This is a genomic window from Pseudomonas sp. LBUM1656 (assembly GCF_059716065.1).
The window spans coordinates 1,378,665-1,434,774 of the sequence record NZ_CP166800.1 but is presented as its reverse complement, the minus strand read 5'-3'; the positions used below and the strand labels follow the sequence as shown (position 1 = coordinate 1,434,774).

Below are 56,110 nucleotides of genomic sequence, written 5' to 3'. Positions count from 1 at the left end.
GTGTAGAAAATCAGCGAGCCCCCGGCGGTGTAACCGAGCACGGTAATAAAGGCCGCCTTATGGTCGCGAAACAGTGCGCGGATGCTGCCGGCGTCCTTGTTCTCGCGCATTTCCTTGCTGGTGGTTTCCTTGAGCGAGCGACGCAGGAACAGCGAGATCAATGCGGCCACTGCACCAACCACAAACGGAATCCGCCAGCCGTAGGCACGCAGGTCATCTTCAGTGAGGAACTGTTGCAGGACCACCACCAGCGACACCGCCAACAGTTGCCCGCCAATCAGCGTCACGTACTGGAACGAGGCAAAAAAACCGCGCTGGCCCTTGAGGGCGACTTCGCTCATGTAGGTCGCGGTGGTGCCGTATTCGCCACCCACCGACAAGCCCTGGAGCAAGCGGGCGAACAGCAGCATGATCGGCGCCCAGACGCCGATGTCCTTGTAGGTCGGCAAGCACGCAATGAGCAACGAACCGAAGCACATCATCAGAATCGAGATCAGCATCGAATTCTTGCGCCCGTGCTTGTCCGCGACACGGCCGAAAATCCAGCCGCCAATCGGCCGCATCAGGAACCCGGCTGCGAACACGCCGGCGGTATTCACCAGTTGCACAGTCGGGTTATCGGACGGGAAAAAGGCGGGCGCGAAGTAGATCGCGCAAAAGGCGTAGACGTAGAAGTCGAACCACTCCACGAGGTTGCCGGACGAGGCGCCGACAATCGCGAAGATGCGCTTGCTGCGCTCTTCGCCGGTGTAGTGCGCTGGAATAGCGGTGGGGGTTGTCATTGTTTTTCACTCTTTGGGGACCATGACAGTCTAGACACACTTTGCAACAGTCCCGTTCCACAGATGCAGTCTTCACACTGATCGTTCCCACGGTCCCCGTGGGAATGCATCCCGTGACGCTCCGCGTCACAGTGGACGCAGAGCGTCCATGGCGGCATTCCCACGCAGAGCGTGGGAACGATCATTCCCACAAGCAATGCCCATTCAGTAATCGAAGAACACCGTCTCGGCATCAGTGCCTTGCAGGATGACATTCCACTGATAAACACCGGACGCATCCTTCTTCGCCAGCAAGGTACTGCGACGCTCAGCCGGCACACACTCCAGCAGCGGGTCCTCAACGTTCGCCGGTTCGCCCTCAAAGTAAATCCGTGTGAGCAAGTGCTTCACCAACCCGCGAGCAAACACCAGCACCACGAGATGCGGCGCCTGGGTCGAGCCCTTCAGGCCTTCCACCGTGCCCGGCTTGATCGTGGTGAACCGGAAGCGCCCTTCGGCATCCACCGGCACCCGGCCGAAGCCTTCGAAGTTCGGATCCAGGGGTTTGGCCTGATCGTCTTCGGGGTGGTCGTACTTGCCGGCGGCGTTGGCCTGCCAGACTTCCAGCATCGCATCGTTGACGAAATCGCCGTTGCCATCGACGACTTGCCCGGTGATCGCCACGCGCTCGCCGAGGGTCTGTGCAACGGTCAGGTCTTCGCGGTTCAGCCAGGTCAGGCCGATGTGGTAATACGGCCCGACGGTGTGGGACGTGGTCGCGTTCAGCGTCATCTTATTTCTCCATCGGCGTGGCTTCGCGGCCGCGCAAGACGATGTCCCAGCGATAACCGAGGGCATAGGAAGGGATGGTTTTTTCCAGATCGAACGTGGCGATCAAACGCTCTTTAGCACGGGTATCGGGCACGCAGTTGTAGATCGGGTCGTAGGCCAGCAGCGGGTCACCCGGAAAATACATCTGCGTGACCAGGCGCGTCAGAATGCTCGGCCCGAACAGGGAGAAATGGATGTGCGCCGGGCGCCAGGCGTTGTGGTGATTGCCCCACGGGTAAGCCCCGGGCTTGATGGTCTGGAACTGGTACCAGCCATCGGCGTCGGTCACGGTGCGGCCGGTGCCGGTGAAGTTCGGGTCCAGCGGCGCGTCGTGCAGGTCGCGGGCATGGTTGTAGCGACCGGCGGCATTGGCCTGCCAGATCTCCACCAAAATCCCCGGGACTGGCAAGCCGTCTTCATCCAGCACGCGGCCGTGGATGATGATGCGTTCACCCAACGGTTCACCCTGGTGCTGAGCGGTCAGATCGCTGTCCTTCTCGTTGATTCGCTCGGCGCCGATGGTCGGGCCGGTGATTTCCGACAACGAATGAGGCAAAAACACCAACGGCTTGGACGGCGCGCGACGGTTGGTGGATTGATAAGTCGGGTGCAGGTACTCCGGCTGGGTGCCTTCCTGCGGGCGACGGTAACCAGGCTTGTCAGTCATTTCGCTTTCCTCTGTTCTTATGAGTCTGCCAGGTGTCAGACGCGTTCGATGGCCAAGGCCAGACCCTGACCGACGCCGACGCACATGGTCGCCAGACCTTTCTTGCCACCCGTTTTTTCAAGCTGATGCAACGCGGTCAAGACCAGACGCGCACCGCTCATGCCCAACGGATGACCCAGGGCAATGGCGCCTCCGTTCGGATTGACCTGGGTCGCGTCGTCCGCAATACCCAGCTCACGCAGCACCGCCAGCCCCTGGCTGGCAAAGGCTTCATTGAGTTCGATCACGTCGAAATCGCTGACGGCCAGGCCGAGGCGTTCAGTCAACTTGCGCACCGCCGGAACCGGACCGATGCCCATCACTCGAGGTGCGACACCGGCGCTCGTCATGCCCAGCACTTTGGCGCGAGCGGTCAGGCCGTGTTTCTTCACCGCTTCGGCGGAGGCCAGAATCAAGGCTGCCGCACCGTCGTTCACACCGGAAGCATTGCCGGCGGTGACGGTTTTGTCGGGACCGTTGACCGGTTTCAGCTTGGCCAGGGTTTCCAGGGTGGTGTCGGCACGAGGATGCTCGTCCTGGCTGACGACGGTTTCCCCTTTCTTGTGGGCAATCCGCACTTCAACGATTTCTTCAGCGAAAAATCCTGCAGCTTGCGCGGCGGCCGTGCGCTGCTGACTGCGCAGGGCGAAAGCGTCCTGATCCTCGCGGGACACTTCGTAATCGTCGGCCACGTTGTCGGCGGTCTGCGGCATCGCATCGACGCCGTATTGGGCTTTCATCAACGGGTTGATAAAGCGCCAGCCGATGGTGGTGTCTTCCAGCTTCATGTTGCGCGAGAACGCCGCATCGGCCTTGCCCATCACGAACGGTGCGCGGGACATCGACTCGACGCCGCCGGCAATCGCCAGTTCCATTTCACCGCTGGCAATGGCACGGAATGCGGTCCCAATGGCGTCCATGCCCGAAGCGCACAGGCGATTGAGCGTGACGCCGGGAATGCTTTCCGGCAGCCCCGCCAGCAGCAGCGCCATGCGTGCGACGTTACGGTTGTCTTCGCCGGCCTGGTTGGCGCAGCCGAGGAACACCTCGTCCACGGCGTTCCAGTCCACTGACGGGTTGCGCTCCATCAAGGCCTTGATTGGCACGGCAGCGAGGTCGTCAGCACGAACCGCCGACAGGCCACCGCCGAAACGGCCGATGGGGGTGCGGATTGCATCGCAGATATAAACGTCACGCATCACGCTTCTCCGGGTGCTTGGCCGTGGGCCGCGGCGGTGCGGGCTTCCAGATCCCTCAACGCTTTGAGTTCAACCTCGGTTGGCTCGGCGGTGTGTTCAACCGTGTCAGCAAAACGAATCGCCCAACCGGTGGCGGCAATCACTTGCTCGCGGGTGACGCCCGGGTGCAGCGCGGTGACCACGAATTCATGGGTGTCCGCTTCCGGTTCCATGATGCACAGGTCGGTGATGATGCCGACCGGACCGGCGCCCGGCAGACCAAGACGCTTGCGCGAATCACCGCCCTCACCGTGGCCGACCGAGGTAATGAAGTCGAGTTTGTCGACAAAGGAACGCGCGGACTGTTTAAGGATGATCAAAACGCTTTTCGCCGAACCGGCAATCTCCGGCGCGCCACCGGCACCCGGCAGGCGCACTTTCGGCGCGTGGTAATCGCCCACAACCGTGGTGTTGATGTTGCCGAAACGATCGACCTGCGCGGCGCCGAGAAAACCGACGTCAATGCGCCCGCCCTGCAACCAGTAGCGAAAAATCTCACCGGTCGGAACGACGGTGTCGGCGGTTTCCGCCAGTTCGCCATCACCGATGGACAGCGGCAGTACGCTCGGCTTGGCACCGATCGGACCCGATTCGTAGATCAGGACCACGTCAGGCGAAGACGTCAGGCGCGCCAGGTTGGCCGCTTTCGACGGCAAGCCGATGCCGACGAAGCACACCGAACCGTTCTTCAGGCGGCGGGCGGCGGCGACGGTCATCATTTCATTGGTGGTGTAAGTCATTACTTAGCCTCCGAAGCAGCGGCCAGCTTGGCCTGGAACTCGCTGAAGTCAGCGCAGCCGTGGATGTATTCGTCGATCCACGCGGTGAAGGTTTCACGGTCGCGGGCAATCGGGTCCCAGGCCTGGTAGAAACGGTTATCACGCTCGTTATAACCGTGGGCGTAGGACGGATGCGCACCGCCAGGCACGTGGCAGACCGCGCTCAAGGCCCAGGTCGGTAGCACACAGGAGTTCATCGGTGCATTGAGGTCGTCGACGATTTCCTCAACGGTAACGATGCAGCGTTTGGCGGCCAGCGCGGCTTCTTTCTGTACGCCGAGAATGCCCCACAGCAGCACGTTGCCTTTGCGGTCGGCTTTCTGCGCGTGAATCACTGTGATGTCGGGGCGCACCGAAGGCACGGCCGCCAAGACTTCGCCGGTGAATGGGCAGGTGACGGTTTTGATCAGCGGGTTGACCTTCGGCAGGTCGGAGCCGGCGTAGGCTCGCAGCACCGCAAACGGTAGGCCGGAAGCGCCAGCAACGTAGGCATTCGCCAAGTCCGCGTGGCTGTGTTCTTCAATTTCCAGCGCGTGTGGCCACTGCTTCTCGACGGCATCACGCAAACGGTGCAGCGAACCGACACCCGGGTTGCCGCCCCAGGAAAAAATCAGCTTGCGGGCACAACCGGCACCGATCAACTGGTCGTAGATCAGGTCAGGCGTCATCCGCACCAGCGTCAGATCTTTCTTGCCCTGACGAATGATTTCATGACCCGCCGCCGTAGGGATCAGGTGAGTGAAGCCTTCGAGCGCGACGGTATCGCCGTCGTTGACGAATTGCTTCACCGCGTCGTGCAGCGAAAGGATTTCAGCCATGGGGCAGGCTCCCGTTTTGTTATGAACCGACAGTGGATGAAAAAGGCGCGAGGTTCAGCGCCGGAATGACTGAAGGTTAAGCCTGTGTAAAACGCCAAACAATCCGATAATCGACTGAGTGTTCGTTTATCGAACAGATTGTTGCCTCGCTACCGATCCCTTTTTTTGACCAGATCGTTCCCACGCTCTGCGTGGGAATGCCTCAAATGGACGCTCTGCGTCCGCTTTTGGGACGCGGAGCGTCCCGGGCTGCATTCCCACGCGGAGCGTGGGAACGATCAAGAACGCGCCAAAGAATCTGGATCAGACGATCAGGTCGCATCTGCATGACTGACCATGCCCTTGATCACCACCGCCGTGGTCGCCACCGCCGCCGGAATCACCAGCGCCGTAAGCACCTGTTCAAAGTTCCAGCCCAGGCCCAGCAACGTTGCGCCCATCCACGCCCCGAGAATCGCGCCGAACCGGCCAATCCCCAGCATCCACGAGACCCCGGTCGCGCGCCCCTGGGTCGGATAGAACCGTGCCGCCAGCGAGGGCATCGCCGATTGCGCACCGTTGACGCACATCCCTGCCACCAGCACCAAGGTCGCCAAAATCGTGATGTTGCCCAGGCTCTGCCCTACCGCGTAGGCAAACACCCCGGCCATCAAGTAGAAAATGCCGATGACCTTGTGCGGATTGAACCGGTCCATCGCCCAGCCCACGCCCACAGCGCTCAGCACACCGCCAAACTGGAACAACGCCCCAATGAACGCCGCTTGTTCCATACTCGCGCCGCTGTCACGCATCAATGTCGGCAACCAACTGGTCAGCAAATAAACGATCACCAGGCCCATGAAGTAGGTCAGCCACAGCAACAGGGTGCCGGTGCTATAGGTGCCGGAGAAGATCACCGCGAATACGTTGCGCGCCTTCACGGTTTTCTGTTCCGGCACGCTGAAGCTTGACGCCTGGGCGACGACGGTGGGGTCGATGGGCGCGAGGGTCTTGCGCACTTTGTCGGTGCCACGGTTGCGCACGACCAGGTAGCGCGCCGATTCCGGCAGCCAGAACAGCAAGACGACGGTGAGGATCAGCGGCAGGATCCCGCCGATCAGCAGCAGACTGTGCCAGCCGAAGGCAGGAATCAGCTTCGCCGAGATAAACCCGCCACCGGCCATGCCGAGGTTGAAGCCGCAAAACATGCTGGTCACCAGCAGGGATTTTTTGCGCTCCGGGGTGTATTCCGACAACAGCGTAGTGGCGTTCGGCATCCCGGCGCCGAGGCCCAGGCCGGTAAGGAAGCGCAGCACCAGCAGTTGATCGACGTTGGTGCTGTACGCCGACGCCAGGCTGAAGGCACCGAACACCAGCACCGCGCCGACCAGTACGACTTTTCGCCCGAAGCGATCAGCCAAGGGGCCGGAGCCCAGTGCGCCGAAGACCATGCCGATCAGCGCCGCACTCATCACCGGGCCGAGACTGGCGCGGTCGATGCCCCAGTCCTGCGACAAGGCAGGCGCGATGAAGCCCATGGCCGCGGTGTCGAGGCCATCGAGGAAGACAATCAGGAAACACAGGATCACCACTCGCCACTGATAGCGAGAGATGGGTTGAGCATTGATGAAGGACTGCACGTCGAGGCAGTTTCCTACAGCAGACTGAGGCTGGTTCATTATTTTTATTCCACGCAAGAACGCAGTCGGACAGGTGCCAGCCTTGGGCTGGCGCTGCCGCGACAGTAATGATCCTGGGGAAACAGCGTCAATTCGATAAACGCGACTCTGTGCGTTTATCGAACAGCTTAGGCAAACAACTGGGCGCTGAGGTCGCGACTGGCACTCAGCAAGCCCGGCAAGAAACGTTGCTCCAGCTCGTTGCGGCTGACCCGTCCGGCGTGGGTACTGACGTTAAGCGCCGCCACCACCTGGCCGGAAGCGTCGTACACCGGAACGGCAATCGAGCGCAGGCCTTGCTCCAGTTCCTGATCGACGATGCACCAGCCTTGCTGCCGCACTTCCTGCAAACATTCGAGCAACGCCTCGGGGGTGTGCAGGGTCCGGCTGGTCTTGGCCTGGAACTCCGCATGGTCGAGGTATTCGCGCAGCGACGTGTCATCCAGTGCCGCAAGAAGGATCCTGCCCATAGACGTGCAATACGCCGGCAACCGCCCGCCCACCGACAGATCGACGGAAATCAGGCGCTGGGTGGTCGCCGAGCGAGCGATGTACAAAATGTCATCGCCCTCCAGCGTGGCCATGTTGCAGGCCTCGTGAAGCTGCTCGCTCATGCGGTCCAGATACGGCTGGGCGGACACCGCCAACGGCGTCGAAGACAGGTAGGCATGGCCGAGCGTCAGCACTTTGGGTAGCAGCGAATAGGTGCGGCCGTCAGTGGTGGCGTAGCCGAGTTTGATCAGCGTGTGCAGGCAACGTCGCACGGCGGCGCGGGGAATTTCCGTGCGGTGACTGATCTGGGCAATGGTCAGGTGTCGCTTGCGCTCCTGGAACGCTTGGACCACCGCCAGGCCACGGGCCAGGGACGTCATGAAATCCGGGTCGCCGGTCAGGGCCTGTATTCGCTTGGCAGGCGAGGCCACGATCGGCGGCGCCACTGAAGCGAAGGAATTGCGCAGTTGATCGTTCATATCAGGTCATTTTCCTACACGGATCAGCGGCTATTACATGCGGCTTCGGGTCCCGCACACAAGCCATAGGCCACAAGATTGGGCGATTATCGAACCATCGACCGATAATCGCAATCCACCTTAAAGACGATGCCTACCTGCGCGCGCTGATCCGCGCAGTGCCCGCTACATGCTTTTATTCTTCGCTGATTTAAAGGGCAGATGTAATGGGGTTAACTTGTTCGACTTTATGGCGTCAGAAAGACATCGTTGCAATGTGACATCACCGACACCCTAGTTGCCGCTGAAAGTTGCGAGTAACAAAACAATCACACAGCTGGAACTACTTTTAACTCTCAAGAGATAGTGTTCTTCGGATCGACCGCTATAATGCACCTCAGTGGCGAAGCGGTTTTTACGTGCCGATTCCGTCACTCGGCAGCCCGGTATCCTATCGTCGCTGCCTGCAGCAAGCGCTTGCCACTCATTTCATATGCTCCGCCAACGCGCTCGCTGAAACAGGTAACTGATGCTACGTCAGCTGTTTTTCTCTGGTGTCGTGGCCGCCTGCAACATGGAAGTATTGTTCGCATGCCGTAAAAAACGATGCCTTTGTCGGGCATTGTCCTTTCGACGAGTGTGGTCAATAGATTTCAGCAGTGCGTTTCACCAGAATTTATCTCAACTCATACAGGTAGCACTGTGACGAAAGACGAACTGCGCGCGGAACTTGAGCGCCAGGAACAACGTTACAAGGAAGTTTACGGCGGGGAAGTCACCACCTACGCCGCTCAGCCCGAACCCGAACGCAAACCCTGGCGTAAACGCGCCACCGTTCAGGATCAGGCATTCACCCAGGAATTGCAGAAGATGGAAAAGGAACTCAAAGCCGAAGAGCCATGATCTCCTCGGCCTGAATCCTTCCAAGGGTCTGCATCGGCACTCGTTAAAAGCGCGGTGTACTGATGTTGCCTTTCGCGCCCGCTACAAGCGGGCAGCGGCCACCTCACCCTGCGGATGAGGCAAATGGCACATGCCTGACCCTCTTCTCAGATTTTTCACACAAGTGTTCAAGTCTCTCGATTTCACGAGAGAAACCCTTGCGGCTGCGGCCTTTTCATCTGAATTCAATGACTTGCAAAACCCGGAAAAAACCTCGGGGATCAGCTATCGTCACAAACTAATTCATTGAAGAATGTTACCGATGAGCACCTAGTGCATCGATTAGCAGTCTTTTCTGGCATAATCGCGCCCCCTTATGACCGGGTCAGAAAACCTTCATGATCGATTTATTCAGCGGACTGGATGCTTGGGTGCTTGTGAGCCTCTTGCTCGCCCTGGCCTTTGTCCTCGCCTTCGAGTTCATCAACGGCTTTCATGACACCGCTAACGCGGTGGCCACCGTTATCTACACCAAAGCCATGCCGCCTCATCTGGCGGTGTTCTTTTCCGGTGTGTTCAACTTTCTCGGCGTGCTGCTGGGCGGTGTCGGCGTGGCGTATGCCATCGTCCACCTGCTGCCGGTAGAACTGCTGATCAATGTGAACACCGGTCACGGGCTGGCCATGGTGTTCTCGCTGCTAGCCGCCGCCATCACCTGGAACCTGGGCACCTGGTACTTCGGTATCCCGGCCTCCAGTTCCCATACGCTGATCGGGTCGATCCTCGGTGTCGGCCTGGCCAACGCGTTGATCAACGACATTCCGTTGGCCGATGGTGTTAACTGGCAGAAAGCGATCGATATCGGTGCGTCCCTGGTGTTCTCGCCGATGGCGGGCTTCCTGGTCGCAGCTTTGATATTGATCGGCCTTAAATGGTGGCGTCCACTGTCGAAGATGCACAAGACACCGGAACAGCGCCGCAAGATCGACGACAAGAAACACCCGCCGTTCTGGAACCGCCTGGTGCTGGTGATCTCGGCGATGGCCGTGAGCTTCGTGCACGGCTCCAACGATGGTCAGAAAGGTATCGGCCTGATCATGCTGGTGCTGATCGGTATCGTGCCGGCGCAGTTCGTACTCGACCTGGGCAGCACGACCTACCAGATCGAACGGACCCGCGATGCGACCCTGCACTTGAGCCAGTTCTACAAGCGCAACGCCGACACCCTGGGCGAATACCTGGCCCTGGGCAAAAGCGTGGAAGGTGATCTGCCGGAGAAATTCCGTTGCAACCCGCAACAGACCGAACCGACCATCACAGCCCTGCTCGGCACCCTTAAAGGTGTAGCGGACTACCACTCGCTGTCGCCGGAAAGCCGTATCGAAGTACGCCGCTACCTGCTCTGCCTGGACGACACGGCGAAGAAAGTCGGCAAGCTGCCTGGCCTCGCTGCCCGTGAAAAGGCGGACCTGGACAAACTGCGCAAAGACCTGACCACCACCACCGAGTACGCCCCGTTCTGGGTCATCCTGGCGGTCGCCCTGGCCTTGGGTCTGGGTACCATGGTCGGCTGGAAACGCGTAGTGCTGACCATCGGCGAGAAGATCGGCAAGCAGGGCATGACTTACTCCCAAGGCATGTCGGCACAGATCACCACCGCCAGTTTGATCGGCATGGCCAACATCTTCAGCCTGCCAGTCTCCACCACCCACGTCCTGTCCTCAGGCGTTGCCGGCACCATGGTCGCCAACAAAAGCGGCCTGCAAGGCGGCACCGTGCGGACCATCCTGCTGGCCTGGGTCCTGACCCTGCCCGCAACAGTGGCCCTGTCGGCCGGCCTGTTCTGGCTGGCGTCGAAGGCACTGGGCAGCTGATTTACTGCTGCGACAAAGAGGCGCGTTCCGTGAGGTTCGCGCCTTTTTATTGTCTGCAGTTTGGCATTGCGGGACTGTTGAAAGAGATTGGTTGGCCGTGAGGCCGCCATCGCTGGCAGGCCAGCTCCCACAATGGATCGGCGTTCGGCTTTTGCTTCTCACCACTCAACAGGCCGAGCGTTAGCTCGCCTGCAGCTTTTGATTTTGATCTACCCGCCCCGTCGGGAGGCTGAGTGGAGGTGTTCATCCGGGGATTGGCGCGAAGCGCCGTTCGACGCAGTCGAACTCATCGCATGTAGGTGCCAGCGAAGCCAACCGGAGGGCGATGCCCCCGGATGAATGCCGGAGCGAAGGAACGCCGAGCCTCAGCGAGGGGCCGGACGCTTGGGGCGAGCGTTTTTTTTGCTTACTTTTTTTAGGCGCTTGTAAAAAAAGTGAGTCGCCGTAAGGGCGAAACCATAAGCAGCCGTTACCGCAGGAATGGATATGTACACCTGAAAGAGACTGGTCGGCTACTAGGCCGCCATCGCGAGCAGACTCACTCCCACAGGGTTCTATATTGTCAGTGAGATTTTCGGGGGCAAAAAAAAAAGGGCAACCGAAGTTGCCCAAAATGCCTTGCGTGCTCATTACATCCAGAAAGAACTACGGCTTACGCTTATGCGAATCCTTCCAGATAAAAAATCCAAACCCTGCGAAAAACAGAACCATGAGGCCGACTGTCAGCACTCCGGCGATCACCACGTTGTCGAAAAACATGACGGCTCTCCTGCACTTGCCCTGTTGCGATAGGGCTAAGTTAACCAATCAGACAGAAGAGAAAATTGACCAGGATCAATGTCGCCCGAGACAGGGCGTAAAGGAGGGGAAATAACTGACCTGCATCAACCGATGCAGGGTGTTTCAGCGCTTTTTCGGCTTGTTCTTCGGTTTCTTCTTGGCTTTACCCAACGGCATCGCCTGCTCAAACGCCTGGCGAACTTCATTCAGACGCTTTTCATTAAGGTCATGAACCCGCTTGGCGCGTTCAGAGTTAAGGTCAATCAGCTTGTCATCTTGGCTCATGGTGCTCAGGACATCGTATGGCAGGGTTTTAGCAATAATGCGGTCTCGCAGCAGCGCTGACCAGCCGCAACCTCAAATCTGGATATCAACCCACAACCCCTGGCGCGGCTGATCTTCCATCAATGGCGCGACCGGCACAGTATTGTCAGCATTCAATTCGGTACCGGGAATCGCCATATGCTCCTCCGGATCTTCATCAGCCTCGCGACGACGCCGTTCCCGCTCCTGCTTGCGCCGCTGTTCCTCGCGCAGCTGAAAAGCCGCTTCCTCGGGATCGCGTTGTTGCAGGTCGATGGTGCTTTCGTTGGAACTTTCCTGCACCGGCACGACAGGCGGAATATCCGGGCGCTGGCGGATCGGGTCCTGCTGTGACGTGATCGGCACGGCACTCAGGGGGAGCATCGGTGGCAGCATAATTATCAGTCTCCTGTCAGCAGGCTGTCGGCTGCGGGGATGGCGACTTGAGCCATCGGTCGCAAACTGTGACCGGTTTGGCACCGATTGGTGCCCCGACCGGCAAGCATCGCATCGCTGGGCTAACGTAAGACTGCGAGTTTTTATGAGAGTCCTTTGGCCCTGAAGCCCTCATTCCGTTAAGATAGCCCGCTTTTTCAAGGTGGGAGTCAGGCAGCATGGCGCAGCAGTATCAACCGGGGCAACGCTGGATCAGTGACAGCGAAGCCGAGCTGGGTTTAGGCACCGTTCTGGCACAGGACGGCCGCTTGTTGACCGTGCTCTATCCGGCCACTGGCGAGACTCGCCAGTACGCGCTACGGAATGCGCCCCTCACCCGCGTGCGGTTCTCGCCGGGCGACTCCATCACTCACTTCGAAGGCTGGAAACTGACCGTCCAGGAAGTCGACGACGTCGATGGCCTGCTGGTCTACCACGGCCTCAACGCGCAAAACGAAGTGGTCACCCTGCCGGAAACCCAGCTGTCGAACTTCATTCAGTTCCGACTGGCCAGCGACCGTTTGTTCGCCGGGCAGATCGACCCACTGGCCTGGTTCTCCCTGCGCTACAACACCCTGGAACACACCAGCCGCCAGCTGCAGTCCTCACTCTGGGGCCTGGGCGGCGTGCGTGCGCAACCGATCGCGCACCAGTTGCACATCGCCCGTGAAGTCGCCGACCGCATTGCGCCGCGGGTGTTGCTGGCCGACGAAGTGGGCCTGGGCAAAACCATCGAAGCCGGCCTGGTGATCCATCGCCAACTGCTTTCGGGCCGCGCCAACCGCGTGCTGATCCTGGTGCCGGAGAACCTGCAGCACCAGTGGCTGGTCGAGATGCGCCGCCGCTTTAACCTGCAAGTCGCGCTGTTCGACGAAGAACGCTTCATCGAAAGCGATGCCGCCAACCCGTTCGAAGACACCCAGCTCGCGCTGGTTGCACTTGAGTGGCTGGTGGATGACGAGAAAGCCCAGGACGCGCTGTTCGCCGCCGGTTGGGACCTGCTGGTGGTCGACGAAGCGCACCATTTGGTGTGGCACGAAGAGAAGGCCAGCCCTGAATACACGCTGGTCGAGCAACTGGCCGAAGTCATTCCCGGCGTGCTGCTGCTGACCGCGACCCCGGAACAACTGGGCCAGGACAGCCACTTCGCGCGTCTGCGCCTGCTTGACCCGAATCGTTTCCATGACCTGCACGCCTTCCGCGCCGAGAGCGAAAACTATCGCCCGGTGGCCGAAGCCGTTCAGGAGCTGCTGGACAAAGGACGCCTGTCGCCTGAAGCACACAAGACCATTCACGGCTTCCTCGGCAACGAAGGCGAAGCTTTGCTGACCGCCGTCAACGATGGCGACACCGAAGCCAGCGCCCGCCTGGTCCGCGAACTGCTGGACCGTCACGGCACCGGCCGCGTGCTGTTCCGCAACACCCGCGCCGCCGTGCAGGGTTTCCCGGAGCGCAAACTGCATCCGTACCCGCTGCCGTGCCCGGACGAATACCTCGAACTGCCGTTGGGCGATCACGCCGAGCTGTACCCGGAAGTCAGCTTCCAGGCCCAGCCGGATGCCAACGAAGAAGAACGCTGGTGGAAATTCGACCCGCGCGTCGAATGGCTGATCGATCAGCTGAAAATGCTCAAGCGCACCAAAGTGCTGGTGATCTGTGCCCACGCCGAAACCGCCATGGACCTGGAAGACGCCTTGCGCGTGCGCTCCGGGATTCCGGCCACGGTCTTCCACGAAGGCATGAACATCCTTGAACGTGACCGCGCCGCCGCCTACTTCGCCGACGAAGAATTTGGCGCGCAAGTGCTGATCTGCTCGGAAATCGGCAGTGAAGGTCGCAACTTCCAGTTCTCGCACCACTTGGTGCTGTTCGATCTGCCGTCGCACCCGGACCTGCTGGAACAGCGGATCGGTCGTCTGGACCGGATCGGCCAGAAGCACATCATTGAGCTGCACGTGCCCTACCTGGAAACCAGCCCGCAAGAACGGCTGTTCCAGTGGTACCACGAAGCCCTGAACGCCTTCCTCAACACCTGCCCGACCGGCAACGCCTTGCAGCATCAGTTCGGCTCGCGCCTGCTGCCGCTGCTGGAAAACGCCGACGATGGCGAGTGGCAAGCGCTGATCGACGAAGCCCGCGCCGAGCGTGAGCGCCTGGAAGCCGAGCTGCACACCGGCCGTGACCGCTTGCTGGAGCTCAACTCCGGCGGCGCTGGCGAAGGTGATGCGCTGGTCGAGGACATCCTTGAGCAAGACGATCAGTTCGCCCTGCCGATCTACATGGAAACCCTGTTCGACGCCTTCGGCATCGACAGCGAAGACCATTCGGAAAACGCCCTGATCCTCAAGCCGAGCGAAAAAATGCTCGACGCCAGCTTCCCGCTGGGCGACGACGAAGGCGTGACCATCACTTACGACCGTAACCAGGCGCTGTCTCGCGAAGACATGCAGTTCATCACCTGGGAACACCCGATGGTGCAGGGCGGCATGGACCTGGTGCTGTCCGGATCGATGGGTAACACCGCCGTGGCGCTGATCAAGAACAAGGCGCTGAAACCGGGCACCGTGTTGCTGGAACTGCTCTACGTCAGCGAAGTGGTTGCGCCGCGCTCGCTGCAACTGGGCCGTTACCTGCCGCCGGCCGCCCTGCGCTGCCTGCTCGACACCACTGGCAATGACTTGTCGGCCCGGGTGTCGTTCGAGACCTTGAACGACCAACTGGAAAGCGTGCCCCGTGCCAGCGCCAACAAGTTCATCCAGGCCCAGCGCGATCAACTGACGCCACGGATCAACGCCGGCGAAGAGAAAATCTTCCCGCGTCACGCCGAGCGGGTTGCCGAAGCGAAGCGTCGCCTGGCAGCGGATACCGACGAAGAGCTGGCGCGCCTGACCGCACTGCAAGCGGTCAACCCGACCGTGCGCGACAGCGAACTGGTTGCCCTGCGCAAGCAACGCGAACAGGGCCTGGCCATGCTCGACAAGGCTGCGCTGCGACTGGAAGCGATTCGGGTGCTGGTGGCGGGTTAACCGCCCTGCTCCACCGCTGAAAACAAGAAGGCCCGCAGCGATGCGGGCCTTTTTTATTGCCTGAAATTTGATGCAGTGATGCTGATGGCCGCATCGCTAGCAGGCTAGCTCCCACAGGGGATTTGTTAACGCTGTAGATCCAATGTGGGAGCCAGCCTGCTGGCGATAGCGATTATGCAGTCGCCACAGAAACCCCAGGCTCAACGACAGCCACCAACCCGTCCTTCATCCGCTTGGCATCGCGCACAAAACACCGCGAAGCCAAAAACAGAAACACCATGGTGAAAAACAGCGCCACCGGGATCAAATACATCGCGTCATGCAAGCCGACCGCCTTGAACGCCTCGGTCATCTGCTCGGCGCCAGCCGCGGCCATCGCCGTGTGTGCGAAGTGATCGGACAAACCGCCCACCACCACCGGCCCCAAGCCACCGCCCAGCAAGTACAACCCGGCAAAGAACAGCGCCATCGCCGTGGCCCGCAAGCGCGGTTCGACCACGTCCTGAATCGCCGTGTAAACGCAGGTATAGAAGTTATAAGCGAACAGCCAGCCCACACTGAACACCGCGACGAACACGCCGATTTCGATCCGTCCGGCATGCAACGCCCACGCGGTACACACCGACGAGATGATCAGGCTGAACGCGGCAAACAGCAGCCGCCCATTGGCCACCCGCTGGTGAATCTTGTCGGCGACCCAGCCACCGAGCGTCAACCCGAACAACCCGGTCACGCCGACGATCACCCCGGTCGCCACTGCTGCTTCCTGCAATGGCATCAGGAAGTAACGCTGCAGCATCGGCACCAGAAACGAGTTGCAGGCATAGGTGGCAAAGTTGAAACACAGCCCCGCCATCACCAGCCACAGAAAGGTCGGCACCGCTAACACGCGACGGATCGGCCGGTCGATGCGTTCCTGGGAGACTTGCACGCTCTCTGCAGCACCGCGTTTTGGCTCCTTGATGTAGAACATGAAGATCGCCAGGATCAGCCCAGGTACCGCCGCAATAAAGAACGGCGCGCGCCAACTGTCGAACGCCTTGACCATCGCGCCAATAGTGAAGAAGGCCAGCAACAGGCCCAATGGCAGACCGAGCATGAAAATGCCCATCGCCCGCGCGCGGCGGTGAGCGGGGAACAGGTCGCCGATCAGCGAGTTGGCGGCCGGCGCGTAACTGGCTTCGCCGATACCGACGCCCATGCGCACGATCAGAAACGCCCAAAAGTTGCCCACCAGCCCATTGACCGCCGTCAGGCCGCTCCACGCCGCCAGGCCCCAGCCCATCAGTTTGCTGCGCGAACCGGTATCGGCCATCCGCCCCAGGGGCAGGCCGGCAATGGCGTAAACGATGGTGAATGCAGTACCGATGATGCCCAGCTGAAAGTCGCTGAGGTGCCATTCCATGCGAATCGGTTCGATGATGATGGCCGGGATGGTGCGATCGAAGAAATTGAACAGGTTGGCCAGGAACAGCAGGAACAGAATGCGCCAGGCATTCGCCGCTTGGGTCGAGTTCTGCATGGAGTCCGTCTCTTTTATTGTTATTGGGGCCTCGCTGTCCCCGGAACCTCCAATCTAGTCAGGCCCGCCGGAGCTGTCTGTAATTATTCGTAATGCTGATACCAACCCATGACGCAATACCCCACCTGTGGGAGCGACGGTACGGCGATCCGAGTTGCTCGCGAAGAAGCCGGCACATCCGACATAGAGGGCGACTGATCCGCCGACTTCGCGAGCAAGCCCGCTCCCACAAGGCATTTGTGGTGTGGGTAAGGTCGGTGTTTTCACCGCCATTGGTCGCATAAAAAAATATCTTTGCGCCCCTCTTCCCAAGTCAATGGCGAAGCCTAGAATAGCGGCCTTGCCTGCCCCACCAATCCCCCATCCCTCTTTGATTATCGCCCATGTCCGAAGCCAGTCCGTGTCTGAATTGCGGTGCCTGCTGTTCTCATTTTCGCGTGTCTTTTTTCTGGGGTGAATGCACCTCGGCGGGGGGAACGGTGCCTGACGAGCTGGTCGCTCCCATCAGCCCCAGCCGGGTGGCCATGCTGGGCACGGACTGCAAACCCACTCGCTGCATCGGGCTGGTTGGCGACGTCGGCAGCACGGTGCAGTGCTCGATTTACGACAAGCGTTCCAGCACCTGCCGGGAGTTCGACGCCTCCTGGGCCAATGGCGAGGCAAATGTGGATTGCGATGCGGCACGGGCAGCGTTCGGCCTGCCGGCCCTACAACCGGAATTCGAGTTCCCTTATGAGCAGATCGCCTGATTCCTGACGCTGTAATTTCAAAATCATCAGCAGCAATGTGCCACTACCGTTTGCACTCTTTGTATGACCTCTATACTCCAACACATTCGCCAGGGTTCATGGTGTCGGCTGGATAAATACGGGGCGTCCGATGGAGTGGCCTGCTTTATATTTTACGAACCAACTGCCAGAGACCGGCCAGGTCATACTCAATTGCGTCCACAACCCTTTTCTGGTGTTGCTCGCTTACGTGGTCGCCTGTGCGACCGGCTTCGCCACGCTGGACATTACCGAACGGGTTGGCCACGCCGAAAAACCCGCATCCCAACGACTCTGGCGCTGGGTCGGTGCCGGGTGTCTGGCGGGCGGTATCTGGGCCATGCACTTCATCAGCATGCTGGCGTTCCAGGCCCCGATCGAAATCAATTACCAGCTGCCCATCACCCTTATTTCACTGTTATTTGCACTGACAGCTTCGTGGCTGGCGATGCATACCCTCAGCCATCCTCATGTGAGTTTCTGGCAAACCCTGCGGGCCGCGGTGTGGATCGGCCTCGGCATCGCGACCATGCACTACGTGGGCATGGCCGCCATGCAGTCGAGTGCGACGGCTTATTACGACCCCGCCCTGTTCGCCCTCTCCATCGTGATCGCGATTGGCGCCAGCCTGGCCGCCCTGCTGATTTCCCGTCACCTGCGCGAAGGCAGCGGTGTGGCTCATCAACTGCTCAAATACACCGCCAGCCTGGTGCTCGGGGCCGGCATCGTCAGCATGCATTTCACCGGCATGGCAGCGCTCAGCCTGGTGCTGCCCATCAATAGCGCCCAGCCGCTGCCCGGCGACAACAACCACCTGCAACTGGGATTGACGGTGGCGATGATGACGTTGCTGATCATCGGCAGCAGCATCAGCGCGGCGCTGGCCGACAAGAAACTGCAACACAAGGAAGGCGACCTGCAGCGGGTCAACACGCTGCTCGGCCAACTGGATCAGGCACGTATGTCGCTGCAACAAGTGGCGCACTACGACGCGCTGACCAACCTGATCAACCGCCGTGGCTTCAACCAGATTTTCGTCGAAAAACTGCTCGAGAAGACCAACGAAGGCGGGATGCTGGCGGTGATGTTCCTCGACATCGACCACTTCAAGCGGATCAACGACAGCCTGGGCCATGACGCCGGCGACGAATTGCTCAAGGTCCTGGCCGGGCACATCAAGGATTCGGTACGCAGCCAGGACGATGTGGTGGCGCGCTTTGGCGGGGACGAGTTCTGCATCCTCATCGACCTGCATGACCGTGAAGAAGCACAGCAAATGGCCCAGCGCATCATGCTGAAAATGAAAGACCCCATCGAGCTGGCCGGGCGCAGCATGGTCATGACCACCAGCATCGGCATCAGCGTGTTTCCGCAGGACGGTACAACTTGCGAGGAGCTGCTGAAAAACGCCGACCTGGCGCTATATCAATCCAAGGGCAGCGGGCGCAACGGGCTGCATTTTTTCAGTCCGCACATGAAAACCCGCGCCTCGCTGGAGTTGCAGCTCGAAGAAGAACTACGGCACGCCCTGAAAAATGACGACGGACTGACCCTGTATTACCAACCGATCTACGACCTGAAAACCAGCCAGGTCACCAAACTCGAAGCGCTGATTCGCTGGCAACACCCGGTTCACGGTCTGCTGGCACCGGATCGATTCATTGCCATTGCCGAGGCCAACGGCCTGATCGCTGAACTGGACAACTGGGTATTGCTCAAGGCCTGTGGGGACCTAGCCGAACTGTCCCGCCAGGGGCGCGACGAACTCAAGATCGCCGTGAACTGCTCGCCGCTGAACCTCGCCCGCGAAGAGCTGGCCGATGAAATCGAAAACGCCCTGCGCATCGCAGGGGTATCGCCCCAACGCCTCGAACTGGAAGTCACCGAAAACGCCCTGATGGGCAACCTCGCCAACACCCTGGTACTGCTGAAGCAGATCCGCTCCCTCGGTGTGTCACTGTCGATCGACGATTTCGGCACCGGCTATTCATCCCTGGCCTACCTCAAGCGCCTGCCGCTGAACACACTGAAAATCGACCGCTCGTTCATTCAGGACGTCCCCAAGGCCACCCAGGACATGGAAATCGTCCACGCCATTATCATCATGGCCCACACCCTGCATTTACAGGTCATCAGCGAGGGTGTCGAAACGACCGAGCAATATGAATTTCTCGAACGCCAGGGCTGCGACCTGGTTCAGGGCCACCTGTTCAGCCGTCCGGTGCCTCTGGCCGAGCTGCCGGCGGTGCTGGACGAAATCAATCAGCGCAAACATTCACGCAGTGTCAGTTCTCTAAGCCTGGCGTGCGGTACAACTGCACTAACGTCGACGGATCCTTTTCCAAAAAGCCCTGCCCCCCATGCAGGCGCATCAGTTGTGCGGCCAATCCGCTGATCGGCGTGGCCGAACCCTGTTCGCGGGAGAATTTCACCGCGGTGTCGAGGTCTTTGAGTAGCGTGCGCACGTGCCACTTCACCGGTTCGAAACGACTCTCGGCCATTTGCGGGGCGAGGATCTGCAAGGGTCTTGAATCAGCGAACCCTCCCGCCAGCGCCTCGGCGATCAGGCTGGCGTCGACCCCGGACCGCTCGGCCAGCGCCACCACTTCAGCAATCACCAGCGCATTGCAGGCAACGATCATCTGATTGCAGGCCTTGGTCACCTGCCCGGCGCCGACTCCGCCCATGTGAGTCACCCGTTGACCGAGATTCAGCAGCACCGGTCTGACTCGCTCAAGGTCTGCCGCGTTGCCGCCCACCATTATCGCCAGGCTGCCGGCCTCGGCACCGACGACCCCGCCGGACACCGGCGCGTCGAGCCAGTGCATGCCGGATTGGCTGACCAGCGCCGAGGCCATTTCCCGCGTCGCGCCAGGTTCCAGACTGGAAAAGTCCACCAGCAACTGGTCACTTTTAGCGCCCTCGGCAATCCCGGCCGGGCCGAAAACCACCTCGCGCACCACCGCCGTGTCCGCCAGGCACAGCATCACCACGTCGGCGTGCTGAGCCAACTCGGCCGCTGTCGCCACCTGCCGGGCGCCGGCTTCGACCAGCGGTGCACACCTGGCCGGATTGCGATTCCAGACCGTCAGCGGATACCCCGCCGCCAACAGACGACGGCACATGGGCAAGCCCATCAGGCCGATTCCGGCAAAACTCAACGAAGGTAGGGTTGACATCATTTAGCCTCCTTTTGATTAAAGATCGCCGAATATTGGCCGATTCATCATGACTAAGGAAAGGATTCCCCCGAGCGATGCTCAGGCTTTAACCCTGACGCTTGGGCAAAATACGCGCTAAAAAAAGTCGCGAGATCCTATCCGTGAAGGTTCGACGACACCGTGTCGCCGAACTAACCAGCCCAGGTACATGGCGCCCAATGACTTCTAAAAATAATCCGGCCACTACGGTTTCCGATCTGACACTGAGCCCCGCAGCGAACAGCCCCTCATCGTCGAAGCCATTGATCCCGTCGCGTCCGCTGGCCAGTCAGCAATACCTGTATTTCACCGAAACCAACACCGACCGCATCCTCGATAACCTCGATGGCCTGCGCGACATGGTGTTCCCGCGCCCACCGCACCTGGAAGGCGACAACGAACAGCACAACGACCAGGAATTCCCCTCGGTGTGCCTGATCGGCCTGGGACGTTGCGGTTCCAACATTGCGCTGGACGTCGCGGAGCTGGTGTACAACGCCCGCAAGTTTTACCTCAACGAATTCAACAACGAAGACCGTCTGTCGCCGGACAAACGCTACGCCGAAAAGGGTTACAGCCCGGCGCAATGGATCCGCAACAACCTGCGCCTGGGGACGAACAAGGCCACCAAACCGGTGTTTCTGGTCGAGCCGCTGGTGATGCTCGGCGACCTGGACAAGGACATCGCCGGTCGCATCCGCTTCTCGCGCAAGGGCGAAAAAAGCGGCTTCCTGCGCGACTACAGCAAAATGAAGATCATGGACTTGTCGGAAGTCCACGCCGGTGGCGCCGGTAACGCGCCGATCCTCGGTCAGTACCTGGCCAAGATCATCCTGAACAAGGACACCCAGCGTTTCTCCAGCCCTGACTGGAAGATGATTCACTCGTACCTGATCGACAGCTGCGGGATCAAGGCCAACCAGTCGCGCCTGTATTTCTCGATCTTCAGCGCCGGCGGCGGTACCGGTTCGGGCATGGCTTCGGAATTCGGCCTGGCCCAGCAGCACTCGTACATGAACAAGACGTTCGACACCAAGCCGATGGATGAACACGACGGCAAGAGCGGTCACTCCTTCGTCTTCGAGCCGATCTTCACCAGCGGCATCTGCGTGCTGCCGAACATTTCCGATCACCGCAGCGAAATGTCCGAGGCGCTGCACATCAACGCCGGTCGGCTGCTGTGCAAATACCTGTCGGAAGAGTGGGACTTCTCCTACAACTTCGCCAACGAAGACAGCAGCGAAGCCAGCGTCATGGGCCGTATCCGCCCATGGAACGCCATGATGCTGATCTCCAACGACATCATGCGTTATGCCGAAGAAAGCGATGACGGCAACATCCAGAACATCGACGTCAACGCGATGGAAAAGCACGCCAACCAATACATCTCGCAGCAGATCTTCAACATTCTGACGGCGCAGGCGGTCACGACTGACTACGACCAGAACTATTTCCGTCGTGCCGGCATCGACATCGGCGAAACCATTCGCCTCGACGCCAACGACCTGTTCATGAGCCTGGCCGGCCCGGTGGCGATTGCCTACGCCGAATCCGTGGTGCCGGAAACCCCGCCACCGAGCAGCGACAAGTTCAAGGTGTTCGAGAAAGAGCCACAGCGCCTGAACATCGACGACCTGTTCTTCCGCTCCATCGACCTGCCGCACTTCAACAAGGTGACCCAGGCGATCGAAGGCATCAGCCTGTTGCCTATCGAATCCAAGCGCTATCGCGCCTCGCTGGAGCAGTACAAGAATTCCGGTTATGACGCGGCCGCGTTGCACGACCTGCACTTCTTCAAGAATTGCTCGTCGGTGGTGTCGATTGTCTCGCTGCCGAAAGACTACAAGCTGTCCTACATGGACCTGAACCGGTTGAAGACCCACCTCAACAGCCTGTTCCCGAACACCACGCTCAAGCGTTATGCGCTGGTGATCGGTGCTTCGGCCAACTTGTCGTTGACCACGTTGATCGCCAAGAGCCCGTGCCTGTCGGACGATTTCCTGACGCTGATCGTCGCGTTCATCAAGCGCTGCTTCGCGAAAAACCCGTACCGCTTCGACGACACGCTGGATAACTCGATCCTCGACTTCATCATCAATGAGGACTTCGACGAAGACCTGATCGACGACTTGCTCAACGAGTTCGAGAACCCGGCGAAGATCCTCGACACCAACTGGTACGCGATCAAACCGATGTACGAGAAGAAGTACCGCGAGCTGATCAACGACAAAGACAAGTTTGTCTCGATCAACGACATTCGTTTGTCGCGTGATTGCGTGAAGAAGGCGATCAAGTACCTGCGCGAGATCTACCGTCACCGGATTGGCAAGACCAAGGTTATTTCGTTGAATAACCACACGGGTAAGACCTTCTCGGTCTGACTTGCCACCGCTTCGCCGCCTTCGCGAGCAAGCCCGCTCCCACATTTAACCGCGTTCATTCAGAAAGAATGCGGTCGAATGTGGGAGCGGGCTTGCTCGCGAAGAGGGCCTCACATTCAGCACAAATCCCAACATTCAGAAACAATTAAGCAGCCCGAAGGCTGCTCAATAAACTGTTCCCGTTACGTTTACGTCACCCTCGCCAAGACCCTTCTGTGGCCTTTCTCTACGGCAACGTGCCATCACGCTACTCACCTACACACTTTTAGCCGCACTAGAGGCGCACCAATAAAGTGCAGGCAGTCAGTTCGTCGCCCTTTCCTGGATCAGAATCCACGGCGAAACCACCACGGCCCACAGCTGCGGGTCGCGTTCAAAAAGATCCAGAGCCCGTGTTTCAGAGAGCTTGGCGACCCTGTCGGCGGCCAGCCAGGCAGCCACTTTCTCACCTTCATCCGTAGCCACCGCTTCCGCAGCGGCGATCAAATCCAGGCCGGGGTCGACCCACAATAGGGCACCCCTGGCGAAGAAGGGCTCTAACTCTTTCCACGTAATAGATGCGGTTTCACCAAGCAGCTTGGCATAGAGGGTGCTAGGTTCTTGATTCATGGGCGCTGTCCGGAAAAGAAATCGACGCGAATGATAACGTCGGTGGTCTGGCAGAAAAACCCGGATGCAATTGAGTGACCGAATGAAAAGAGCAGGAAAGCCAGGGAATGCAGCTGAATCAAGCAATTAGCCAGCTAACATCCCGCCGCGATTCTGTCTTTTTCTTTCAATAAAGCGACACCCTCAGGGTTTGCCCCCCGGCGCCAGCTTCCCAGGCTAACAATTGGCGCTCTACACTGTACCGGTACAGTTGCCGGGGGCATTTTCCGGAGGATATCGAAGATATCTGACCCGGTTCTGCTGCTACGGCGCCAGGACTATAAAAACTACAACAGTAAGAGTGGAGCACTATGACTAAGGCTACTAAGCAGATTTCCAAACTGTTTGCCGCTATGGTTCTGGCCGGGGTTGCCAGCCATTCGTTCGCAGCTGACACCATCAAGATCGGCATCGCCGGCCCTAAAACCGGCCCTGTAGCCCAATACGGCGACATGCAGTTCAGTGGTGCCAAAATGGCCATTGAACAGATCAACGCCAAAGGCGGCGTAGACGGCAAGCAACTGGTCGCCGTTGAATACGATGACGCCTGTGATCCAAAACAAGCGGTAGCGGTCGCGAACAAAGTCGTCAACGACGGCGTCAAGTTCGTGGTCGGTCACCTGTGCTCCAGCTCCACTCAACCGGCTTCGGACATCTACGAAGACGAAGGCGTGATCATGATCACCCCGGCTGCCACCAGCCCGGACATCACCGCCCGTGGTTACAAAATGGTGTTCCGCACCATCGGTCTGGACAGCGCCCAGGGCCCTGCCGCCGGTAACTACATCGCCGACTTCGTAAAACCGAAGATCGTTGCTGTTCTGCACGACAAACAGCAATACGGTGAAGGCATCGCCACCGCCGTCAAGAAAACCCTGGAAGGCAAAAACGTCAAGGTTGCCGTGTTCGAAGGCATCAACGCCGGCGACAAGGACTTCTCCTCGATCATCGCCAAGCTCAAGCAAGCCAACGTCGACTTCGTCTACTACGGCGGCTACCACCCGGAGCTGGGTCTGATCCTGCGTCAAGCACAGGAAAAAGGCCTGAAAGCCAAGTTCATGGGTCCGGAAGGCGTGGGTAACGACTCCATTTCGCAGATCGCCAAAGAATCTTCCGAAGGCCTGCTGGTGACTCTGCCGAAATCCTTCGACCAGGATCCGGCCAACATCGCCCTGGCTGATGCGTTCAAAGCGAAGAAAGAAGATCCGAGCGGTCCGTTCGTGTTCCCGGCCTACTCGGCTGTGACCGTGATTGCTGACGGCATCAAGGCTGCCAAGTCCGAAGACACTGCCAAAGTGGCTGCTGCCATCCACGCAGGCACCTTCAAGACGCCTACCGGCGACTTGGCCTTCGATGACAAGGGCGACCTGAAAGACTTCAAATTTGTGGTTTACGAGTGGCACTTCGGCAAACCAAAAACTGAAGCCAAGCCTCAGTAAGGCGTTGCCTGACTGACTGCCAATAAAGCCCACGGCGTGCCGTGGGCTTTGTTTTACGAATGTATTGGGCCGCGCTGGCGTGATCCGCCAGTCTCCCCACCTGAAAATCTCAAAACCGTCATCAGCGGTTCGCTGGCAAACCTCGCGTTCGAAGTGGATGCAGATCCACGGGGCTCGAGCGGGAAAATGACTCCACCAGTGAAATGCGTATCAGGTTTTTAGGAGCGCTGTAATGCCTGACATCTATCACTTCTTCCAACAGCTGGTTAATGGTCTGACCATTGGCAGTACGTATGCCCTGATCGCCATCGGCTATACGATGGTTTACGGCATCATTGGAATGATCAACTTCGCCCACGGCGAGGTGTACATGATCGGCTCCTACGTGGCGTTCATCGCCATCGCCGGGCTGGCCATGATGGGACTCGACAGTGTTCCGCTGTTGATGACCGCCGCTTTCCTCGCGACCATCGTCGTAACCAGTGCCTACGGTTACAGCATCGAACGGATCGCCTACCGCCCCCTGCGCGGCAGCAACCGTCTGATCCCGCTGATTTCCGCCATCGGCATGTCGATCTTCCTGCAGAACACGGTTCTGCTGGCGCAAGACTCCAAGGACAAATCCATCCCCAACCTGATTCCAGGCAACATTGCCTTCGGACCAGGTGGCGCACATGAAGTGCTGATTTCCTACATGCAAATCGTGGTGTTCGTGGTGACCCTGGTCGCCATGCTCGGCCTGACGCTGTTCATCTCCCGCTCTCGCCTGGGTCGCGCCTGCCGCGCCTGTGCCGAAGACATCAAGATGGCCAACCTGCTGGGTATCAACACCAACAACATCATCGCCCTGACCTTCGTCATCGGTGCTGCACTGGCGGCCATCGCGGCCGTGCTGTTGAGCATGCAATACGGCGTGATCAACCCGAACGCCGGTTTCCTCGTCGGCCTCAAGGCCTTCACCGCCGCAGTACTGGGCGGTATCGGCAGCATCCCCGGCGCCATGCTCGGCGGGCTGGTGCTGGGTGTCGCAGAAGCCTTCGGTGCCGATATCTTCGGCGACCAGTACAAGGACGTTGTCGCGTTCGGCCTGCTGGTTCTGGTGTTGCTGTTCCGGCCAACCGGCCTGCTGGGTCGTCCGGAGGTTGAGAAAGTATGACTAGGAATCTTAAACAGGCGTTGTTCAGCGCCTTGCTGGTGTGGGCCGTTGCCTACCCGGTACTGGGTCTGAAGCTGACCATCGTCGGCATCAACCTCGAAGTCCATGGCACAAGCACTGCAACGCTGATCACCATCGCCGTCTGTTCGGTGCTGATGTTCCTGCGCGTGCTGTTCGATCCACAGATCAGCTCGGCCTGGCGCTCGTCGCCAAACATGCCGCTGATTCCGGCCAAGGCCAGTAACTTCCTGACCCTGCCGACCACCCAGCGCTGGATCATCATCGCGTTGATCGCCGGCGCGCTGGTGTGGCCGTTCTTCGGCTCTCGCGGTGCGGTGGATATCGCCACCCTGGTGTTGATCTACGTGATGCTCGGCCTCGGCTTGAACATCGTGGTCGGCCTGGCCGGTCTGCTCGACCTGGGTTACGTCGGTTTCTATGCCGTCGGTGCCTACAGTTATGCGCTGCTGTCGCACTACTACGGCCTGAGCTTCTGGATCTGCCTGCCAATCGCCGGCCTGATGGCGGCCACGTTCGGCTTCCTGCTCGGCTTCCCGGTACTGCGTCTGCGCGGTGACTACCTGGCGATCGTGACCCTGGGCTTCGGTGAAATCATCCGTCTGTTCCTGCGTAACCTGACCGGCCTCACCGGTGGCCCGAACGGCATCAGCAACATCGAGAAGCCAACGTTCTTCGGCCTGACCTTCGAACGTAAAGCGGCCGAGGGCATGCAGACGTTCCACGAGTACTTCGGCCTGGAATACAACTCGATCAACAAGGTGATTTTCCTTTACCTGGTTGCGCTGTTGCTGGCCCTCGGTGCGCTGTTCGTGATCAACCGCTTGCTGCGCATGCCATTGGGTCGTGCCTGGGAAGCATTGCGTGAAGACGAAATCGCCTGCCGTGCACTGGGCCTCAATCCTACGGTGATCAAGCTTTCGGCCTTCACCCTCGGCGCGGCATTCGCCGGTTTTGCCGGCAGCTTCTTCGCTGCCCGTCAGGGCCTGGTGACACCGGAGTCGTTCACCTTCATCGAGTCGGCGATCATTCTCGCCATCGTCGTATTGGGTGGCATGGGCTCGCAGCTGGGCGTGATCCTCGCGGCCGTGGTGATGATCCTGCTGCCGGAAATGATGCGTGAGTTCAGTGAGTACCGCATGTTGATGTTCGGCGCCTTGATGGTGCTGATGATGATCTGGCGTCCTCAAGGCCTGCTGCCCATGCAACGTCCTCACATGGAGCTGCGCAAATGAGCCGCGAGATCCTTAAAGTCGAAAATCTGAGCATGCGCTTCGGCGGTTTGCTGGCGGTCAACGGCGTGGCCCTGACCGTGAAGGAAAAACAGGTAGTTGCGTTGATCGGTCCTAACGGCGCCGGCAAAACCACGGTGTTCAACTGCCTGACCGGTTTCTACAAGCCGAGTGGCGGCAGCATCCTGCTGGACGGCGAGCCGATCGAAGGCCTGCCGGGCCACAAGATCGCCCTCAAAGGCGTGGTGCGCACCTTCCAGAACGTACGGTTGTTCAAGGACATGACCGCGGTCGAGAACCTCTTGATCGCGCAGCACCGTCACCTGAACACCAACTTCCTGTCCGGCCTGTTCAAGACCCCGGGGTTCCGCAAAAGCGAACGCGAGGCCATGGAATTCGCCGAGTTCTGGCTGGACAAGGTCAACCTCACGCAGTTCGCCAACCGTCCGGCCGGCACCCTGGCCTATGGTCAGCAACGTCGTCTGGAAATCGCCCGCTGCATGATGACCCGCCCGCGGATCCTCATGCTCGACGAACCGGCCGCCGGCCTGAACCCGAAGGAAACCGAGGACCTGAAGGCGCTGATCAGCATGCTGCGTGAAGAGCACAACGTCACCGTGCTGCTGATCGAACACGACATGAAACTGGTCATGAGCATTTCCGACCACATCGTCGTGATCAACCAGGGCACGCCTCTGGCCGACGGCACGCCGGAACAGATCCGCGACAATCCTGAAGTGATCAAAGCCTACCTGGGGGAAGCGTAAATGCTGCAATTCGAAAACGTTTCCACCTTCTACGGCAAGATCCAGGCGCTGCACAGCGTCAACGTCGAAGTCCGCCAGGGCGAGATCGTGACCCTGATCGGCGCCAACGGTGCCGGCAAGTCGACCCTGCTGATGACCCTCTGCGGTTCGCCGCAAGCCCACAGCGGCAGCATCCGCTACATGGGTGAAGAGCTCGTCGGCCAGGACTCGTCGCAGATCATGCGTAAAAGCATCGCGGTCGTGCCGGAAGGTCGTCGGGTGTTTGCCCGCCTGACCGTGGAAGAGAACCTGTCCATGGGCGGATTCTTTACCAACAAGGGCGATTATCAGGAACAGATGGACAAGGTTCTCGAACTTTTCCCACGCCTGAAAGAACGCTTCGCCCAACGCGGCGGCACCATGTCCGGCGGTGAGCAGCAAATGCTCGCCATCGGCCGTGCGCTGATGAGCAAACCCAAACTGCTGCTGCTCGACGAGCCATCGTTGGGCCTGGCACCGATCATCATCCAGCAGATCTTCGACATCATCGAACAGCTGCGCAAGGATGGCGTGACCGTGTTCCTGGTAGAGCAGAACGCCAACCAGGCGCTGAAAATTGCCGACCGCGCCTACGTTCTGGAGAACGGCCGGGTAGTGATGACAGGCACTGGCGAAGCACTGCTGACCGATCCGAAAGTGCGCGAAGCGTATCTGGGTGGTTGAGTCTTTGCGGTAAACAAAAAACGGCCTTCGGGCCGTTTTTTTGTGCCAGACACAAACCCACAAACGATGAAAACCCCTTGTGGGAGCGGGCTTGCTCGCGAAGGCGGAGTGTCATTCACCCGTTATGTCGACTGGCACGCAGCCTTCGCGAGCAAGTCGAATCGTCGCACCGCCGCTCCCACAGAAGGCCAAGGTGATTTGAGGTTTTTTAAAAAAGTCTACATCGGGCTGTAACGCATCGCGATGACCTTTCTCTAGAGGGGTAAGCCAGCACAAACGCGGCTTACCAAAACTCAAACAACGGAGAAACATCATGACTGCTACTACCCGCACCCTGTCCGCCACCGCCCTGGTTCTGGCCCTTGGTTCTGCGCTGAGCATGGCCGCTGTCTCCACCGTCCAGGCCGCCGACAACAGCAACATGGAAAAATGTTTCGGCGTAGCCATGAAAGGTCATAACGATTGCGCCGCAGGCGCTGGCACCACGTGCGCGGGCACCGCGAAAACCGACTTCCAGTCCAACGCCTGGAAACTGGTTCCTAAAGGCACCTGCGCCACCACCGAAAGCAAGACCTCGCCGACCGGTTTCGGTCAGATGGAAGCCTTCAAAGCCAAAGCCTGATCCGCCTCCCAGCCTGAGTGTCGACCATGAACCATTCACCGTTCGGGCTCCCGCCCCGCGCCGGGCTGGGGCTCAAGACCGGGCACTTTCGTGAAGTGCTCGGTTCGCAACCGGACATCGGTTTCTTCGAAGTCCACGCCGAAAACTACATGGTGGCCGGCGGCCCTTTTCATCACTATCTGGGGTTGATCCGCGAGCAGTATCCGCTGTCGCTGCATGGCGTTGGCCTGTCCATTGGTGCCGACGGTCCGCTGGACCTTCAACACCTGCAACGCCTTGCCGAGTTGATCGAGCGTTATCAACCCCACTCCTTTTCCGAACACCTGGCCTGGTCCAGCCATGGCCCGGTGTTCCTCAATGACCTGCTGCCGCTGGCCTACGACAACGCCACGCTGAACCGTGTCTGCGAACACATCGATCAGGTGCAGGCCACGCTCAAACGCCCAATGCTGCTGGAGAACCCGGCGACGTACCTGGCGTTCAAGCACTCGACGATCGACGAAGCCGACTTCATCAGCGAAGTCATTCGCCGCACCGGTTGCGGGTTGTTGCTGGACGTGAACAACGTCTATGTGTCGAGCATCAATCATCAACGCGATCCTTTGGCCTACATCGACGCCCTGCCCCTTCACGCCGTCGGTGAGATTCATCTGGCCGGATTTGTCGAAGACACCGACAACCTTGGTGACCGTCTGCTGATCGACGATCACGGCGCGCCAATCGATAACGCCGTGTGGGCGCTGTACGTGCAAGTGCTGGAACGCGTCGGCCCGATGGCGACGCTGATCGAACGCGACAATCAACTTCCGGCCTTCAGTGTGCTGCACGCCGAAGCGCGTCAGGCCGATGAGTTATTGCTGTGCGCCGAGGTCCGGTCATGAGCAATCACGCCGATTTCGCGGCCGCCCTGCTCGATCCGGAGCAGCCCTGCCCCAACGGATTATTCAGTGCAAATGGCGCTGATCCGGCCAGCCGTTTTGCGGTGTATCGCAACAATGTGCAGAGCTCGCTGATCAACGCGCTGACGGACAGTTACCCCGTGGTTTTGCAATTGGTCGGCGAAGAGTTTTTCCGGGCCATGGGTGGGATCTATGTGCAAACCACCCCGCCCCGCAGCCCTTTGATGAATGGCTACGGCGATGATTTCGCAGCCTTCATCGAAGGCTTTGCACCCGCCGCCAGCGTGCCTTATCTGGCGGATGTCGCCCGACTGGAACGCCTGCGAGTCATGGCCTATCACGCGGCCGATGCTCAGCCATTGGGTCACGAACAGATCGCCACAGCGCTCGCCGATCCGCAAGCCCTGAGCGAGCTCACCGTCGAACTGCATCCCTCCCTCAACCTGTTGAATTCAGCTTACGCCGTGGTCGCGATCTGGGCTGCGCATCAACAGGAAGCGACGTTGGCGGGGATTGATCTGAACCAGGGACAACACGCGCTGGTGCTGCGTAACGATCTGGACGTTGAAGTGTTTGCCATCGATCAGGGTGCCAGCGCATTCATTCAGAGACTGCAAAACGGCCAGTCGCTGTTGCAGGCGCTGGAAGCCGCGCCCGCCTTCGATCTTAGTCAAACCCTGGCGCTGCTGATCAGCCGTAACGCCATCACCGACCTCCACAAAAACAAGGTATCGCCATGAACACCCGGACTGAATCACAGAACCCCATCGCCCGCGCCATCGCGTTACTGGAGATGATTCCCCACAGCCTGATTGCCTTTATCGCGCGCTTTTCCATCGCCGCAGTGTTCTGGAAGTCCGGGCAAACCAAGGTCGAAGGCCTGGCCATCGACCTGTTCGACGGCTCCTTCCAGCTTGGCGTGCCACACCTGGCGGACTCGACCATCCCGCTGTTCCAGAGCGAGTACCACGTGCCGTTGCTGTCCCCGGAACTGGCGGCGCACCTGGCCGCCTTCGCCGAGCATTTCTTCCCGATGCTGATCCTGATCGGCTTCGCCACGCGGTTCTCGGCGCTGGCCCTGCTGGGCATGACACTGACCATTCAGCTGTTCGTGTACCCCGATGCTTATCCAACCCACGGCACTTGGGCGGCAGTGCTGCTGTATCTGATGGCGACCGGACCGGGGAAATTGTCGATCGATCACCTGATCGCCCGACATTTCTCCCACTAACACGTCCCCCCTGTGGGAGCGGGGGTTGGGCTGCTATTGCTGAAGACGCGCCAACGACTCGCCGCTGCGTTTGAACCAGTCGATCAGGTAGTCCGCCAACACCTGCGTGCGTTTCGGCAACCCACCCTGATACGGATGCACCAGGTACATCGGCATGCTCCGCGTCTGATAATCGCGCAGGAGCCAGCGCAATCGCCCGTCAGCCAATTCCGCTTGCAGCAGGTAAGAAGGCAACCGCGCAATGCCGGCGCCGGCCAGTGCCGCTTTTTTCAGAAGGTTGTAATGATTGCTGGCGAACGGCCCTGACACCCGCACCCGCAGTAATTCGTGCTGCTGGTGATAGAGCCATTCTTCGCGACCACTGTAATGGCTGTTGAGCAGGCAACGATGTTCAGCCAGCGCATGGGGCGTCTGCGGTTCGCCGTACTGCTCGAGATACGCCGGGCTGGCGCAGGTCATTTCGTGCCAGGCCAGCAGCGGTCGGGCAACCAGGCGTTCGTCATTACTGACATCAGAGCGAACCGCCAGATCAAAACCGTCGCGGGACAAATCACGGTAGCTGTTGCTCAGGTCCAGCTCAATCTGCACTTCGGGGTACTTGCCGGAGAACTCCAGCAACAAGCCATCGAAGAACGTTTCCCCCAGCGACACCGGCACCGTCATACGCACCGGCCCGGCCATGTCGTCCTTTAACCGCGCCAACGCCTGACGCGCCTTCTCGACTTGTACCACCAGCGCCTGAGCTTGCGGCAACAGCGCCGCACCTGCCGCCGTCAAACTCAAACGGCGGGTAGTGCGTTGCAGTAAAACCACGGAGAACCGTGTTTCCAGCAAGCTGATGCGCTTGGACAACTGTCCTTTACTGCAGCCCAATTGCTGCGCCGCCAAGGTGAAACTGCCCGCTTCGATCAACACCGCAAACGCCGCCAGATCATCCATCTCGCTCATGGATTGTTTCCATTTGAAAACCAAAGGTTGCCTATTAGCGCGCTTATCAACAGAAAAAACCACTCTAGACTGCAACCTCGTTCAACCACTTCGAGGAACAGCACGATGAAAATTCTTTTGATAGGCGCAGGCGGCACCATCGGTTCAGCGGTCGACAAGGAGCTGTCCCAGCGCCACGACATCATCCGCATCGGCCGTAACAGCGGCGACTTCAACGTTGATATCAGCGACAGCGCTTCGATCCGCAAGCTGTTCGAGCAAACCGGCAAGTTCGATGCCCTGGTCTGCGCTGCCGGCAATGTCACCTTCGCGCCGCTGGATGAAATGAGCGAAGAGAGCTTTGCGCTGGGCCTGAAAGACAAGTTGATGGGCCAGGTCAACCTGCTGTTGATCGGCCGCGAATTCGCCAATGACGGTGCCTCATTCACCTTCACCACGGGCGTGCTCAGCCACGATCCAATTCGCAGCGGCGCCTCGGCGGCATTGGTCAACGGCGCGCTGGACAGCTTCGTTCGTGCGGCGGCCATCGAACTGCCTCGCGGCCTGCGGGTGAACTCGATCAGCCCGACCGTCCTGCTCGAAGCCATGAGCAGCTACGCGCCGTACTTCCGGGGTTACAAGCCGGTTCCCGCAGCGGATGTGGCGTTGGCCTACGCCAAAAGTGTCGAAGGCTTGCAAACAGGTCAGACCTTTCACGTGGGCTAAACCCTTGTGATGAACGGTCAGGCTGCGTAACGTGGCGGCACTTGTCTGGAGAGCCAAAGATGCGTGTTGCCCGTTCCTTAGTCCTTGTTGCCCTGCTTCCCTTGTTCGCCGCCTGCAGTTTGCTGGATGGCCCGCGTGAAAGCGCCTCCCACGTGGGCCAGACCCGCCTGCAGGGCCAGTTGACGGCGGCGGACGGCAAGTTACTGTTCCAGCCGTGCAATGAGCAACGCAGCTATGTGGTCAACGACACCGGCGGCACCAGCGTCCTGCAAGAAGCGGCGACCCTCGCCGATGCCCAGGGCAAGCTGTTCGCCGATGTGCGTGGGCGAATCGTCGACAGCCGCCTTGATCTTGAGCAGCTGTACCGCGTCGAACGCTCCGGCACCGCCTGCGATGATCCCAATTTCAAACTGCTGATCCTGCGCGCCGCCGGTCACTCGCCAGAGTGGAACGTCAAGGTCAGCGGCAAAGGCATGGTCATCGACCGCGTCGGTCAGCCACCCCTGGCCGTGCCGTACGTTGAAGAACAACTCGGCGATGGTCGCTTCAATCTCAGCACTGAAGCCAATAACCAGCACATCGAACTGTGGGTCGCGCCGCAACGTTGCGTCGACAGCACCACCGGCAGCGTCCAGCACATGAGCGCCGAGCTGCGCATCGATGGTCAGGTGCAACGCGGTTGCGGGTATTTCGGCGGCGCGCGTAACGACTGATCGCTTTTGCCTCACAGGAACGGCGTTTGGGGCTTATAATCGCCGCCTTCAAACGCTTTGGCGCAGTTGTGCGCCCCGCGAACCGGATCCTGTCATGTTACGAATCACCGAACTCAAGTTGCCGATCGACCATCCCGAAGAAGACCTGCGCCCTGCCATCGTGCAGCGCCTGGGCATCGCCAGCGATGACCTGCTCGATTTCACCTTGTTCAAGCGCAGCTACGATGCGCGCAAAAAGTCCTCTGAACTGTGCTTCATCTACACCATCGACCTCACCGCCAAAGATGAGGCCGCGTTGCTGCACAAGTTCGCCGATGACCGTAACGTCAACGTGGCGCCGGATGTCAGCTACAAAGTGGTCGGCCAGGCGCCGGCCGATCTGGAGCAACGTCCTGTCGTCGTAGGCTTCGGTCCGTGCGGGATTTTCGCCGGGCTGCTGCTCGCGCAAATGGGCTTCAAGCCGATCATCCTCGAACGCGGCACCGAAGTGCGCCAGCGCACCAAAGACACCTGGGGCCTGTGGCGTAAAAGCGTGCTCAACCCCGAATCCAACGTGCAATTTGGCGAGGGCGGCGCGGGGACATTCTCCGACGGCAAGCTCTACAGCCAGATCAAGGACCCGAAATTCATCGGTCGCAAAGTCTTGCACGAGTTCGTCAAGGCCGGCGCGCCGGAAGAAATCCTCTACGTCAGCAAACCGCACATCGGTACGTTCCGTCTGACCGGCGTTGTGGAAAACATGCGTGAACAGATTCGCGCGCTGGGTGGCGAAGTACGCTTCCAGCAGCGGGTCACCGACGTATTGATCGAGGACGGCCAACTGGTCGGCGTCGAGCTCAATGGCGGCGAACAGATTCATTCCAAACACGTGATTCTTGCCTTGGGCCACAGCGCCCGGGACACCTTCCGCATGCTCCACGGCCGTGGCGTGTTCATGGAAGCCAAGCCGTTCTCGGTGGGCTTCCGCATCGAACACCCGCAGTCGCTGATCGACCGCGCGCGCCTGGGCAAATACGCCGGCCACCCGAAACTCGGGGCGGCCGACTATAAGCTGGTGCACCACGCCAAGAACGGCCGTTCGGTCTACAGCTTCTGCATGTGCCCGGGCGGCACTGTGGTGGCAGCAACGTCCGAGCCGGGCCGCGTGGTCACCAACGGCATGAGCCAGTACTCGCGTAACGAGCGCAACGCCAACTCCGGGATCGTCGTCGGGATCACCCCGGAAGTCGATTACCCGGGCGGCCCGCTCGCGGGCATCGAGTTGCAGGAACGCCTGGAGTCCCACGCTTACGTGCTGGGTGGCAGCAACTACGAAGCGCCGGCGCAACTGGTGGGCGATTTCATTGCGGGCAAACCGTCCACCGAGCTGGGCAGCGTTGAACCGTCCTATAAGCCAGGCGTTGCCTTGGGTGATCTGGCGCTGGCTCTGCCCGCGTTTGCCATCGAAGCGATTCGTGAAGCACTGCCAGCATTCGAGAAGCAGATTCGCGGCTACTCGCTGCATGATGCCGTGTTGACCGGGATCGAGACGCGCACCTCGTCGCCGCTGCGGATTACCCGTAACGAATCGATGCAGAGCCTGAACGTGAAGGGGTTGTTCCCGGCGGGTGAAGGCGCGGGTTATGCGGGCGGGATTCTGTCGGCGGGTGTGGACGGGATTCGGATTGCCGAAGCCGTGGCACGCGACATCCTCGGCCTGGAAGCCTGATCAGCACGACCTGACACACCACAAAACCCTGTGGGAGCGAGCTTGCTCGCGATAGAGGATTTACATTCAACAGAGGTGTTGACTGATCTACCGCTATCGCGAGCAAGCTCGCTCCCACATTGGATTTCGGTGTATCAGATGTTTGCGCGTAGAACGGTATCCGGCAACGGCTCACCACGCTCCACACTCGCCGCCACTACATCCATCAACCCACTCAACTCATACCCCTGGGCCTTGAGCCAGTCCTGATCGTAATAGCTGGTCTCATAACGCTCGCCACCATCACAAAGAATCGCCACGATCGACCCCGACTCGCCCGCCGCTGCCATCTGCCCCGCCGCCATCAAGGCGCCGATCAGGTTGGTCCCGCTCGATCCGCCGACACGACGTCCCAAATGCTGCGCCAGGTAATGCATGGCCGCCAGCGACAACGCGTCCGGCACCTTGACCATCGCATCGATCACCTTGGGCAGGAACGACGCCTCGACCCGTGGCCGCCCAATGCCTTCAATCCGCGAACCGTGATCCAGTCGCAAGCTGGCATCACCGGTCTTGTAGTAATCGAAGAACACCGAACGCTCGGCATCGGCGCACAGCACGCGGGTGCAATGCTGGCGATAACGCACGTATCGACCGAGGGTCGCGGTGGTGCCGCCGGTGCCGGGGCTGGAAATCAGCCAGCTCGGTTCCGGGTGCCGTTCGAACCGCATTTGCTGGAAGATCGACTCGGCGATGTTGTTGTTCGCCCGCCAATCAGTGGCACGTTCGGCGTAGGTGAACTGGTCGATGAAGTGACCGTCGTGCTCGCGGGCCAAGCGCTCGGACTCGGCGTAGATCTGCGTCGGATCGTCCACCAGGTGACTCTTGCCGCCGTAAAAGGCGATCTGCGCGATCTTCTCTTTGGACGTGGTCGCCGGCATCACCGCAATGAACGGCAACCCCAGCAACCTGGCGAAGTACGCTTCGGAAATCGCCGTCGAACCGCTGGACGCTTCAATCACCGGCGCGCCGGGTTTGAGCCAGCCGTTACACAAGGCATAGAGGAACAACGAGCGGGCCAATCGATGCTTGAGGCTGCCGGTGGGATGGCTGGACTCATCCTTGAAATACAGTTCGATGCCCGGAAAACCCGGGAGCGGCAAGGGGATTAGGTGGGTGTCGGCGCTGCGCTGGAAGTCGGCTTCGATGATCCGGATGGCTTCGCGGGCCCACTGTCGGTTGTCGCTCATGATGGTTTTCCCGTTGAATCGGACAAGAGTTCAGCCTTGTCGCATGGCTCAGCCAATAAGCTTAGGAAAAATCCCACGTTAAGCACAGATACAGCTGAGGCCCAATACGTCTGGCAACTGCTAGGCTCAGGTCCGTGCCGGCCCTTCGCGTTGTAACGGCATATAACAAAAAAGAATATAACTTTTGTTTTAACAACTAACGGTACGGGTTAGGGTGTGCCACCTTTTTGATTATTCGATGGAGAGCGACCTTGCCTCTGCGTAGCACTTTCACGCGTTTCTTTCAGTTGGAAGCTGCCAGCGGTCTGTTATTGATCGCTGCGGCAGCCCTGGCTTTGATCATTAACAACTCCCCGTTGTCGTGGCTTTACAGCAGTTTTCTGGACACGCCGGTGGTGGCGCAGGTCGGTGCGCTGCAAATCGCCAAACCGGCGCTGCTGTGGATCAACGACGGCCTGATGGCCCTGTTCTTCCTGCTGATCGGCCTGGAAGTGAAGCGCGAAGTCCTCGACGGTCAACTGTCGAAACCTTCGCAGATCGTTCTGCCCGGCGCGGCAGCGATTGGTGGCATGGTGGTTCCGGCGCTGTTCTACTGGTTTCTCAATCGTGACGACCCGGCCGCCCTGAGTGGCTGGGCCATCCCGATGGCCACCGACATCGCCTTCGCCCTCGGCGTCCTCGCCCTGCTGGGCAAGCGCGTGCCGGTGTCGCTGAAACTATTCCTGATGACCCTCGCGATCATCGACGACCTCGGCGCCATCATCGTCATTGCGATCTTCTATTCCGGCACGCTCTCGACCCTTTCCCTGGCATTGGCCGCAACCTGCATCGTCGCGTTGATCGCGATGAACCGGCTCGGCGTGGTCAAACTCGGGCCGTACATGATCATCGGTTTGATCCTCTGGGTCTGCGTGCTCAAGAGCGGTGTCCACGCGACACTGGCCGGCGTGACCCTGGCGTTCTGCATTCCATTGCGCACGAAAAACGCCGAACCGTCGCCGCTGCTGACCCTCGAACACGCCCTGCATCCCTGGGTGGCCTACGGCATCCTGCCGCTGTTCGCCTTCGCCAACGCTGGCCTGTCCCTGAGCGGCGTGACCATGGAAAGCTTCACCCACCATGTGCCGATGGGCATCGCCGTTGGCCTGCTGCTGGGCAAAACCCTCGGTGTGTTTGGCCTGACCTGGCTGGCCGTGAAAATCGGCATCGCCGCCCTGCCCCAAGGCGCCAACTGGGGCCAGGTATTGGGTGTGGCGGTCCTCTGCGGGATCGGCTTCACCATGAGCTTGTTTGTCGGCTCCCTGGCGTTTGAACCGGGTGTCAGTGAATACGCAGGGATGGACCGGATGGGCATTTTGACCGGTTCGATTCTGGCGGCCTTGATCGGTTATGCGGTGACGGCGGCAGCGAGTCGCAAGCGCACCGCGCTGCCATCCTGAGTAAAAGAGAACACTCTTAGCGACATTCAGGATTCGTCCTACAGCCACGTTTGACCTCGTTCGTTAACGTCGCACAGCCCACTTTTTTGGGTTGTCGACGTACGAACGCAAGGAAGATCAGTGGCTGGCAACAAGGAAATCCCCAGGGTTAAAAACCCACCGTCCGGTGACGGTCATCACGTCACGCATCGCTTCATGACGGCCACCGAACTGGCCAAGAGGGACGCCCGACAAAACGCTTACGATGCGATGCTCGCCAGGCAAGACGCCTTCGAGCGCGGTCGTGAAATCGCCCCCAAAAAGGACGAATCCGTTCGTGCCGGATGCGTCTTCGCCAAGTCCTGCAAGCTGCCGGACGCCATCATCGATTACTCGAATCCCTCGGGCATGGTGCCCACCGACAGCCTCAAGGATTACGGCGAAGTCGCCTGGCTCGGCGCTCGTGAAGCAGACGATGCCGGGCTGCTGAATCTCGAAACCATTAGCGGCAGTACCGTTTCGCTTGGCATTGGCCGACTTGCACTGAGTGCCCCGGCGCTCGCTGCTCCGGTCGCAGCAATCGGCGCGGGTGGTGCCGCCGCATTGGCCACAGTGGTCGCGCTGTTCTGGACGCCAAGCCTGGGCGACAGTGCGCTCTATACCGAAGATCAATTGCGCGCCTTGAAGCAGGCCAGAACCCGGGTTCGCCTCCGGGTTGAGCAACAGGCTGACGGCAGTCTCAAGGGATACGGCTTCTACACCGGCAAGAATCGCGACTGGGAAATGGTTGATGTTGTGCAGTTCACGCTGCGTGAGAGCCAGCAGGTGGCGGATCTGGGGGATGGGGTTGAGCTGATCTGGACACCAGCTGTGGATGGGTCGGACATCCTCGGTATTCCAGCGTTGGAAGCTGCACCGCAAGCGCCGCATATTTGGGTTTATCCGCCGACGAAAGCGGCTGACAGCATTATCGTGAATCCGGTTTACCCGCCTGAGTACAAGGATTTCATTCTTGTGTTTCCAGCGGATTCGGGGGTAAAGCCGGTTTATATTGTCCTCAGTACTTCTCGTAAAGGTTTGCCAGCTGCAAGTCACAGCTACCATCCAGTACCAAAGACCGAAGAAATCATTGCATTTCCTGGCCTAAAACCAGCCAAGAGAATGAACCCTGTACAAGGAGGTGGGGGCTTAAGGCCGCGGTGGACAGATGCAAAAGGTAAAAAGATCTATGAGTGGGACTCCAGGCATGGAGAGTTGGAAGAGTATCGCGCAAGTGATGGCAGCCACTTGGGAGCATTTGATCATGTATCGGGTGAGCGACGTGACGATGCTCAATCTAAACGAAACATTCCTAAAAAGTACTTGTGAGACGACGATGGGATTAAAACTAAGGCTGGAATGGTTTGACAAGCAAACGGAAAATTTTCAGGGCGAGGAGTTCTCTGATGATCTGGGCGATGATGAATCAGTACTCAATGCTCTCGGAATCCCTGTAGAGAACAACATCAACAACGGAGGTTTTAATGTTGGTGGCCAATGGGTCGCCATTATCCAACCTTACTTTCGCCACACGATTGAAATCACCGATTCTGACTACCAAATCTCTTTTGACTACCGCGAAAGTTGGTAATCAAACAACTACGCTGGTGGCAATGGGTAAAGGAAGCAGGCACAAAAAAAACCCGACCAGTCACCTGATCGGGGTTTTCTTTTACCGCTCGTTCCCGCTTAGTGCGAAACGCGGCTCGTACCATCTACAGTAGCAATCCGCACCCGCTCGCCCACACGGAACACCTCATTCTCCTGAACCTGTTGCACATAGGCGCGCATGCTGCCGTCGTCTTCGCGAACGGTGATTTCGACGCCCTGTGTGCGGGTCAGGCCTTCTTCGGTGGCCGAACCGAGCAGGCCGCCAGCGACGGCGCCGATGACCGCTGCGACGATACTGCCTTTACCGCCGCCGATGGCGCTACCGCCGACACCGCCGACGACTGCGCCCGCTGCGCCGCCGATCGGGGTCTTGGTGCCTTCGATTTTCACCGGACGCAGAGATTCGATGGTGCCCATGCGAACGGTCTGCACACGACGCGCTTCGTCACGGGAGTAGGAGTCACCGGTCAGGCTCGATTGGCAGCCGGTGAGCAACATCGCCATCGTGGAAAGGGAAGCAACCAGCAGAACAGACTTACGCATAGCATCAACTCCAAAGGACAGGTATTCATTAAACTCCGCAGCTTGACGCCTGTCACGGCATTGCCCGGATAAAAATGGTTTCATTCAGGCCCGGTACAGGCGCCTCGGACTCACCACACAGTAGCGGCAAATTGAAAAATCTGCGCCACAGACCCAAGGATTTTCATGGATTACTTCATCATTGTCGTCACCACTGTCGCCGGTTTGTACTTCCATTGGTGGCTGTACGTGCGGATCAAACGCTGGATGGACCGCGATCTGGCGTTGTCACTGGCGGGTAAAGACGAGCAGAAAAAAGCGTTCATGCTCGAACAGCTGGCCAACGCTCAGGCGCAGAAGATCAAGCGCCGGGACCTGCCACAGTGGCTTGAAGCTGCTGCGACGGGCTATCCCGATCGGTAGACTGCTTAGGGTGCCAGACGTTCAAGAATCCAGTCGGCGCCTTGCTGACGGTAGTTGAGGCGATCGTGCAGGCGGCTCGGACGGCCTTGCCAGAACTCGATGCGCTCGGGTAGCAAGCGGTAACCGCCCCAGTGGTCCGGGCAGTGCGGCTGAGTGTCGCTGAAACGTTGCTCGGTGTTCTTGAGCAGCGCTTCCAGTTCAGCGCGATCGGCGATCACCCGGCTCTGGGGCGAAGCCCAGGCACCGAGACGACTGCCCAGCGGGCGGACCTGGAAATAGGCGTCGGACTCTTCAGCCGTGACCTTCACCACCCGCCCTTCGATGCGCACCTGGCGCTCCAGGGTCGGCCAGAAAAACGTCATGGCAGCGAACGGGTTCGCCGCCAGATGCTGGCCTTTGGCGCTGTCGTAGTTGGTGAAGAAGGTGAAGCCCTCTTCGTCCAGGCCCTTGAGCAGCAGAATGCGGCAATGCGGCCGACCGTCCTGATCGACCGTGGCCAGGGTCATCGCATTGGCCTCCACCGGTGGTTGCTCGGTTTTCACCGCGTCGGCAAACCACTGATGGAACAGCCCGAACGGCTCGGCCGGGGCTTGCGCCTCGGTCAGGCCATCACGGGTGTAGTCGCGACGCATATCAGCCAGGCCCTGGGTCATGGCGCATTCCTTTTGGTTAACGAATTACTTTTTGACCGCATCGGCGGCAACGACTTTCTTGTCAGCTGCGGCGGCTTTGGCTGGCGCTGTCTTCTTCGCCGGGGTGGCGGTTTTAGCCGGTGTTTTCTTCGCTGGAGCCTTGGCGGCTTTCTTGGCCGGGGCTTTTTTCGCCGCAGGCACAGCCGCTTTCTTCGCCGCAGGTGCAGGAGTGACAGGCTTGACCACTGGCTTGACGTCCGTGGCAGCGACCATCTTCACGGGCGCCGGGGCCGGCATGTTGTACTTGCTCAGCAGCGCAACCATGGTGTTTTGCGGAGTCACCAGCAATTCCACACGACGGTTCAAGGCACGACCTTCATTGCTGTCGTTGGCAGCACGCGGAGCTTCACCGCCCATGCCGCGAAGCATCAGACGATCACGTTGCAAACCGCTGAGGCGGAAGATTGCGGCCACGGATTGTGCACGCTCCTGGCTCAGTTTCACGTTGGCCGGCGCGGCGCCCGAGGTATCGCTGTGACCCAGCACCAGTACGGCGGTCTTCGGATCGACTTCAAGAATTTTCGCGACGCGAGTGAACGGGCCGAGCGTTACCGGCAGCAACATGGCCGGACGGTCCGGGTTGAACGAACCTTCTACAGGAGCGATCACCACCAGCACGTTTTCACGGCGTTCGAGTTGCAGGTTGCTGTCCTTGATAGCCTCGCGCAGGCGTGGCTCGTAATCGTCGAGCCAGGCCTGAGTGACTTTAGGATCCGGCATCGGCACGACTTTGGCGGTTGGTTGGTCTTTACCACCGAACGGCCACCACCATTTGCCACCGGCATCGGCTTCAGCCTTGGCCACTTCCACGGGCTTGGCTTCAGGTTTTACTTCTGGTTTTTTGTCGAGCGCTTCATCCGAACCGAACGGCCAGTACCACGGGCTGGAGCTTTCAGCCTTGGCCACTGGAGCGGAGACGGCAGGTTTCAGCGCAGCAGGAGCAGGAGTCGGTGCTGGGGCTGGGGCTGGGGCGGAATCTTTCGCCGCGACTTTGTCGGAGGAGCCAAACGGCCACCAGCTGCTGCCATCCGAATCACTTTGTGGAGTCTGTGCACAACCGGTGACAGCGACGCACAGGGCCAAGGCAAGGGTGGTTTTATTGAATGACATTGGATATCCACAAAAATGAAGTCATAAAAAATCAGGCCGGCGTGACCCGGATAAACAGACGCTTGGAAAACATAAAGGCCTTCGGGTTCCGGCCCTGGAGCCCGAGAGTGCGTTTTACAGACAAGTGGCCAGTACCCGCGCAAGCTTCTGCGCGCGCGGATCCATCAAGACGTACGGCCCCAGGGTATTTGTCACAAATCCAAAGGCCACATCGTGTTCCGGGTCAGCAAAACCGATGGAGCCGCCAGCGCCCGGATGGCCGAATGCCCGAGGGCCGAGGCCATAGGTGGCATTGGGAACATCCGGTTGATCGAGCATGCAACCCAGGCCAAAACGGGTCCGGGTCAATAAAGTCTTGTCTTCGCCAAGGCAGTGTTCGCGGGTCAGCTCCTCGAGCATTTCGCTTTCCAGCAGACTGCCGTCGAGCAGGCCGGCGTAGAAACCAGCGAGGCTTCGGGCGTTGCCGTGGCCATTGGCGGCCGGTTGTTGCATCCGGCGCCATTCGGGCTTGTTGGTGCTGGTCATGATCGACGGTGGGTTGGTGAAAGCCCGGGTCGTCATGGCGGTTGGCTCGCGCATGGTCACTTGCAGCAAACGCTGGGCCGCGGCATCGCCAACGTTGCCCTTGCCACGGGCGATGTGCGCCACGCGGTGGAACTCTTCGTCCGCCAGGCCAACGTGGAAATCCAGTCCCAAGGGCTTCGCAACCCGCGCCACAATCGATGCGCCCGGCCCACGACCGTCGACACTACGCAGCAACTCGCCCACCAGCCAGCCGTAGGTGATCGCCGCGTAACCGTGACCATCGCCCGGCGTCCACCACGGCGTTTCGGCGGCCAAGGCATCGACCATGGTGTACCAGTCGTAAAGCGCTTCGGGCGCCAGCAACTCGCGCAGCGCCGGCAGACCGGCCTGATGGCAGAGCAACTGACGCAAAGTCACGGATTCTTTGCCGGCGGCGGCGAATTCGGGCCAGTAGCGAGCCACCGGAGCGTCCAGTTGCAGCTTGCCTTCGGCCACCAATTGCAGGGCCGTGACGGCAGTGAAGCTCTTGGTGCAGGAGAACAAGTTGGCGATGGTGTCGCTGTGCCAGGCTTCAAGGCCATCCTTGTCGGAAGTGCCGGCCCAGAGGTCGAGGACGGTTTCGCCACCGACCCGGATGCACAACGCCGCGCCACGTTCCTGAGGATCGTCGAACAGCGCCGCGAAAGCTTCGCGTACCGCTTCGAACTTAAGCTCGTAATGACCCTGAATCTGCACCCGCAACTCCCCGAATTTTACAAATTGGTCCGCATTGTTCCAGCCCTTGGGGGATTTGGGAACAGGTGCGGGCTGGGCGGTCGCTTGCCCGTGGATTGGATCAGAAATTCATGGCGCCTTTGAGGCCCCCTTCGCGAGCAAGCCCGCTCCCACAATGGATCACCGCGATCCTGTGGGAGCGGGCTTGCCCGCGAAGAACGATAACGCGGTCTGACAGAACTCAGTGGCCATTGGCAGAATGCCCGCCCGCATGGCCAGCATCCTGCCCTGCACTTTTGCCGGCATCAGCTTTTCTTCCGCCCTCGCCTTCATGGCTGGCTTTATCCGCTTCAGCCCTGGCCTTCTCGGCCTCTTTACCCAACTGATCGACGGTCGCCAGGTTGCTCTTGCGCACGCTATCGACGAAGCCCTGGAATGGCAGATCGGTAATGCCCACCAGGCCAAAGTGACCGTTCTCGCCATCCAGCAGACGGCCGGTCACCGGTTGGTCGAGGTACTGGAACCAGTGCACACCGACAATCGACGGTTCGCTAAGCGCTTGTTTGAGGAAGTTGGCATACGCCGGGCCACGGTCCTCTTCCTTGGCCAATGGCGTCACACCGCCCCAGAACGGGCCGCGATCCGCCGAGCCGAAGTTGAACTCGGTGATCAGCACCGGTTTGTCCAGGCTGCGCAATTTGGCGAAGTCATAGCCGTCCTGCGGCTTCAGGGTGTACAGGTTGAAGCTCACCACGTCGCAATACTGCGCGCAGGACTCAACGGCTTCCGGGGTGCTAAGGGCGAAGCGACCGCCCAGCAACAGCTGGTTCGGCGCATGCCACTTGAGCGAATCGGAGAGGGTCTTGAAGTAGGTATCGGCGAAGACCTTCTGGAAGTATTTGAAGTCGGCCTCGATTTCCGGGTGTTCGGCGCTCGGCAGCGGCGGCACGAAGCCTGGGTCTTCCATCAATTCCCAGGCCGGCAAGTCGATGCCCCACGCCTTGGACAGGCCGGCCTGGTTGCGGTACTTGTCGCGCAATTGCTTGAGGAACGCGCGTTTGGCCGGCACGTCGGTGGTCATTTTCAAGGTGCCATAGGCCAACGCGTAACGGGCTTTCGGATCGTCGCCGGGACCGGCCCAGGCCAGTTCGTTGTCGGCGAAGTAACCGATCAGCCAGGGATCATCGCGATGATCGCGGGCGGCGATGGCCACGGCGCGTTCGGTTGCCATGGCAAAACGCGGGTCAAACGGGTCGGGCATGCCGCCCCACCAATCAGTGCCGGTACTGATGCTGGCATAATCGCCGACGATCGACAGCGGCAAGGTGTACGGCACACGGTCAGCATTGGCCAGCGCAGGGGCGCTCCAGTTGCCGACGGTGTTGAAACCCCAGGCTTGCAAGCGATCCAGGGTGTGGCTGGTCCAGCGTTTTTCATCCACCACCGCTTTGCAGGGTTCGGCAGGGGCCTGCTCCGCGGCTTTCGCGACGGTCGCTTCCTCGGCGCCAGTCTTGGCGGCTTCGGCGACACCGGATTCGGCAGTCGTAGGCGCGACAGGTGGCTCGGCGGCCTTATCGGCCGTGGCCTCGACCGCGTCAGCCTTGGCCGCTTCGGCGACGCCTGCCTTGGTGTCGCTGCCCAGCACGCATGGCGTGCCATACAGGCGCTGCAAGTTAGCGCCATAGAAGTCGTACCAGCGCCCGGCGTTATAGCCACGGCCCTGATCGGCGCCGTTGCCGCCACGGTTGTCGCCTTCGCCATAATGACTGGCCAGCGGTTCTTCCGGTTTTGGCAGGGATTCAAACATCCACTCGCGGCCGGCGACGTAGGTCTGATTGACGTCCGGGGAGACGGTGTTGACCCCCAGCGAGTAGAACGGATGCCCTTCCGGGGTCACCAGGTACCAGCGGCCGTCACGCTTTTCAGTGCGGAAAAAGCCGCTGGCCTTGAATGTCGGTCCTTTGTTCCAGCCGCCAAACTTGTCCAGGGACGACTTCTCGCGCTCGGCGAGCCAGGTTTTGGTTTGTTGCTGGTCCTTGGCGGCGGCGCTTTTGAGTTGCTCTTCGCTACTCACCTTTTCCGGCCATTTGGTCCGGGTCGATTGACCGTAAGCATCCACCAGGCCGCCATAAGCCGCCTTGGTCACCGCGTCACCGTCCTGCACGCCGAAGCGCTCAAGCAAGATGCTTTGGGCCACTTTCGGCTGGTCCATCGACAGCGTCACCGACACCACCTGGCTGCGGTCCAGCTCACCGGCGCTGCTGGCCAGCAATACTCGCTGACCGTCAAACGTCATTGGCATCGGCGGCCCGGCCTTCATGCCCTGGCTCAGCGGCGAACTCGGTTGCAGTGGTACCAGCAGGGTCTGCGCCGGTCCGGCCGGCAAATCGACCCGACTGATCAGGGTCTTGCCATCGTTGCTCTGGATTTTCACGTACAGGGTCACGGCCCAGTCCATCGCGCTCTGGATGCGCAAGCTCATCACGCCTGACTGCGACCAGTCCCAGGCCCCGGTTTGCGGGCTCAGACGCAGGGTCGGTTGCGCCACCGGGTTGAACGTCACCCGACGCAGCACTTCGCCTTCGGCCGTTTGCTCCGCATTGGATTGCGGCAGGCTGGCATCCTGAGTCGCCACCTGGACCACATCGGCAGGGCGCACAAAGTTGAACAGCGTCTGTTGGCCGGCAGGGGCTGCCAGCAAAGGGGCTGAGAAGATCAAGGCGAATACAGCGGGCAACGAACGGCGAATCATAGGAACGTGGTTCTCCCTAACGACCAAATGGGCCAATGGAAAAGCGGCGGCTGAACGATAGACAACGCGGCGGGCTAAAAAGCCCACCGGTGTTTCAGGAAATTTCGCGACGGAATGGCGGCAGTGCGTTGAGGATCGCTTTGCCGTAACGCTGGGTGACCAGGCGCCGATCCAGCAGGGTGATGGTGCCGCGATCTTCTTCGGTGCGCAGCAAGCGACCGCAGGCCTGGACCAGTTTCAGCGAAGCGTCCGGCACGGAGATTTCCATGAACGGATTGCCGCCACGGGCTTCGATCCATTCCGCCAGCGCTGCTTCGACCGGGTCGTCGGGCACCGAGAACGGAATCTTCGCAATCACCACGTGTTCGCAATACGCGCCGGGCAAGTCGACCCCTTCGGCGAAACTCGCCAGGCCGAACAGCACACTGGAATCGCCGCCATCAACTCGCGCCTTGTGCTTGTTCAGGGTCTCCTGTTTCGACAGGTTGCCTTGAATGAACACTTGCTTGCGCCAGTCGCGGTCCAGGCCGTCGAACACGTCCTGCATCTGTTTGCGCGAGGAGAACAGCACCAGGGTGCCGCGGGAACCTTCCACCAGTTGCGGCAGGTCACGAATGATCGCCGCGGTGTGTGCCGGTGCATCACGCGGGTCGGCTTTCAGGTCCGGCACCCGCAGCACTCCGGCATCGGCGTGATGGAACGGACTCGGGACCACGGCGGTCACGGCTTTTTTCGGCAGGCCGGCGCGCATCCGAAAGCGGTCGAACGTACCGAGCGCGGTAAGGGTCGCCGAGGTTACCAAGGCGCCGTAGGCCACGTTCCACAGATTGCGCCGGAGCATTTCCGCCGCGAGGATCGGGCTGGCGTTGACCTCAATGTCGAACAGCGAACCACTTTCGGCCAGGGTCAGCCAACGGGCCATGGGTGGGTTGTCTTCCGGGTCTTCAGCGGTGAACGCGACCCACAATTCCCAGTTGCCAGAAGAACGCGACAACAGGCTGCCGAACAACGGATACCACTCTTCGGCCTGGTTGCTGGCGATGCCGATGTTGACCTCGCCGTCCATGCCTTCCTTGAGCAGTTCGGTGAGCCGGGTAAACAGGTCGGTGAGACGGGCAAAGCCTTTCTTCAACTCGACGCCCATTTCGCGCATGTGCTCGGGAATCACACCGCCGACGAAGCGATGACGCGGCCGTTCACGACCCTCGACGTCTTCGCCGGGTTTGAAATCGGCGACCTGTTCGCAGGCAGAGAACATGAACTGTTGCTGGGTTTTGATTTCCCGCGCCAGCTCCGGCACCTGTTCGATCAACTTGCCCAGATCACCCGGCAGCGGGTGCTGGGCGAGCAATTTGGTGAGGTTCTTGGCGGTGGTTTCCAGCCAGTCGGCGGTGGAACGCAGGCGCGTGTAGTGAGCGAAGTGGCCGATGGCCTTGTCCGGCAGGTGGTGACCTTCGTCGAACACATAGATAGTGTCGCGCGGGTCCGGCAGCACGGCGCCGCCGCCCAGGGCCAGATCGGCCAGGACCATGTCGTGGTTGGTGACGATCACGTCAACCTTGCCCATGCCTTCGCGGGCCTTGTAGAAGGCGCACTGGCCGAAGTTCGGGCAATGACGGTTGGTGCACTGGCTGTGATCGGTGGTCAGGCGCGCCCAGTCGGCGTCTTCCAGGGCGGTGGACCAACTGTCGCGGTCGCCGTCCCATTTATTGCCGGCGAGCTTCTCGATCATGCTGGTGAACAGCTTCTGACTGGCCTCATCGACCTCGATCTTGAAACCTTCTTCTTCGAACAGCTGCGCCGTGGCGGTTTGCGCGTGACCTTCCTGCAGCAACATGTCGAGCTTGGACAGGCACATGTAGCGCCCGCGGCCCTTGGCCAGGGCGAAGCTGAAATTCAGCCCGCTATTGCGCATCAGGTCGGGCAAATCCTTGTAGACGATCTGCTCTTGCAGGGCCACGGTGGCCGTGGCAATCACCAGGCGTTTGCCCGCCGCCTTGGCGGTGGGGATCGCCGCCAGGCTGTAGGCCACGGTTTTACCGGTACCGGTGCCGGCTTCCACCGCGACTATCGCGGGGTCGCCACTGCGCCGGCCTTCGTCGTCGGTGTCGATGTCACCGAGGACTTTGGCGATTTCGGCGATCATCAGGCGTTGGCCGTAGCGCGGTTTCAGGCTCTTGGCCTCTAGAAAACGCGAGTAGGCGCCCTGGATCGTGGTTTTGAGTTCGGTGCTGATCATGGATTGTCGGGCGCAAAAAACGCTGGATAAATTTTCAGTGGTTCGGATCGGCGGCTATCATACCGCGCTAATTAATCCCGCGCAGAACGGAGTACCTCAATGACACCTTTTGGCATCGTTTACACCCTGCATGTCCTGTCCGCCCTGGTGTGGGTCGGCGGCATGTTTTTCGCCTGGATGGTCTTGCGGCCCGCGGCGATGAAGGCTCTGGAAGGTCCCGCGCGGTTGAAGCTGTGGGTGGAAGTGTTTCAGGGTTTTTTCCGCTGGGTCTGGGTGGCGGTGGTGCTGTTGCCGATCAGCGGGGTGGGGATGATTCATCTGCAGTACGCCGGGTTTGAGGCCGCGCCACGGTATGTGCAGGTGATGATGGGGTTGTATGTGGTGATGACCGCGCTGTTTATCCGGATCCAGGCGTTGCTGTTGCCGGAGTTGCGCACGGCGGTGACGGCGCAGGATTGGCCGACCGGGGCTGCGACGCTGGGGAAGATTCGCAAGTTGGTGGGGATCAATCTGATTGTCGGGTTGGTGCTGGTGGCGATTGCTGCGGCCAGACCGTGATCGTTCCCACGCTCTGCGTGGGAATGCCTCAAGGGACGCTCCGCGTCCAGTGACGCGGAGCGTCACGGGCTGAATTCCCACGCAGAGCGTGGGAACTATCGGACAACTCTTACAACCGCTGCACAGTCACCGAACCCGCAGCACCCGCTGGCCCCGGCTGTCCGTCAACGCCTGGACGACCGCTTTTGCCGCCATCAGCTTCGTACACCAGGCAACCCTTGGCCTTGCCGCCGGCACCCGGTTTACCGCCAGTCCCCGCAACGCCACCGGCACCGCCTGCCACCTGAACCTTGATCTGTTCAACGGGGTAATCACGCGGCACTTCCAGCCTGACCAGCCCTCCCGGCGCCCCCGGCTGACCATCACTGCCGTTGCTACCATCGGCACCGCGACCCGCCTGGCCCCAGGTGCAACCCGGTGCCTGACCGTTGGCCCCATCAAGGCCAACAAAACCTGGCGCGCCCGCGCCACCGCGAGCGTCCAGCGACAACTGCGGTGCATTCAGCGCCTTGATCTGCAAATTCAGGTTGCGTCCCGAACGGGCCGCCTTGAGGTAAGTCCCCGGCGCTCCGCGCGCCGTGATCTGGCTGCCTTCGGACAACTCGGCACGGCTGACTTTCAATTCCAGCGCCTGCTCACTCGGCACGATGGCGATCCGCGCTTCACGCCCCAGGTGCAATTCGCCCACGGTCACTTCGGTCACGTTCGAAGGAATCAACAAAGTCCCGTAATCGGCGACTTCCAGGCGTTCAAGCTGCAAGGTGCTGGCGGTGTTGGGCAGGCGCATCAACGAATTGGTTTCGACACTGACCACCTGAGCGCAGGCCAAAGGGCTGATGAGTGTGGCGAGCAGACAGAGTTTACGCATGGGAAGCCTTCGATGCGGTCGGAGCCGGGAGGGTTTGCAAGTGAAAGACGCCGAAGAACAGGATCTTCAAGCGATCACGCCAAGGGTGGGCACGCCCCCTGAGGCTGCGGAAACAGAACACCGCCTCAAGCAGATGAAGGGACGCCAACACACCGCCGGCCAGGTCGACCAACTGGTGCAGCGGATTGACGAACGGCATCAGCAGATTGACCAGCACCACCAGCCAGAACAGCAGGGTCAATAACTTCCCCAGCCCCCAGATCACCTTCATACGCCCCCCGTTGAGAATTATTCTTTGCGCGCACAGTAACGGCTTCCGCGAGGGATAAGCCAGAGGGCAACAGAAAATTCTTCATGAAGGCCGCCGAATGGCCGTCGGATCAACTATACATGTCGCCCGACGGCTCTATTTCGGGGGTTAGCGATTAATGTGCAATTCCACCCGACGGTTCTTCGCGCGTCCTTCATCCGTTTCGTTATCGGCCACCGGCTGGGTTTCACCCTTGCCTTCGCTGGTGAGTTTGTTTGGCGCCAGGCCCTGGCTCAACAGATAGGCCGCCACGCTGCTGGCGCGGCGCTCCGAGAGTGCCTGGTTGTATTCATCCGACCCCACACTGTCGGTATGGCCGATCACCTTGATGCTCACGACATCGGCGTTTTGCAGTTTGCTCATCAGCGCATCCAGCTGACTCTGCGCGGAGGGAGTCAGTTCAGACTTGTTGAAGGCAAACAGCACGTCGCCGGGCAGGGTAATGACTTCGGGTTGCACAACTTCGGCAGGTTTCACGCTGGCCGGATACTGCGGCAGCGGACAACCATGATGTTCGACAGGGGTATTGGCGGGCGTATCGGGGCAGCGATCACGTCGATCGAAGACACCATCGTCGTCCTCATCGCCATCCTGGGCGTAACAGATCAGGCCACCGGTCAAGATCCCGAGCGCTGCTCCACCGCCTGCCCAGCCGGCACTTTCAATCGCGCCCAAGCCTCCGCCGACCAGTCCGCCGATGACGCTGCAGATCGGCCAGGTACGTTGATTGAGGGGGGCGGTGCCATCGCTGTGAGTTGCGCAACCGGTCAACAGGCTGCCTATTAGCAGAACCGGCAAGACGGTCCGTGTGAGAACGCTCATATGGAAAGCTCCTGTGTTACCGGCCCATACCGGTTACACAGGAGTAAAGACCCGCATCCGCGACTGCACAAGCCGCGGAGCGGATGGGGCTTAACGGTTGATTTTGATTTCCGTGCGGCGGTTCAGTGCACGGCCGTCCGCAGTTTTGTTATCGGCAACCGGCTGGCTTTCACCGGCACCGGCCACAGACACGAAGCTGCTGCGTGGCACGCCTTGGGAAATCAGGTATTCCACCACCGAGTGCGCTCGGCGATCCGACAGTTTCTGGTTGTAGGCATCGCTGCCAACGCTGTCGGTGTGACCGGTCACGGTCAATTGGGCGGTGCTGGATTCCTGTTTCAGGCGAGTGGCAATAGTGTTGAGTACATCTTTGTCGGAAGGTGTGAGTGTGGCTTTGTCGAACTGGAAGTGAACATCGCGGATGACAATGACTTCTTCCTTGACCACCACGGCTTCTTCGACCACTGGCGCAGGCACCGGTGGAGGGCAGCCATCGGCATCGACTTTCACGCCTCTAGGCGTCCCCGGGCACTTGTCGCGGCTATCCGGCACACCATCGCCGTCTTCGTCGCCATCGCCATGCACCCAGCAATACGCCGCCGCCAAACTGCCGACGGCCAGCGCGCCATACCCCGCCCATGCCGAGCTCTCGGTTGCACCGAGCCCCGCACCGATGACACCGCCGACCCCCGCACAGGTCGGCCAGTCGGTTTTCTGCAAACCTGCGCAACCAGTCAACACACTGGTTAGCAGAACCAAGGGTAATGCTGTCCGAACTATGCTCATCTAGTTTTCTCCTGAGGGATCGGCTTAAAACCGATTCAGGGAGTAAAGACCCGAGTTTTAATCTCCGCCAGCAATAGGCCACCGCTGTTTTGCCCTGCATTCACGGCAGTTCGCCGATTTTGACGCAAACCCGCTCTAGGCCCGGACGTTTGAGCAGGCTAGTCTTGGTGCTCTGATTGAGGATCTCTGATGATTGCAGGTATTTCTTCGCGCACGCCCCAGCAGGCGTTGGCCGCTTTGCTGGATCGATACGCCCCCGCGCGTCTGTTGTTGATCGGCGCCAGCGCGTTTCCCGCGCTTGAGGCTTTCAAGCTCGCGCACCCGGATTGCTGTGTGGCCTTTGCTGCTCCCGGGCCACTGCCGGCCGAACTGGCGGCGCGCCGTTTTGACCTGGCGCTGGTGGTCGATTGCCTTGAACACCTGCCAAAGCGCGACGGTCTGAATCTGTTAGGCGGGATTCGTAATCTGAACGCCAGTCGCATTGCGGTGCTGGCGGATCTGCCGGCCAGCGGCTGGCAGGAGACGGATTTCTTTTCCCTGGCCTTGCAAGCCAGTGAACGCTTCCAGCGCGATGAGCAAGTGCTGACGCTGTTCACCTACGATCTGCTTGACTATAAACAGGTGCCCGACTGGCTCAACTCGCGGTTCTGGGCCAATCCGGAAAACTTCGGGAAATATTGGTGGTAACGCAATGAGTACATCCATTTGCCCTTGCGGCAGCGGCACCCTGCTCGATGCCTGCTGCGGCCATTACCATGCAGGACATCCGGCGCCGTGTGCTGAAGCGTTGATGCGCTCTCGCTACAGCGCCTATGTGTTGGGGCTGATCGACTACCTGGTGAGCACCACCCTGCCCGCACAACAGACCGGCCTGGATCGTCAGTCCATCAGCGACTGGAGCGCGCAAAGCACCTGGCTGGGCCTTGAAGTGGAAAGCTCCGAGGTATTGGGCGGTCAACCGGAACACGCGTTCGTTACCTTCACCGCGCGCTGGCATGACGGTGGCGGTGAACACAGTCACCGCGAGCGCTCCTCGTTCGTGCAGAACGCCGGACGCTGGTACTTCATCGACCCCACTGTGCAACTCAAGGCCGGTCGTAATGATGCCTGTCCGTGCGCCAGCGGGCAGAAATTCAAGAAGTGTTGTGCGGGGTATTTCGGCAGTTGAGGTGAACCCTGTAGCAGCTGGCGGAGCCTGCGTTCGGCTGCACAGCAGACGCAAGTCCTGCTGACTCGGTCCGCCTGAAACACAGCGTTGCCTGATTTCACGACTGCTTCGCAGCCGGACGCAGGCTTCGCCAGCTGCTACAAGGAGACGTCACCATGACCACCCAGCGGCGCGTGTTACAGATGCTTACCTTGCTCCTGTTTCTCGGGCTCGGCGGCTGCGCGTCCTGGTTCGGTGACGATCTGCCCGATCCGCAGGTGCATCTGGTGAAGGTCGAAGTGGTCCGGGCGAAATTGATGGAGCAGAAATTCATCCTGCACTTTCGCGTCGACAACCCCAACGACAGCGACCTGACCGTGCGCGGCCTCGAATACCGCATTCACCTGGGCGACATGCTGCTGGCCGAAGGCGAGCATGAACACTGGTTCACCGTCGGCCCCAAGCGCAGCGCCTATTTCAAGGTGCCGATCCGCACCAACCTGTGGCCCAAGGTGCGGGACGTGGTGAAAATGCTGAAAAAACCCGATCAGCCCATCCCCTATCGGCTGGAAGGTGAAATGGAAACCGGTTTATTCATCGCGCACTACGTGCACCTGGCGCGCAATGGCGTGATAATCCCCGCCGATTTAATTCCGGAGCAAAACCGATGACCCAGCAACCCCATGTCCATGGCCCTGACTGCAACCACGATCATGACCATCACGACCACCATGATCACGACCATGGCCATGTCCACGGCCCGAACTGCGGCCACGCCCACCAGGAACCGGTGCGCAATGCCCTGAAAGACGTCGGCCGCAACGACCCTTGCCCATGTGGCAACGGCAAGAAATTCAAGAAGTGCCACGGCGCTTGATGCTTCGGGCGAAGCTCTTCTTCGCCGGTTGAATCGCTATCGCGAGCAAACTCGCTCCTACAGGGTTATGTGGCGGACACAAAATAGGTGACCACCCATACTCCAATGTGGGAGCGGGCTTGCTCGCGAAAGCGGTGTAACTGACAAATGGATCGTGACTGTGCCGACGCCTTCGCGAGCAAGCCCGCTCCCACAGGGATTTCAGTCAGCCTTCAAAATTTGTGTGCTGCTGACCACCGTCGCATATTCCCCATGTAAATTCCCCAGCGACATTGCATGCACTTCTTCAGCTGAATGCGCGTGGCCAAAATAATCGGCCTTGTCGAACGTAAAGCACGCATCCTCCGCCACCCACGCCTCAAACCCCAGATTCCCGGCGGTTCGCGCGGTGGACTCCACCGAGTTGTGGGTCGCAACGCCAACGATGATCAACTGCTCGATCCCCGCCTCGCGCAAACTCGACTCCAGCCCCGTCGCACAAAACGCATCCGGCACTTGTTTGGAAATCAGCTGCTCGCCGGCCAACGGCTGGAAACGTTCCTGAATCTCCACACCCGATTGCTGCGGCCAGAACACTGAATCCGGAGAGCGGGAAAGATGCTGCACATGAATCACCGGCCGCCCGGTTCGACGCCAATACGCGAGCAAATCAAGAATTCGTTCTTCGGCCTGAGGATTATTTCGGCGACCGAGTCTGGGCTGCAGGATGCCTTTTTGCTGGTCGATGATGATCAGTGCTGCGTTGGTCTTGAGCTCCATGCCGACTTCTCTCACACCAGGTCATTGAATTTCACACACTTCAGCATCACCTCCTCTTGCAGGCAAGCCATCGAATGCAAACAGGACGACCTGATGCCCGCGGTCGCTGTCCGACCCTACGACGTCTCTTGATGTGGAGTACTTCATGATCGACCTGTATTACTGGACCACCCCCAACGGCCACAAAATCTCGATATTCCTGGAAGAAGCCGCCCTGCCGTACAACGTGCACCCGATCAACATCAGCCAGAACGAGCAGTTCCAACCGCATTTCCTGAAAATCTCCCCGAACAACAGAATCCCGGCCATCGTCGATCACGAGCCCGTCGATGGCGGTGAACCGCTGTCGGTGTTCGAGTCGGGGGCGATTTTGCTGTACCTGGCGGAGAAGACCGGCAAGTTCCTGCCCAAAGACCTGCGCGGTCGTCAGCAAGCGCTGCAGTGGTTGTTCTGGCAGATGGGCGGCCTGGGACCGATGGCCGGGCAAAATCATCACTTCAGCCAGTTCGCGCCTGAGAAAATCCCTTACGCGATCAAACGCTATATCGATGAAACGGCCCGCCTCTATGGGGTGCTCGACAAACAGCTGGCCGATAAAGACTTCGTCGCCGGTGACGAGTACAGCATTGCCGACATGGCGATTTACCCGTGGATCGTTTCCCACAAATGGCAGAGCCAGAACCTGGAAGACTTCCCCAACGTGCTGCGCTGGTTCAACCACATCCAGAACCGTCCTGCGACCGTAAAAGCCTATGCCTTGGCGGCCAAGGTCAACCCACCAAAACCCTGACCTCGGATCGTTCCCACGCTCTGCGTGGGAATGCCTCAACGGACGCTCCGCGTCCGCTTTTGGGACGCGGAGCGTCCCGGGCTGCATTCCCACGCAGAGCGTGGGAACGATCATCGTGAAGAAATAACCCTGCCGCCGCTTGCGCGCCCTCCTCCTGCTCTCTAACGTAGCGCCTTTATTGCGCCTCTACCCCCGCAGGAGCTTTGCCATGGCCTCGCCA

The 56,110-nt window shown here is 59.9% G+C and carries 56 protein-coding genes (2 of these 56 only partly in view); 29 read left to right on the top strand and 27 right to left on the bottom strand.

Annotated features, from left to right (window positions below; translation table 11 throughout):
• From ACA072_RS06340 to pcaR, 8 genes are all read right to left on the bottom strand, one after another.
• Positions 1-782 carry the 5' portion of an MFS family transporter gene (locus ACA072_RS06340; protein WP_462025926.1) on the bottom strand. 523 nt of this gene lie to the left of the window's left edge, so the window shows 782 of its 1,305 coding nt (coding positions 1-782); it begins with the start codon at positions 780-782; its stop codon lies beyond the left edge, outside the window.
• A gap of 204 nt (positions 783-986) precedes the next feature.
• A complete protein-coding gene (gene pcaG / locus ACA072_RS06335) occupies positions 987-1,553 on the bottom strand; it encodes a protocatechuate 3,4-dioxygenase subunit alpha (RefSeq protein ID WP_497623647.1) in 567 nt (188 codons plus the stop codon).
• 1 nt (position 1,554) lies between these two features.
• Complete coding sequence (pcaH, locus tag ACA072_RS06330; RefSeq protein ID WP_497623646.1) at positions 1,555-2,259, bottom strand: protocatechuate 3,4-dioxygenase subunit beta; 705 nt, start codon at positions 2,257-2,259, stop codon at positions 1,555-1,557.
• Between the two features lie 35 nt (positions 2,260-2,294).
• Positions 2,295-3,500, bottom strand: coding sequence for a 3-oxoadipyl-CoA thiolase (gene pcaF / locus ACA072_RS06325; RefSeq protein ID WP_497623645.1), 1,206 nt, complete (start codon positions 3,498-3,500; stop codon positions 2,295-2,297).
• Positions 3,497-4,276 carry a CoA-transferase subunit beta gene (locus ACA072_RS06320; protein WP_150712841.1) on the bottom strand — a complete coding sequence of 260 codons (780 nt, stop codon included), beginning with the start codon at positions 4,274-4,276 and terminating at the stop codon, positions 3,497-3,499. Before ACA072_RS06320 ends, pcaF begins: the two co-directional genes overlap by 4 nt.
• Positions 4,276-5,133: a CoA transferase subunit A gene (locus ACA072_RS06315; RefSeq protein ID WP_010462548.1), complete on the bottom strand. Its 858-nt coding sequence runs from the start codon at positions 5,131-5,133 to the stop codon at positions 4,276-4,278. The genes ACA072_RS06320 and ACA072_RS06315 overlap by 1 nt, the downstream gene beginning before the upstream one ends.
• Positions 5,134-5,444: 311 nt before the next feature.
• On the bottom strand, positions 5,445-6,791 hold the full coding sequence (gene pcaK / locus ACA072_RS06310; protein ID WP_497623644.1) for a 4-hydroxybenzoate transporter PcaK: 1,347 nt from the start codon (positions 6,789-6,791) through the stop codon (positions 5,445-5,447).
• Positions 6,792-6,919: 128 nt separating this feature from the next.
• On the bottom strand, positions 6,920-7,762 hold the full coding sequence (gene pcaR / locus ACA072_RS06305; protein WP_497623643.1) for a pca regulon transcriptional regulator PcaR: 843 nt from the start codon (positions 7,760-7,762) through the stop codon (positions 6,920-6,922).
• Positions 7,763-8,443: 681 nt separating this feature from the next.
• Here pcaR and ACA072_RS06300 point away from each other — a divergent pair.
• The gene (locus ACA072_RS06300) at positions 8,444-8,644 is read left to right on the top strand and encodes a hypothetical protein (protein WP_007935837.1); all 201 of its coding nucleotides are present in this window, start codon (positions 8,444-8,446) and stop codon (positions 8,642-8,644) included.
• Positions 8,645-9,021: 377 nt separating this feature from the next.
• The gene (locus ACA072_RS06295; protein WP_219095263.1) at positions 9,022-10,497 is read left to right on the top strand and encodes an inorganic phosphate transporter; all 1,476 of its coding nucleotides are present in this window, start codon (positions 9,022-9,024) and stop codon (positions 10,495-10,497) included.
• A 645-nt stretch (positions 10,498-11,142) separates the two neighbouring features.
• On the opposite strand, the gene ccoM is transcribed toward ACA072_RS06295, so the two are convergent.
• From ccoM to ACA072_RS06280, 3 genes are all read right to left on the bottom strand, one after another.
• Positions 11,143-11,256, bottom strand: a complete 114-nt coding sequence (gene ccoM / locus ACA072_RS06290) for a cytochrome c oxidase subunit CcoM (RefSeq protein WP_010462558.1) — start codon at positions 11,254-11,256, stop codon at positions 11,143-11,145.
• Between the two features lie 144 nt (positions 11,257-11,400).
• Positions 11,401-11,562, bottom strand: a complete 162-nt coding sequence (locus tag ACA072_RS06285) for a hypothetical protein (RefSeq protein WP_007935839.1) — start codon at positions 11,560-11,562, stop codon at positions 11,401-11,403.
• Between the two features lie 72 nt (positions 11,563-11,634).
• Positions 11,635-11,976 (bottom strand): aspartate-semialdehyde dehydrogenase, encoded by a 342-nt coding sequence (locus ACA072_RS06280; RefSeq protein WP_497623642.1) that lies wholly within the window; start codon positions 11,974-11,976, stop codon positions 11,635-11,637.
• A gap of 218 nt (positions 11,977-12,194) precedes the next feature.
• On the opposite strand from ACA072_RS06280, the gene rapA reads away from it, so the two are divergent.
• Positions 12,195-15,041: an RNA polymerase-associated protein RapA gene (gene rapA / locus ACA072_RS06275; RefSeq protein WP_497623641.1), complete on the top strand. Its 2,847-nt coding sequence runs from the start codon at positions 12,195-12,197 to the stop codon at positions 15,039-15,041.
• A gap of 172 nt (positions 15,042-15,213) precedes the next feature.
• Here rapA and ACA072_RS06270 read toward each other — a convergent pair whose 3' ends face one another.
• Positions 15,214-16,563 carry a spinster family MFS transporter gene (locus ACA072_RS06270; protein WP_497623640.1) on the bottom strand — a complete coding sequence of 450 codons (1,350 nt, stop codon included), beginning with the start codon at positions 16,561-16,563 and terminating at the stop codon, positions 15,214-15,216.
• Positions 16,564-16,946: 383 nt separating this feature from the next.
• On the opposite strand from ACA072_RS06270, the gene ACA072_RS06265 reads away from it, so the two are divergent.
• Positions 16,947-17,312, top strand: a complete 366-nt coding sequence (locus tag ACA072_RS06265) for a YkgJ family cysteine cluster protein (protein ID WP_497623639.1) — start codon at positions 16,947-16,949, stop codon at positions 17,310-17,312.
• A gap of 130 nt (positions 17,313-17,442) precedes the next feature.
• Positions 17,443-19,725 carry a putative bifunctional diguanylate cyclase/phosphodiesterase gene (locus ACA072_RS06260; protein WP_497623638.1) on the top strand — a complete coding sequence of 761 codons (2,283 nt, stop codon included), beginning with the start codon at positions 17,443-17,445 and terminating at the stop codon, positions 19,723-19,725.
• Here ACA072_RS06260 and ACA072_RS06255 read toward each other — a convergent pair.
• Positions 19,616-20,512: an NAD(P)-dependent oxidoreductase gene (locus ACA072_RS06255; protein WP_497623637.1), complete on the bottom strand. Its 897-nt coding sequence runs from the start codon at positions 20,510-20,512 to the stop codon at positions 19,616-19,618. The genes ACA072_RS06260 and ACA072_RS06255 overlap by 110 nt on opposite strands.
• Positions 20,513-20,709: 197 nt before the next feature.
• Here ACA072_RS06255 and ACA072_RS06250 point away from each other — a divergent pair, with 197 nt between their 5' ends.
• Positions 20,710-22,911, top strand: coding sequence for a hypothetical protein (locus tag ACA072_RS06250; protein ID WP_497623636.1), 2,202 nt, complete (start codon positions 20,710-20,712; stop codon positions 22,909-22,911).
• Between the two features lie 303 nt (positions 22,912-23,214).
• On the opposite strand, the gene ACA072_RS06245 is transcribed toward ACA072_RS06250, so the two are convergent.
• On the bottom strand, positions 23,215-23,520 hold the full coding sequence (locus tag ACA072_RS06245) for a DUF2288 domain-containing protein (RefSeq protein WP_497623635.1): 306 nt from the start codon (positions 23,518-23,520) through the stop codon (positions 23,215-23,217).
• Positions 23,521-23,870: 350 nt separating this feature from the next.
• Here ACA072_RS06245 and ACA072_RS06240 point away from each other — a divergent pair, with 350 nt between their 5' ends.
• The 9 genes from ACA072_RS06240 to ACA072_RS06200 all read left to right on the top strand — a co-directional run bounded on the left by ACA072_RS06240 (position 23,871) and on the right by ACA072_RS06200 (position 31,625).
• Positions 23,871-24,998: a branched-chain amino acid ABC transporter substrate-binding protein gene (locus ACA072_RS06240; RefSeq protein ID WP_497623634.1), complete on the top strand. Its 1,128-nt coding sequence runs from the start codon at positions 23,871-23,873 to the stop codon at positions 24,996-24,998.
• A 232-nt stretch (positions 24,999-25,230) separates the two neighbouring features.
• The gene (gene livH, locus ACA072_RS06235; protein ID WP_497623633.1) at positions 25,231-26,154 is read left to right on the top strand and encodes a high-affinity branched-chain amino acid ABC transporter permease LivH; all 924 of its coding nucleotides are present in this window, start codon (positions 25,231-25,233) and stop codon (positions 26,152-26,154) included.
• On the top strand, positions 26,151-27,407 hold the full coding sequence (locus ACA072_RS06230) for a high-affinity branched-chain amino acid ABC transporter permease LivM (RefSeq protein ID WP_497623632.1): 1,257 nt from the start codon (positions 26,151-26,153) through the stop codon (positions 27,405-27,407). The genes livH and ACA072_RS06230 overlap by 4 nt, the downstream gene beginning before the upstream one ends.
• A complete protein-coding gene (gene livG, locus ACA072_RS06225) occupies positions 27,404-28,171 on the top strand; it encodes a high-affinity branched-chain amino acid ABC transporter ATP-binding protein LivG (RefSeq protein ID WP_109628305.1) in 768 nt (255 codons plus the stop codon). Before ACA072_RS06230 ends, livG begins: the two co-directional genes overlap by 4 nt.
• On the top strand, positions 28,172-28,873 hold the full coding sequence (locus tag ACA072_RS06220; protein WP_109628304.1) for an ABC transporter ATP-binding protein: 702 nt from the start codon (positions 28,172-28,174) through the stop codon (positions 28,871-28,873).
• A 313-nt stretch (positions 28,874-29,186) separates the two neighbouring features.
• Positions 29,187-29,495: a BufA1 family periplasmic bufferin-type metallophore gene (locus ACA072_RS06215; RefSeq protein ID WP_497623631.1), complete on the top strand. Its 309-nt coding sequence runs from the start codon at positions 29,187-29,189 to the stop codon at positions 29,493-29,495.
• A 26-nt stretch (positions 29,496-29,521) separates the two neighbouring features.
• Positions 29,522-30,376: an MNIO family bufferin maturase gene (gene bufB / locus ACA072_RS06210; protein WP_497623630.1), complete on the top strand. Its 855-nt coding sequence runs from the start codon at positions 29,522-29,524 to the stop codon at positions 30,374-30,376.
• Complete coding sequence (locus tag ACA072_RS06205) at positions 30,373-31,134, top strand: HvfC/BufC N-terminal domain-containing protein (protein WP_497623629.1); 762 nt, start codon at positions 30,373-30,375, stop codon at positions 31,132-31,134. Before bufB ends, ACA072_RS06205 begins: the two co-directional genes overlap by 4 nt.
• A complete protein-coding gene (locus ACA072_RS06200) occupies positions 31,131-31,625 on the top strand; it encodes a DoxX family protein (protein WP_497623628.1) in 495 nt (164 codons plus the stop codon). Before ACA072_RS06205 ends, ACA072_RS06200 begins: the two co-directional genes overlap by 4 nt.
• Before the next feature lie 33 nt (positions 31,626-31,658).
• Here ACA072_RS06200 and ACA072_RS06195 read toward each other — a convergent pair whose 3' ends face one another.
• Positions 31,659-32,573: a LysR family transcriptional regulator gene (locus tag ACA072_RS06195; protein ID WP_497623627.1), complete on the bottom strand. Its 915-nt coding sequence runs from the start codon at positions 32,571-32,573 to the stop codon at positions 31,659-31,661.
• Between the two features lie 105 nt (positions 32,574-32,678).
• Between ACA072_RS06195 and ACA072_RS06190 the strand changes: the two genes are divergently transcribed.
• The 3 genes from ACA072_RS06190 to ACA072_RS06180 all read left to right on the top strand — a co-directional run bounded on the left by ACA072_RS06190 (position 32,679) and on the right by ACA072_RS06180 (position 35,699).
• Positions 32,679-33,278: a short chain dehydrogenase gene (locus tag ACA072_RS06190; protein WP_497623626.1), complete on the top strand. Its 600-nt coding sequence runs from the start codon at positions 32,679-32,681 to the stop codon at positions 33,276-33,278.
• A gap of 59 nt (positions 33,279-33,337) precedes the next feature.
• On the top strand, positions 33,338-33,991 hold the full coding sequence (locus ACA072_RS06185; RefSeq protein ID WP_497623625.1) for a COG3650 family protein: 654 nt from the start codon (positions 33,338-33,340) through the stop codon (positions 33,989-33,991).
• A 94-nt stretch (positions 33,992-34,085) separates the two neighbouring features.
• Positions 34,086-35,699 (top strand): NAD(P)/FAD-dependent oxidoreductase, encoded by a 1,614-nt coding sequence (locus tag ACA072_RS06180; RefSeq protein WP_497623624.1) that lies wholly within the window; start codon positions 34,086-34,088, stop codon positions 35,697-35,699.
• Between the two features lie 134 nt (positions 35,700-35,833).
• Here the strand turns inward: ACA072_RS06180 and ACA072_RS06175 are convergent, their stop codons facing one another.
• On the bottom strand, positions 35,834-36,931 hold the full coding sequence (locus ACA072_RS06175) for a PLP-dependent cysteine synthase family protein (RefSeq protein ID WP_497624950.1): 1,098 nt from the start codon (positions 36,929-36,931) through the stop codon (positions 35,834-35,836).
• A gap of 248 nt (positions 36,932-37,179) precedes the next feature.
• Here ACA072_RS06175 and nhaA point away from each other — a divergent pair, with 248 nt between their 5' ends.
• The 3 genes from nhaA to ACA072_RS06160 all read left to right on the top strand — a co-directional run bounded on the left by nhaA (position 37,180) and on the right by ACA072_RS06160 (position 39,976).
• Positions 37,180-38,367 carry a Na+/H+ antiporter NhaA gene (nhaA, locus tag ACA072_RS06170; RefSeq protein WP_497623623.1) on the top strand — a complete coding sequence of 396 codons (1,188 nt, stop codon included), beginning with the start codon at positions 37,180-37,182 and terminating at the stop codon, positions 38,365-38,367.
• Between the two features lie 120 nt (positions 38,368-38,487).
• Positions 38,488-39,714: an S-type pyocin domain-containing protein gene (locus ACA072_RS06165; protein WP_497623622.1), complete on the top strand. Its 1,227-nt coding sequence runs from the start codon at positions 38,488-38,490 to the stop codon at positions 39,712-39,714.
• A complete protein-coding gene (locus ACA072_RS06160; RefSeq protein ID WP_497624949.1) occupies positions 39,674-39,976 on the top strand; it encodes a colicin E3-like toxin immunity protein in 303 nt (100 codons plus the stop codon). Before ACA072_RS06165 ends, ACA072_RS06160 begins: the two co-directional genes overlap by 41 nt.
• 98 nt (positions 39,977-40,074) lie before the next feature.
• Here ACA072_RS06160 and ACA072_RS06155 read toward each other — a convergent pair whose 3' ends face one another.
• On the bottom strand, positions 40,075-40,539 hold the full coding sequence (locus ACA072_RS06155; protein ID WP_497623621.1) for an outer membrane lipoprotein: 465 nt from the start codon (positions 40,537-40,539) through the stop codon (positions 40,075-40,077).
• Between the two features lie 165 nt (positions 40,540-40,704).
• Between ACA072_RS06155 and ACA072_RS06150 the strand changes: the two genes are divergently transcribed.
• A complete protein-coding gene (locus tag ACA072_RS06150) occupies positions 40,705-40,941 on the top strand; it encodes a hypothetical protein (protein ID WP_497623620.1) in 237 nt (78 codons plus the stop codon).
• Between the two features lie 5 nt (positions 40,942-40,946).
• On the opposite strand, the gene pdxH is transcribed toward ACA072_RS06150, so the two are convergent.
• The 5 genes from pdxH to dinG all read right to left on the bottom strand — a co-directional run bounded on the left by pdxH (position 40,947) and on the right by dinG (position 48,973).
• Positions 40,947-41,594, bottom strand: coding sequence for a pyridoxamine 5'-phosphate oxidase (gene pdxH, locus ACA072_RS06145; protein WP_497623619.1), 648 nt, complete (start codon positions 41,592-41,594; stop codon positions 40,947-40,949).
• 24 nt (positions 41,595-41,618) lie between these two features.
• On the bottom strand, positions 41,619-42,743 hold the full coding sequence (locus ACA072_RS06140) for an OmpA family protein (RefSeq protein WP_497623618.1): 1,125 nt from the start codon (positions 42,741-42,743) through the stop codon (positions 41,619-41,621).
• Between the two features lie 114 nt (positions 42,744-42,857).
• Positions 42,858-44,003: a serine hydrolase domain-containing protein gene (locus ACA072_RS06135; protein WP_497623617.1), complete on the bottom strand. Its 1,146-nt coding sequence runs from the start codon at positions 44,001-44,003 to the stop codon at positions 42,858-42,860.
• Positions 44,004-44,223: 220 nt separating this feature from the next.
• A complete protein-coding gene (locus ACA072_RS06130; RefSeq protein WP_497623616.1) occupies positions 44,224-46,734 on the bottom strand; it encodes a beta-galactosidase in 2,511 nt (836 codons plus the stop codon).
• A 94-nt stretch (positions 46,735-46,828) separates the two neighbouring features.
• Positions 46,829-48,973, bottom strand: coding sequence for an ATP-dependent DNA helicase DinG (gene dinG, locus ACA072_RS06125; protein ID WP_017336806.1), 2,145 nt, complete (start codon positions 48,971-48,973; stop codon positions 46,829-46,831).
• 99 nt (positions 48,974-49,072) lie between these two features.
• On the opposite strand from dinG, the gene ACA072_RS06120 reads away from it, so the two are divergent.
• The gene (locus ACA072_RS06120) at positions 49,073-49,531 is read left to right on the top strand and encodes a CopD family protein (protein ID WP_131059261.1); all 459 of its coding nucleotides are present in this window, start codon (positions 49,073-49,075) and stop codon (positions 49,529-49,531) included.
• A 109-nt stretch (positions 49,532-49,640) separates the two neighbouring features.
• Here ACA072_RS06120 and ACA072_RS06115 read toward each other — a convergent pair whose 3' ends face one another.
• The 4 genes from ACA072_RS06115 to ACA072_RS06100 form a co-directional block, all read right to left on the bottom strand.
• Positions 49,641-50,399 carry a collagen-like protein gene (locus tag ACA072_RS06115; protein WP_497623615.1) on the bottom strand — a complete coding sequence of 253 codons (759 nt, stop codon included), beginning with the start codon at positions 50,397-50,399 and terminating at the stop codon, positions 49,641-49,643.
• Positions 50,392-50,670 (bottom strand): DUF1145 domain-containing protein, encoded by a 279-nt coding sequence (locus ACA072_RS06110; protein WP_131059259.1) that lies wholly within the window; start codon positions 50,668-50,670, stop codon positions 50,392-50,394. Before ACA072_RS06110 ends, ACA072_RS06115 begins: the two co-directional genes overlap by 8 nt.
• 147 nt (positions 50,671-50,817) lie before the next feature.
• Positions 50,818-51,531, bottom strand: coding sequence for a PA1041 family peptidoglycan-binding anchor lipoprotein (locus tag ACA072_RS06105; RefSeq protein WP_497623614.1), 714 nt, complete (start codon positions 51,529-51,531; stop codon positions 50,818-50,820).
• A 90-nt stretch (positions 51,532-51,621) separates the two neighbouring features.
• Positions 51,622-52,317 (bottom strand): PA1041 family peptidoglycan-binding anchor lipoprotein, encoded by a 696-nt coding sequence (locus ACA072_RS06100; RefSeq protein WP_497623613.1) that lies wholly within the window; start codon positions 52,315-52,317, stop codon positions 51,622-51,624.
• A gap of 189 nt (positions 52,318-52,506) precedes the next feature.
• On the opposite strand from ACA072_RS06100, the gene ACA072_RS06095 reads away from it, so the two are divergent.
• The 4 genes from ACA072_RS06095 to ACA072_RS06080 all read left to right on the top strand — a co-directional run bounded on the left by ACA072_RS06095 (position 52,507) and on the right by ACA072_RS06080 (position 54,341).
• Positions 52,507-53,004: a DUF6231 family protein gene (locus ACA072_RS06095; RefSeq protein WP_497623612.1), complete on the top strand. Its 498-nt coding sequence runs from the start codon at positions 52,507-52,509 to the stop codon at positions 53,002-53,004.
• Between the two features lie 4 nt (positions 53,005-53,008).
• The gene (locus ACA072_RS06090) at positions 53,009-53,485 is read left to right on the top strand and encodes a YchJ family protein (protein ID WP_497623611.1); all 477 of its coding nucleotides are present in this window, start codon (positions 53,009-53,011) and stop codon (positions 53,483-53,485) included.
• 155 nt (positions 53,486-53,640) lie between these two features.
• Positions 53,641-54,135: an LEA/WHy family protein gene (locus ACA072_RS06085; protein ID WP_497623610.1), complete on the top strand. Its 495-nt coding sequence runs from the start codon at positions 53,641-53,643 to the stop codon at positions 54,133-54,135.
• Entirely contained in the window at positions 54,132-54,341 is a 210-nt protein-coding gene (locus ACA072_RS06080) for an SEC-C metal-binding domain-containing protein (RefSeq protein ID WP_007906737.1), read from the top strand. Before ACA072_RS06085 ends, ACA072_RS06080 begins: the two co-directional genes overlap by 4 nt.
• A 201-nt stretch (positions 54,342-54,542) precedes the next feature.
• Here ACA072_RS06080 and ACA072_RS06075 read toward each other — a convergent pair whose 3' ends face one another.
• A complete protein-coding gene (locus ACA072_RS06075) occupies positions 54,543-55,100 on the bottom strand; it encodes a cysteine hydrolase family protein (RefSeq protein ID WP_497623609.1) in 558 nt (185 codons plus the stop codon).
• A 145-nt stretch (positions 55,101-55,245) separates the two neighbouring features.
• On the opposite strand from ACA072_RS06075, the gene ACA072_RS06070 reads away from it, so the two are divergent.
• On the top strand, positions 55,246-55,890 hold the full coding sequence (locus ACA072_RS06070; RefSeq protein WP_497623608.1) for a glutathione binding-like protein: 645 nt from the start codon (positions 55,246-55,248) through the stop codon (positions 55,888-55,890).
• A 208-nt stretch (positions 55,891-56,098) separates the two neighbouring features.
• On the top strand, positions 56,099-56,110 hold the beginning of the coding sequence (locus tag ACA072_RS06065) for a penicillin acylase family protein (RefSeq protein WP_497623607.1). Its footprint extends 2,439 nt past the window's final position; only the first 12 of its 2,451 coding nucleotides appear in the window; its start codon is at positions 56,099-56,101; its stop codon lies off the right edge, out of view.

What these genes read in the sequence shown, in the direction of transcription:
- pcaG (WP_497623647.1), bottom strand. Translation starts at nt 1,553, where the DNA reads ATGACGCTGAACGCGACCACGTCCCACACCGTCGGGCCGTATTACCAC.
- pcaH (WP_497623646.1), bottom strand. Translation starts at nt 2,259, where the DNA reads ATGACTGACAAGCCTGGTTACCGTCGCCCGCAGGAAGGCACCCAGCCG.
- ACA072_RS06320 (WP_150712841.1), bottom strand. Translation starts at nt 4,276, where the DNA reads ATGACTTACACCACCAATGAAATGATGACCGTCGCCGCCGCCCGCCGC.
- ACA072_RS06315 (WP_010462548.1), bottom strand. Translation starts at nt 5,133, where the DNA reads ATGGCTGAAATCCTTTCGCTGCACGACGCGGTGAAGCAATTCGTCAAC.
- pcaK (WP_497623644.1), bottom strand. Translation starts at nt 6,791, where the DNA reads ATGAACCAGCCTCAGTCTGCTGTAGGAAACTGCCTCGACGTGCAGTCC.
- pcaR (WP_497623643.1), bottom strand. Translation starts at nt 7,762, where the DNA reads ATGAACGATCAACTGCGCAATTCCTTCGCTTCAGTGGCGCCGCCGATC.
- ACA072_RS06295 (WP_219095263.1), top strand. Translation starts at nt 9,022, where the DNA reads ATGATCGATTTATTCAGCGGACTGGATGCTTGGGTGCTTGTGAGCCTC.
- ccoM (WP_010462558.1), bottom strand. Translation starts at nt 11,256, where the DNA reads ATGTTTTTCGACAACGTGGTGATCGCCGGAGTGCTGACAGTCGGCCTC.
- ACA072_RS06285 (WP_007935839.1), bottom strand. Translation starts at nt 11,562, where the DNA reads ATGAGCCAAGATGACAAGCTGATTGACCTTAACTCTGAACGCGCCAAG.
- ACA072_RS06280 (WP_497623642.1), bottom strand. Translation starts at nt 11,976, where the DNA reads ATGCTGCCACCGATGCTCCCCCTGAGTGCCGTGCCGATCACGTCACAG.
- rapA (WP_497623641.1), top strand. Translation starts at nt 12,195, where the DNA reads ATGGCGCAGCAGTATCAACCGGGGCAACGCTGGATCAGTGACAGCGAA.
- ACA072_RS06270 (WP_497623640.1), bottom strand. Translation starts at nt 16,563, where the DNA reads ATGCAGAACTCGACCCAAGCGGCGAATGCCTGGCGCATTCTGTTCCTG.
- ACA072_RS06265 (WP_497623639.1), top strand. Translation starts at nt 16,947, where the DNA reads ATGTCCGAAGCCAGTCCGTGTCTGAATTGCGGTGCCTGCTGTTCTCAT.
- ACA072_RS06260 (WP_497623638.1), top strand. Translation starts at nt 17,443, where the DNA reads ATGGAGTGGCCTGCTTTATATTTTACGAACCAACTGCCAGAGACCGGC.
- ACA072_RS06255 (WP_497623637.1), bottom strand. Translation starts at nt 20,512, where the DNA reads ATGATGTCAACCCTACCTTCGTTGAGTTTTGCCGGAATCGGCCTGATG.
- ACA072_RS06250 (WP_497623636.1), top strand. Translation starts at nt 20,710, where the DNA reads ATGACTTCTAAAAATAATCCGGCCACTACGGTTTCCGATCTGACACTG.
- ACA072_RS06245 (WP_497623635.1), bottom strand. Translation starts at nt 23,520, where the DNA reads ATGAATCAAGAACCTAGCACCCTCTATGCCAAGCTGCTTGGTGAAACC.
- ACA072_RS06240 (WP_497623634.1), top strand. Translation starts at nt 23,871, where the DNA reads ATGACTAAGGCTACTAAGCAGATTTCCAAACTGTTTGCCGCTATGGTT.
- livH (WP_497623633.1), top strand. Translation starts at nt 25,231, where the DNA reads ATGCCTGACATCTATCACTTCTTCCAACAGCTGGTTAATGGTCTGACC.
- ACA072_RS06230 (WP_497623632.1), top strand. Translation starts at nt 26,151, where the DNA reads ATGACTAGGAATCTTAAACAGGCGTTGTTCAGCGCCTTGCTGGTGTGG.
- livG (WP_109628305.1), top strand. Translation starts at nt 27,404, where the DNA reads ATGAGCCGCGAGATCCTTAAAGTCGAAAATCTGAGCATGCGCTTCGGC.
- ACA072_RS06220 (WP_109628304.1), top strand. Translation starts at nt 28,172, where the DNA reads ATGCTGCAATTCGAAAACGTTTCCACCTTCTACGGCAAGATCCAGGCG.
- ACA072_RS06215 (WP_497623631.1), top strand. Translation starts at nt 29,187, where the DNA reads ATGACTGCTACTACCCGCACCCTGTCCGCCACCGCCCTGGTTCTGGCC.
- bufB (WP_497623630.1), top strand. Translation starts at nt 29,522, where the DNA reads ATGAACCATTCACCGTTCGGGCTCCCGCCCCGCGCCGGGCTGGGGCTC.
- ACA072_RS06205 (WP_497623629.1), top strand. Translation starts at nt 30,373, where the DNA reads ATGAGCAATCACGCCGATTTCGCGGCCGCCCTGCTCGATCCGGAGCAG.
- ACA072_RS06200 (WP_497623628.1), top strand. Translation starts at nt 31,131, where the DNA reads ATGAACACCCGGACTGAATCACAGAACCCCATCGCCCGCGCCATCGCG.
- ACA072_RS06195 (WP_497623627.1), bottom strand. Translation starts at nt 32,573, where the DNA reads ATGAGCGAGATGGATGATCTGGCGGCGTTTGCGGTGTTGATCGAAGCG.
- ACA072_RS06190 (WP_497623626.1), top strand. Translation starts at nt 32,679, where the DNA reads ATGAAAATTCTTTTGATAGGCGCAGGCGGCACCATCGGTTCAGCGGTC.
- ACA072_RS06185 (WP_497623625.1), top strand. Translation starts at nt 33,338, where the DNA reads ATGCGTGTTGCCCGTTCCTTAGTCCTTGTTGCCCTGCTTCCCTTGTTC.
- ACA072_RS06180 (WP_497623624.1), top strand. Translation starts at nt 34,086, where the DNA reads ATGTTACGAATCACCGAACTCAAGTTGCCGATCGACCATCCCGAAGAA.
- ACA072_RS06160 (WP_497624949.1), top strand. Translation starts at nt 39,674, where the DNA reads ATGCTCAATCTAAACGAAACATTCCTAAAAAGTACTTGTGAGACGACG.
- ACA072_RS06155 (WP_497623621.1), bottom strand. Translation starts at nt 40,539, where the DNA reads ATGCGTAAGTCTGTTCTGCTGGTTGCTTCCCTTTCCACGATGGCGATG.
- ACA072_RS06150 (WP_497623620.1), top strand. Translation starts at nt 40,705, where the DNA reads ATGGATTACTTCATCATTGTCGTCACCACTGTCGCCGGTTTGTACTTC.
- pdxH (WP_497623619.1), bottom strand. Translation starts at nt 41,594, where the DNA reads ATGACCCAGGGCCTGGCTGATATGCGTCGCGACTACACCCGTGATGGC.
- ACA072_RS06140 (WP_497623618.1), bottom strand. Translation starts at nt 42,743, where the DNA reads ATGTCATTCAATAAAACCACCCTTGCCTTGGCCCTGTGCGTCGCTGTC.
- ACA072_RS06130 (WP_497623616.1), bottom strand. Translation starts at nt 46,734, where the DNA reads ATGATTCGCCGTTCGTTGCCCGCTGTATTCGCCTTGATCTTCTCAGCC.
- dinG (WP_017336806.1), bottom strand. Translation starts at nt 48,973, where the DNA reads ATGATCAGCACCGAACTCAAAACCACGATCCAGGGCGCCTACTCGCGT.
- ACA072_RS06120 (WP_131059261.1), top strand. Translation starts at nt 49,073, where the DNA reads ATGACACCTTTTGGCATCGTTTACACCCTGCATGTCCTGTCCGCCCTG.
- ACA072_RS06115 (WP_497623615.1), bottom strand. Translation starts at nt 50,399, where the DNA reads ATGCGTAAACTCTGTCTGCTCGCCACACTCATCAGCCCTTTGGCCTGC.
- ACA072_RS06110 (WP_131059259.1), bottom strand. Translation starts at nt 50,670, where the DNA reads ATGAAGGTGATCTGGGGGCTGGGGAAGTTATTGACCCTGCTGTTCTGG.
- ACA072_RS06105 (WP_497623614.1), bottom strand. Translation starts at nt 51,531, where the DNA reads ATGAGCGTTCTCACACGGACCGTCTTGCCGGTTCTGCTAATAGGCAGC.
- ACA072_RS06100 (WP_497623613.1), bottom strand. Translation starts at nt 52,317, where the DNA reads ATGAGCATAGTTCGGACAGCATTACCCTTGGTTCTGCTAACCAGTGTG.
- ACA072_RS06095 (WP_497623612.1), top strand. Translation starts at nt 52,507, where the DNA reads ATGATTGCAGGTATTTCTTCGCGCACGCCCCAGCAGGCGTTGGCCGCT.
- ACA072_RS06090 (WP_497623611.1), top strand. Translation starts at nt 53,009, where the DNA reads ATGAGTACATCCATTTGCCCTTGCGGCAGCGGCACCCTGCTCGATGCC.
- ACA072_RS06085 (WP_497623610.1), top strand. Translation starts at nt 53,641, where the DNA reads ATGACCACCCAGCGGCGCGTGTTACAGATGCTTACCTTGCTCCTGTTT.
- ACA072_RS06080 (WP_007906737.1), top strand. Translation starts at nt 54,132, where the DNA reads ATGACCCAGCAACCCCATGTCCATGGCCCTGACTGCAACCACGATCAT.
- ACA072_RS06075 (WP_497623609.1), bottom strand. Translation starts at nt 55,100, where the DNA reads ATGGAGCTCAAGACCAACGCAGCACTGATCATCATCGACCAGCAAAAA.
- ACA072_RS06070 (WP_497623608.1), top strand. Translation starts at nt 55,246, where the DNA reads ATGATCGACCTGTATTACTGGACCACCCCCAACGGCCACAAAATCTCG.